50 protein-coding genes (1 of these 50 running past the window's edge) are annotated in these 57671 nt (G+C 50.4%); 31 read left to right on the top strand and 19 right to left on the bottom strand.

The annotated features are described in order from the left end of the window. Positions 1 to 135: 135 nt before the first annotated feature. The gene (locus tag CWE15_RS10530) at positions 136 to 1338 is read right to left on the bottom strand and encodes a BaiN/RdsA family NAD(P)/FAD-dependent oxidoreductase (protein WP_126758052.1); all 1203 of its coding nucleotides are present in this window, start codon (positions 1336 to 1338) and stop codon (positions 136 to 138) included. 122 nt (positions 1339 to 1460) lie between these two features. Next, complete coding sequence (locus tag CWE15_RS10535) at positions 1461 to 2900, bottom strand: YfcC family protein (RefSeq protein ID WP_126758053.1); 1440 nt, start codon at positions 2898 to 2900, stop codon at positions 1461 to 1463. 134 nt (positions 2901 to 3034) lie between these two features. Between CWE15_RS10535 and CWE15_RS10540 the strand changes: the two genes are divergently transcribed. The 3 genes from CWE15_RS10540 to CWE15_RS10550 are packed head-to-tail and all read left to right on the top strand — an operon-like array spanning position 3035 to position 5114. Beyond that, complete coding sequence (locus CWE15_RS10540) at positions 3035 to 3895, top strand: Dam family site-specific DNA-(adenine-N6)-methyltransferase (protein ID WP_126758054.1); 861 nt, start codon at positions 3035 to 3037, stop codon at positions 3893 to 3895. After that, entirely contained in the window at positions 3892 to 4344 is a 453-nt protein-coding gene (locus CWE15_RS10545; protein ID WP_126758055.1) for a GNAT family N-acetyltransferase, read from the top strand. Before CWE15_RS10540 ends, CWE15_RS10545 begins: the two co-directional genes overlap by 4 nt. Continuing rightward, positions 4341 to 5114: a class I SAM-dependent methyltransferase gene (locus CWE15_RS10550; protein WP_126758056.1), complete on the top strand. Its 774-nt coding sequence runs from the start codon at positions 4341 to 4343 to the stop codon at positions 5112 to 5114. The genes CWE15_RS10545 and CWE15_RS10550 overlap by 4 nt, the downstream gene beginning before the upstream one ends. Positions 5115 to 5118: 4 nt before the next feature. Here the strand turns inward: CWE15_RS10550 and CWE15_RS10555 are convergent, their stop codons facing one another. The 5 genes from CWE15_RS10555 to CWE15_RS10575 form a co-directional block, all read right to left on the bottom strand. Beyond that, the gene (locus CWE15_RS10555) at positions 5119 to 6606 is read right to left on the bottom strand and encodes an AAA family ATPase (protein ID WP_126758057.1); all 1488 of its coding nucleotides are present in this window, start codon (positions 6604 to 6606) and stop codon (positions 5119 to 5121) included. A gap of 53 nt (positions 6607 to 6659) precedes the next feature. Beyond that, positions 6660 to 7739, bottom strand: a complete 1080-nt coding sequence (aroB, locus tag CWE15_RS10560) for a 3-dehydroquinate synthase (RefSeq protein WP_126758058.1) — start codon at positions 7737 to 7739, stop codon at positions 6660 to 6662. A gap of 25 nt (positions 7740 to 7764) precedes the next feature. Beyond that, entirely contained in the window at positions 7765 to 8283 is a 519-nt protein-coding gene (gene aroK, locus CWE15_RS10565; RefSeq protein ID WP_126758059.1) for a shikimate kinase AroK, read from the bottom strand. Between the two features lie 150 nt (positions 8284 to 8433). Next, positions 8434 to 8883, bottom strand: a complete 450-nt coding sequence (locus CWE15_RS10570; protein WP_126758060.1) for a hypothetical protein — start codon at positions 8881 to 8883, stop codon at positions 8434 to 8436. A 2-nt stretch (positions 8884 to 8885) separates the two neighbouring features. Further along, positions 8886 to 9476: a hypothetical protein gene (locus CWE15_RS10575; RefSeq protein WP_126758061.1), complete on the bottom strand. Its 591-nt coding sequence runs from the start codon at positions 9474 to 9476 to the stop codon at positions 8886 to 8888. A gap of 150 nt (positions 9477 to 9626) precedes the next feature. Between CWE15_RS10575 and CWE15_RS10580 the strand changes: the two genes are divergently transcribed. Then, positions 9627 to 12167: a penicillin-binding protein 1A gene (locus CWE15_RS10580; protein WP_126758111.1), complete on the top strand. Its 2541-nt coding sequence runs from the start codon at positions 9627 to 9629 to the stop codon at positions 12165 to 12167. A 73-nt stretch (positions 12168 to 12240) separates the two neighbouring features. Further along, complete coding sequence (locus CWE15_RS10585) at positions 12241 to 13950, top strand: sulfate adenylyltransferase (RefSeq protein WP_126758062.1); 1710 nt, start codon at positions 12241 to 12243, stop codon at positions 13948 to 13950. A gap of 38 nt (positions 13951 to 13988) precedes the next feature. On the opposite strand, the gene metL is transcribed toward CWE15_RS10585, so the two are convergent. After that, on the bottom strand, positions 13989 to 16445 hold the full coding sequence (gene metL / locus CWE15_RS10590; RefSeq protein ID WP_126758063.1) for a bifunctional aspartate kinase/homoserine dehydrogenase II: 2457 nt from the start codon (positions 16443 to 16445) through the stop codon (positions 13989 to 13991). A 174-nt stretch (positions 16446 to 16619) separates the two neighbouring features. Here metL and metJ point away from each other — a divergent pair, with 174 nt between their 5' ends. Continuing rightward, positions 16620 to 16967: a met regulon transcriptional regulator MetJ gene (gene metJ, locus CWE15_RS10595; protein WP_126758064.1), complete on the top strand. Its 348-nt coding sequence runs from the start codon at positions 16620 to 16622 to the stop codon at positions 16965 to 16967. Here metJ and CWE15_RS10600 read toward each other — a convergent pair. Continuing rightward, complete coding sequence (locus tag CWE15_RS10600; RefSeq protein WP_126758065.1) at positions 16964 to 18220, bottom strand: malic enzyme-like NAD(P)-binding protein; 1257 nt, start codon at positions 18218 to 18220, stop codon at positions 16964 to 16966. The genes metJ and CWE15_RS10600 overlap by 4 nt on opposite strands. Positions 18221 to 18445: 225 nt before the next feature. On the opposite strand from CWE15_RS10600, the gene CWE15_RS10605 reads away from it, so the two are divergent. Further along, the gene (locus CWE15_RS10605) at positions 18446 to 19426 is read left to right on the top strand and encodes a class I SAM-dependent methyltransferase (protein WP_126758066.1); all 981 of its coding nucleotides are present in this window, start codon (positions 18446 to 18448) and stop codon (positions 19424 to 19426) included. Between the two features lie 114 nt (positions 19427 to 19540). Here the strand turns inward: CWE15_RS10605 and rpmE are convergent, their stop codons facing one another. Further along, positions 19541 to 19753 (bottom strand): 50S ribosomal protein L31, encoded by a 213-nt coding sequence (gene rpmE, locus CWE15_RS10610; protein WP_126758067.1) that lies wholly within the window; start codon positions 19751 to 19753, stop codon positions 19541 to 19543. Between the two features lie 213 nt (positions 19754 to 19966). On the opposite strand from rpmE, the gene priA reads away from it, so the two are divergent. The 5 genes from priA to hslU all read left to right on the top strand — a co-directional run bounded on the left by priA (position 19967) and on the right by hslU (position 26586). Next, a complete protein-coding gene (priA, locus tag CWE15_RS10615) occupies positions 19967 to 22162 on the top strand; it encodes a primosomal protein N' (protein WP_126758068.1) in 2196 nt (731 codons plus the stop codon). Between the two features lie 108 nt (positions 22163 to 22270). Beyond that, entirely contained in the window at positions 22271 to 24019 is a 1749-nt protein-coding gene (argS, locus tag CWE15_RS10620) for an arginine--tRNA ligase (RefSeq protein ID WP_126758069.1), read from the top strand. A gap of 2 nt (positions 24020 to 24021) precedes the next feature. Then, the gene (locus CWE15_RS10625; RefSeq protein ID WP_126758070.1) at positions 24022 to 24597 is read left to right on the top strand and encodes an SPOR domain-containing protein; all 576 of its coding nucleotides are present in this window, start codon (positions 24022 to 24024) and stop codon (positions 24595 to 24597) included. Positions 24598 to 24703: 106 nt separating this feature from the next. Further along, complete coding sequence (gene hslV / locus CWE15_RS10630) at positions 24704 to 25243, top strand: ATP-dependent protease subunit HslV (protein ID WP_126758071.1); 540 nt, start codon at positions 24704 to 24706, stop codon at positions 25241 to 25243. A 2-nt stretch (positions 25244 to 25245) separates the two neighbouring features. Next, a complete protein-coding gene (gene hslU / locus CWE15_RS10635; RefSeq protein ID WP_126758072.1) occupies positions 25246 to 26586 on the top strand; it encodes an ATP-dependent protease ATPase subunit HslU in 1341 nt (446 codons plus the stop codon). Between the two features lie 29 nt (positions 26587 to 26615). Here the strand turns inward: hslU and CWE15_RS10640 are convergent, their stop codons facing one another. After that, positions 26616 to 28679 carry a putative bifunctional diguanylate cyclase/phosphodiesterase gene (locus CWE15_RS10640; RefSeq protein ID WP_126758073.1) on the bottom strand — a complete coding sequence of 688 codons (2064 nt, stop codon included), beginning with the start codon at positions 28677 to 28679 and terminating at the stop codon, positions 26616 to 26618. Between the two features lie 201 nt (positions 28680 to 28880). On the opposite strand from CWE15_RS10640, the gene rraA reads away from it, so the two are divergent. Further along, positions 28881 to 29366: a ribonuclease E activity regulator RraA gene (gene rraA / locus CWE15_RS10645; RefSeq protein ID WP_126758074.1), complete on the top strand. Its 486-nt coding sequence runs from the start codon at positions 28881 to 28883 to the stop codon at positions 29364 to 29366. A 2-nt stretch (positions 29367 to 29368) separates the two neighbouring features. Continuing rightward, positions 29369 to 30424 carry a formimidoylglutamase gene (locus CWE15_RS10650; RefSeq protein ID WP_126758075.1) on the top strand — a complete coding sequence of 352 codons (1056 nt, stop codon included), beginning with the start codon at positions 29369 to 29371 and terminating at the stop codon, positions 30422 to 30424. Here CWE15_RS10650 and hutI read toward each other — a convergent pair. After that, on the bottom strand, positions 30421 to 31629 hold the full coding sequence (hutI, locus tag CWE15_RS10655; RefSeq protein ID WP_126758076.1) for an imidazolonepropionase: 1209 nt from the start codon (positions 31627 to 31629) through the stop codon (positions 30421 to 30423). The genes CWE15_RS10650 and hutI overlap by 4 nt on opposite strands. A gap of 120 nt (positions 31630 to 31749) precedes the next feature. Here hutI and hutC point away from each other — a divergent pair, with 120 nt between their 5' ends. Genes hutC through hutH form a run of 3 tightly spaced genes read left to right on the top strand, consistent with a single transcriptional unit; the run spans position 31750 to position 35683 of the window. Continuing rightward, positions 31750 to 32475, top strand: coding sequence for a histidine utilization repressor (hutC, locus tag CWE15_RS10660; protein ID WP_126758077.1), 726 nt, complete (start codon positions 31750 to 31752; stop codon positions 32473 to 32475). A gap of 2 nt (positions 32476 to 32477) precedes the next feature. Beyond that, entirely contained in the window at positions 32478 to 34160 is a 1683-nt protein-coding gene (gene hutU, locus CWE15_RS10665; RefSeq protein WP_126758078.1) for a urocanate hydratase, read from the top strand. Next, a complete protein-coding gene (hutH, locus tag CWE15_RS10670; RefSeq protein ID WP_126758079.1) occupies positions 34157 to 35683 on the top strand; it encodes a histidine ammonia-lyase in 1527 nt (508 codons plus the stop codon). Before hutU ends, hutH begins: the two co-directional genes overlap by 4 nt. Here hutH and CWE15_RS10675 read toward each other — a convergent pair. Further along, entirely contained in the window at positions 35680 to 36585 is a 906-nt protein-coding gene (locus CWE15_RS10675; protein ID WP_126758080.1) for a bifunctional GNAT family N-acetyltransferase/hotdog fold thioesterase, read from the bottom strand. The genes hutH and CWE15_RS10675 overlap by 4 nt on opposite strands. A 58-nt stretch (positions 36586 to 36643) precedes the next feature. On the opposite strand from CWE15_RS10675, the gene CWE15_RS10680 reads away from it, so the two are divergent. Genes CWE15_RS10680 through CWE15_RS10710 form a run of 7 tightly spaced genes read left to right on the top strand, consistent with a single transcriptional unit; the run spans position 36644 to position 40877 of the window. Beyond that, positions 36644 to 37339: a polyamine aminopropyltransferase gene (locus tag CWE15_RS10680; protein WP_126758081.1), complete on the top strand. Its 696-nt coding sequence runs from the start codon at positions 36644 to 36646 to the stop codon at positions 37337 to 37339. A gap of 12 nt (positions 37340 to 37351) precedes the next feature. Continuing rightward, complete coding sequence (locus CWE15_RS10685) at positions 37352 to 38272, top strand: virulence factor BrkB family protein (RefSeq protein WP_126758082.1); 921 nt, start codon at positions 37352 to 37354, stop codon at positions 38270 to 38272. Beyond that, positions 38269 to 38706, top strand: coding sequence for a D-aminoacyl-tRNA deacylase (dtd, locus tag CWE15_RS10690; RefSeq protein WP_126758083.1), 438 nt, complete (start codon positions 38269 to 38271; stop codon positions 38704 to 38706). The genes CWE15_RS10685 and dtd overlap by 4 nt, the downstream gene beginning before the upstream one ends. A 27-nt stretch (positions 38707 to 38733) precedes the next feature. Beyond that, a complete protein-coding gene (locus CWE15_RS10695; RefSeq protein WP_126758084.1) occupies positions 38734 to 39006 on the top strand; it encodes a DUF3081 family protein in 273 nt (90 codons plus the stop codon). A 29-nt stretch (positions 39007 to 39035) separates the two neighbouring features. Further along, positions 39036 to 39674 carry a PAQR family membrane homeostasis protein TrhA gene (gene trhA, locus CWE15_RS10700; protein WP_126758085.1) on the top strand — a complete coding sequence of 213 codons (639 nt, stop codon included), beginning with the start codon at positions 39036 to 39038 and terminating at the stop codon, positions 39672 to 39674. Between the two features lie 21 nt (positions 39675 to 39695). Next, a complete protein-coding gene (locus CWE15_RS10705) occupies positions 39696 to 40256 on the top strand; it encodes a cytochrome b (RefSeq protein ID WP_126758086.1) in 561 nt (186 codons plus the stop codon). A 45-nt stretch (positions 40257 to 40301) separates the two neighbouring features. After that, positions 40302 to 40877 (top strand): YceI family protein, encoded by a 576-nt coding sequence (locus tag CWE15_RS10710; protein ID WP_126758087.1) that lies wholly within the window; start codon positions 40302 to 40304, stop codon positions 40875 to 40877. Positions 40878 to 40982: 105 nt separating this feature from the next. Here the strand turns inward: CWE15_RS10710 and typA are convergent, their stop codons facing one another. Both typA and CWE15_RS10720 read right to left on the bottom strand, forming a co-directional pair. Then, complete coding sequence (gene typA / locus CWE15_RS10715) at positions 40983 to 42809, bottom strand: translational GTPase TypA (protein WP_126758088.1); 1827 nt, start codon at positions 42807 to 42809, stop codon at positions 40983 to 40985. Positions 42810 to 42948: 139 nt separating this feature from the next. Beyond that, positions 42949 to 45309 carry a TonB-dependent receptor domain-containing protein gene (locus CWE15_RS10720; protein WP_126758089.1) on the bottom strand — a complete coding sequence of 787 codons (2361 nt, stop codon included), beginning with the start codon at positions 45307 to 45309 and terminating at the stop codon, positions 42949 to 42951. A gap of 190 nt (positions 45310 to 45499) precedes the next feature. Here CWE15_RS10720 and CWE15_RS10725 point away from each other — a divergent pair, with 190 nt between their 5' ends. From CWE15_RS10725 to CWE15_RS10750, 6 genes are all read left to right on the top strand, one after another. Beyond that, positions 45500 to 46624 (top strand): PepSY-associated TM helix domain-containing protein, encoded by a 1125-nt coding sequence (locus CWE15_RS10725; protein ID WP_126758090.1) that lies wholly within the window; start codon positions 45500 to 45502, stop codon positions 46622 to 46624. A gap of 9 nt (positions 46625 to 46633) precedes the next feature. Continuing rightward, complete coding sequence (locus CWE15_RS10730) at positions 46634 to 47449, top strand: DUF4198 domain-containing protein (protein ID WP_126758091.1); 816 nt, start codon at positions 46634 to 46636, stop codon at positions 47447 to 47449. 115 nt (positions 47450 to 47564) lie between these two features. After that, positions 47565 to 48974: a glutamate--ammonia ligase gene (gene glnA, locus CWE15_RS10735; RefSeq protein WP_126758092.1), complete on the top strand. Its 1410-nt coding sequence runs from the start codon at positions 47565 to 47567 to the stop codon at positions 48972 to 48974. 93 nt (positions 48975 to 49067) lie between these two features. Next, complete coding sequence (locus CWE15_RS10740) at positions 49068 to 49769, top strand: response regulator transcription factor (protein WP_126758093.1); 702 nt, start codon at positions 49068 to 49070, stop codon at positions 49767 to 49769. Positions 49770 to 49788: 19 nt separating this feature from the next. After that, the gene (locus tag CWE15_RS10745) at positions 49789 to 51165 is read left to right on the top strand and encodes a sensor histidine kinase (protein ID WP_126758094.1); all 1377 of its coding nucleotides are present in this window, start codon (positions 49789 to 49791) and stop codon (positions 51163 to 51165) included. A 15-nt stretch (positions 51166 to 51180) separates the two neighbouring features. Further along, on the top strand, positions 51181 to 52224 hold the full coding sequence (locus CWE15_RS10750; protein ID WP_126758095.1) for an alpha/beta fold hydrolase: 1044 nt from the start codon (positions 51181 to 51183) through the stop codon (positions 52222 to 52224). Here the strand turns inward: CWE15_RS10750 and CWE15_RS10755 are convergent. After that, positions 52221 to 52688, bottom strand: coding sequence for a tRNA (cytidine(34)-2'-O)-methyltransferase (locus CWE15_RS10755; RefSeq protein WP_126758096.1), 468 nt, complete (start codon positions 52686 to 52688; stop codon positions 52221 to 52223). The genes CWE15_RS10750 and CWE15_RS10755 overlap by 4 nt on opposite strands. Before the next feature lie 147 nt (positions 52689 to 52835). Here CWE15_RS10755 and CWE15_RS10760 point away from each other — a divergent pair, with 147 nt between their 5' ends. Beyond that, positions 52836 to 54488, top strand: coding sequence for a type 1 glutamine amidotransferase family protein (locus tag CWE15_RS10760; protein ID WP_126758097.1), 1653 nt, complete (start codon positions 52836 to 52838; stop codon positions 54486 to 54488). Between the two features lie 104 nt (positions 54489 to 54592). Here CWE15_RS10760 and CWE15_RS10765 read toward each other — a convergent pair whose 3' ends face one another. From CWE15_RS10765 to CWE15_RS10775, 3 genes are all read right to left on the bottom strand, one after another. Beyond that, positions 54593 to 56443: an Lnb N-terminal periplasmic domain-containing protein gene (locus tag CWE15_RS10765; protein ID WP_157980755.1), complete on the bottom strand. Its 1851-nt coding sequence runs from the start codon at positions 56441 to 56443 to the stop codon at positions 54593 to 54595. An 80-nt stretch (positions 56444 to 56523) separates the two neighbouring features. After that, entirely contained in the window at positions 56524 to 57015 is a 492-nt protein-coding gene (locus tag CWE15_RS10770) for a DUF3015 family protein (RefSeq protein WP_241971893.1), read from the bottom strand. Positions 57016 to 57225: 210 nt separating this feature from the next. Beyond that, positions 57226 to 57671: the 3' portion of a DUF799 domain-containing protein gene (locus tag CWE15_RS10775; RefSeq protein ID WP_126758099.1), read on the bottom strand. The gene runs 247 nt beyond the window's last position; only the last 446 of its 693 coding nucleotides appear in the window; its start codon lies off the right edge, out of view — the gene reads right to left on this strand; the stop codon is at positions 57226 to 57228.

A 57671-nucleotide genomic window follows, 5' to 3' on the forward strand; every position in this document is an offset into this window, starting at 1 on the left:
CGTTTTGCTTCAAAATCGCCATGATTTGGCTGTCTGTAAATTTTGATGTTTTCATGCAGAATCTCCTGCGTTTTAGTTTACGAGAAAATTCTACTTTTGACCCCGTTTATTTTTCGGGGGGATTACATATGCGGATTAGACAGCCTTGCCTGCGACCCAGCCTGAGCTCCATGCCCATTGGAAGTTATAACCGCCAAGCCAGCCGGTCACGTCGAGCACTTCGCCAATGAAATAGAGCTCTGGTTGCAGTTTGCTTTCCATGGTTTTCGAACTCACTTCGTTTACATTAACGCCGCCTAAGGTGACTTCTGCTGTGCGGTAACCTTCGGTGCCATTTGGTTTTACTTGCCACGTTTCAATGGTGCGGGCTATTTGTTCAAACTCTGCATTGCTGTAGTCGGCCAGGTTTTTATTTGCCCATGCGTTTTGTTGACACAAGGTGAACGCAAGCCGCTTCGGAAACCACTGTTGCATTAAACCGTGCAGCCCTAATTTGGGCCGCTGCTTACGTGTGTTTTGCAGCTCTGTCAGTACATCTGTGCCAGGCCTTAAATTCACATTGAAGGTTTCGCCAGGGAACCAATAAGACGATATTTGTAGCATAGCAGGCCCACTTAAACCGCGGTGGGTAAATAACATGGCCTCTGGGAAGCTTATGCGCGTATTTTCTGCAACCACGTCGAGCGACAAGCCAGCCAGCTCTGCGAATTGTTCTTTGTCTTGATCATGTAGGGTAAAAGGCACTAAGCCTGCGCGCACGGGTTCAATAGTGTGACCAAACTGTTCGGCAATTCTATAACCAAACGGGGTTGCACCTAACCGGGGCATGGAAAGCCCGCCGGTGGCGATAACAAGCTTACTGGAGGTGTAGTCTCCTTGAGACGTTTCGAGTGCATATTGATCGTTGGTGTAAGTTACATTGAATATTTCAGTACGTAACTGCACCTTGGCACCAGCAAGCTCGCATTCTTTTAAGAGCATGCGCACCAAGTCTTTGGCGCTGTTATCGCAAAACAGTTGGCCAAGTGTTTTTTCATGCCAAGGAATTTTATGTTTGTCCACAAGGGCCATAAAGTCCCACTGGGTATACCGGTTTAAGGCCGACTTACAAAAATGGGGGTTTTGTGAAATGTAATTTTCAGGGGTGGTGTACATATTGGTGAAATTGGAACGGCCACCACCAGAAATGAGTATTTTCTTTCCTGCTTGTTTGGCATGGTCGAGCAATAACACCCGTTTACCCTGGTACCCTGCGGTGGCGGCACACATCAGCCCGGCTGCTCCAGCGCCAATAATAATAACGTCGTAGTGTAACTGTGCAGAAGCAGGATGCGGCATAATAAAACTCATGAAGACAAAGAGCGTTATGATACCAGAAGGGGATAAAGTGTTTGTATAAAAAAACGCCTAGCGGTATTTGGCCAGGCGCTTTGGAGTGTACTACGAATGCAAGAAGCCAATTAGCTTAAGCGAACATTGTCCATTATATGCACAGCGGCTTGCACGGGCTCTTGCAAGTCTGCGCCATAACCAAAGATAACCGCTAAAACAAGCACTACGGCGCAAGCCAGCATGATTTTAGCAAGAAGTGGCATACAGAACTTAAACCAGCGGTCGTATGGCACGCCGGCAATACCAATAATACCCATAAGAACCGCGTTGGTTGGTACAATCATATTCGAGAAACCGTCACCAAATTGGTAAGCTAATACAGCCACTTGGCGAGGGATGCCAACAATGTCACTCAGTGGCGCCATCAGCGGCATGGTCACGAATGCTTGACCAGAGCCAGAAGGCACAAACAGGTTCAAAATGGTTTGTATAAGCAGCATGCCCACCGCAGACAGAGCGGCTGGAATATGGCTCAATGGCATGGCAAGGCCATTCACAATGCTGTGCAGAATTTGGCCGTCTTCAAGAATTAATGCGATACCACGGGCAACACCAATGAGTACAGCGGTGCTGGTGAGGTCTTTCACCCCTTCAATAAAGCTGTCCGAGGCCTCGTCGAAGCTTAAGCGACCCAGTACAGTAATGAGTAAGCCCCAGCCAACAAAGCAGGCACCTAGCTCGTATAAGTACCAGCCGTGCTGTGAAATACCCCAAATAGCAAAGCCAACCGTACCTAAGAAGGTTGCTAGAATAAGGCGGTGACGACCGTTCAGTGTTGGGTATTCGGCTTGCTCTTGACCGTCAAGTGGGCAAGGAATGTCTGCAACCAAAGAGGTGGACGGGTCCGCTTTTACTTTCTTTGCGTAGCTCCAAACATGGTGGAAGGCAATGAGCGAGAAAGGAATGAAAATAACCAAGCGAAGCCACAGGCCCGAGTAAGGTGGAATTTCTGCAATACCCTGAGCAATAAGAACCGTGAACGGGTTAAACGCAGAAAGGCCGTAGCCCACACCGTAGCCAGCGACTGTCATGCCGACAGCGGTCATGCTGTCGAGCTTCATGGCTTTACACAAAGCCACCAAAATAAGTACAAACGGTATGTACTCACCGGCGGTGCCGATAGCGCTTGAAGCAAGTGCAAAGAAAAAGATAACCATGAAAATAAGCTTTTCAGGAGTGTCGCGGTGCTTGTTGAGCAAGTTGCCGATAAGGGCGTCAACGGTGCCGGTTTTGCGCGCTATAGCCAGTACACCGCCAACAATAAAGACAAAGAATATAATGTCTTGTGCGGCAGCAAAGGCGCGAGGAATGGCTGTTAATAAATCCCATGGCGTAAGAAACTGACGTTCACCGGTCAGTTCGAAGGTGTTTGGCACCACCACGTTACGGCCGGCGTCGTTAACAAAGGTTTCAAAGAAACCTTGTGGCACAATCCAGGTCGCAATGAGGGCGACAATCATCATGCCAAAGAGTAAAGTGAGCGTATGAGGAACTTTAAATGCTTTCATGTTCGAAAGGCCTTTGTAATATTTTAACAAACGAATAACGCACAATACTACCTGAAGCTTTCGGTGTAACCAAGAATATCGTTGTGTGGAAAAACACGATACAATCAACGCAAACGAGTAATTTAGATGGTGGCATGAAAAAACAACGCGCATTTCTGAAGTGGGCTGGGGGCAAATTTACCCTTGCCGATGCAATTCGTCGCGTTTTACCACCGGGCGAAAAGCTAATCGAGCCCTTTGTGGGTGCAGGCTCTGTGTTTTTGAACACGGACTACGACAAGTACCTGCTAAACGACATTAACCCAGATCTTATTAACTTATACCGTACCTTAAAGCGGCGACCTCGCAGTTACATTCGCGACGCACGCAGCTTATTTGTGCCTGAAACAAACACTCCGGATGCTTTTTACGCTTTGCGTGCACAATTTAACGCCAGTCGTGACATTTACGAGCGGTCGCTGTTGTTTTTGTACTTAAACCGCCATGGCTACAACGGCTTGTGCCGCTACAATGCCAGTGGGGGATTCAATGTGCCGTTTGGGCGCTATAAAAAGCCCTATTTTCCAGAGGCCGAGCTGGAATTCTTTGCTGAAAAGTCGCGTAAAGCCACGTTTACCTGTGAGTCTTTCGAGCATAGCTTCCGCCGTGCACGTAGAGGGAACGTGGTGTATTGTGACCCGCCCTATTTACCCTTAACGCCGACAGCTAACTTTACGAGCTACGCAGCACGCGGGTTTAGCTTCGACGAACAAATACTGCTGGCACAAAAAGCATTGCATTTATCACGCAATCGGCAAATTCCTGTGCTACTTTCTAACCATGACACAGTGGAAGCGCGTCACTTATACCAAGGTGCTGAGCTAACGAGCCTGCAAGTCAGTCGCTTTATTAGCCAAAATGGCTCGACCCGTCGCAAAGTGGCTGAATTATTAGCGTATTTTCCACCGGGCGGACTAGTGGCGCCGACGGCAGACACAGGCGAGGAAACTGAATGACCCTTTCGTGGTGTATAAAGCCTTTTTCTGAACTGACCCGCACCGAGCTTTATCAGGTGCTGCGTGTGCGGCAAGAGGTGTTTGTCGTGGAGCAAAACTGCCCGTATAGCGACATAGACGACACAGACGCCGAGTGGTTTCATGTACTGGGTCGTGCCGGTGAGCAAGTCGTTGCCTATGCGCGCCTACGGCTTGACGCTTCAGAACATCTAGGTGTTGCTCGTATTGGCCGTGTTTTGGTCACCGAGAATGCTCGCGGGAAAGGCGTGGCGCGAGAACTGATGCAACGCAGTATGGACTATATTCATCAGCATGCGCCCGGGCGCACTATCGCCATTAGCGCCCAGTGCTATTTGCTCGACTTTTATCGTTCACTGGGTTTTCAAAACGTAGGCGAGCCTTACGATGAAGACGGGATTCCCCATCAAGATATGGAGTGGCGACCATGAGTGTACCTTTAGTCACTGACTGCCCAGAGCTAACAGCTGCTGCCTGTACCTTAGCCCAGGCCTATGGTTTACCGAACGAACTGAAGGAAGAACCCTTTTACTTGGAGTTATTTTTGGATGGGTTGGCTTTGGTCTGGCGCACTCGAACCGACTTACAACCCCTGCGCTTGAGTTTTACCGATGGTCCGCAAGCTTGGCGACAACAGCAAGGCGGCGGCCGCCAAGAAGCCGTGGTGCGCGCGCTAGGCATTGCCAAGGGGTTCCGGCCTTCCGTGCTTGATGCCACCGCAGGACTGGGCCGAGATGGCATGATGCTGGCACACGCAGGCTGCCAAGTGTATTTGTTAGAGCGACATCCAGCAGTGCATGCATTGCTAGATCAAGCCGTCGTCCACGCGAAACAAGACGAACGCATTGGCGGCTGGGTGCAAGAACGGGTTCAGGTGTTGCCGCGTGGTAGCTTAATAGAAAGCGAGACCATAACCGGCCAGCTGCAAGCTATTCACCCTCAAGCTGTCTACCTTGACCCTATGTTTCCCGAGCGGGGCAAAACGGCGGCAGTAAAAAAAGACATGCAAATGCTGCAAGCATTGGTGGGGGGCGATGAAGACGCAGATGCTTTATTGCCTGCGGCACTTGCTTTGGCCAGCCACCGTGTGGTGGTTAAGCGACCATCCTCTGCGCCATTTCTTGCGGGGCAAACGCCTTCGAGCCAAATCAAAACGAAAAAGCATCGTTTCGATGTGTACGTGAAAAAAGCCTACAGTTAAAGGCTTATTGCTCCATAACAACGGCTAACTCGCGGTGAATCCAGGCAATGGGCTTAGCCCACGGCTCTAGGGCTTGCAGGTCGCTAGCAAGGTTGGGTATGGCCCGACGCGCCTCCGCTAGGGAAGCATACTCGCCAGTGGTTACCACATACCAACTACGCTCATTTTTTAAGGTATGATACACCTTTAGCCCTTGCGTGCTGCCGAGGTTTCCTAAAAAGCGGTTGAGTGCTGCTTGGCTAGCGACTGCGCCTAATTGTAGAACCACAGTGTCGGCAGGGGCTGCTATAAAGTAGGCATTGTCGTGGGAGGTCAGCCAAGGGTTTGGCGGGCTTTCTACAACGGGCTGTTCCTTCACTTCGACGTTTTCTTCGGTAGGCGTGGCTTCAGCAATGAGCTTCAGCTCCACCTGTCTGTCCGACGTATATTCTCTTGCTGCTTCGGTTAAGCGCGGTAAGGCTTCTGTGTAGCTCATCACCACAGGCGAGTCGTCAGCCATTGTCGACTCGCTTTCGGGTTCACTTGGCGTTGTCGCTGCTTCTTCTTGCGTTTCTTCGGGTGCTGGTTCGTCCGCAGGCTGTATGGCTGTGAGTAAGGTGTCTTTATGCAACCAAGCGGTTACACCCGCAGCGATAAGCATTGCAGCTAGGCTCATCACGAGAATGGTTTTCAAGCCCGACGCTGGCTTCCCAGCCGGTGGCACTTTTGGCTCATTGGCCTTTTCGATTTTTTGCTCTTCTTCCTGCTCGTCGGACACATGATACCGTGCCGCAGGAACGGGACTGACCAAGGCTTGCAGCTGACCTTGAATCAGCCCAGGGAAAAGCAAATTGGTGCCAATGGTGGAGAGAATGCGGGTGTGGTCGAGGGCCAGTGCCCGGCCTTTTTCATGACCTTGTAACAGTGCCTTGGCAAAGACAAGGGCTTCATGGTCGGTCAGCTCTGGCACCAACACTATTTCGGCTTTGTCGGTTGTGGAGGTGGTCAGTTCAGCGCGCTGGCGTGCAGCCCACTCGGGCGTGCCGGAAACCACCACACTAATGCGATGTTTACCACCGGTGAAGCGACTATGTAGCACAAGGTCTTGCAGCTCTTGAACAATATCTGCAGTGAGTAGGTCTGCGTCGTCTACGACCACCATTAAATGTTGTGGTTCGTCGGGCAGTGCTCTGCGTATGGTTTTGCTGAGCGAAGCGTTTGGCTGAATGCGTGAAAGGGTACCAATTTGCTGAAATAAGCGCTGCCGAACCTGTTCAATTGTAAGCTGAGGCGTGGCACATAAATAAGCCAGGTTCGCATAGTCCGAAGCCTGCTCTAAAAACACTTCAAGTAGGGTGGTTTTTCCCGCCCCTTCAGGTCCAGCCAGAATAACCAAGCTGTTATGGAAAGTGGTTAAGTAATGCAGCTGCTCTAATAGCTTTTGCTGGCTCGGCATGACCTGCACGGGCACAGCTAAGGGTGTATGTGTGACATCGGGGTCAAGGTTATTCATGGCCTATCCTCGTGGATGCTCAACATCGCTTCAGTTCTCAGTGCTACATGGCATTAGAGGCCCGTGGTGACCAAGGTAATGCTTGCTTGTAATAGCTCAGCGGGAACAGGCTCTGTGGTAATACGTGCTTGGCCGATAGCTGTTGGCAAAATAAAGCGCACTTGCCCGCCTTGTACCTTCTTGTCACGGTGCAAGTTCTCTTCCCAGGCAGCCCAAGGTATAGCGGGCGCTTGTGTGGGTAAACCAGCTGCTGCAATGAGTTGCTGAATACGACGGAACTCTGACGCTGTGCACCACTGCATAGCGTATGCTAAGTGGGAAGCAATGATCATGCCAGTGGCCACGGCCTCCCCGTGCAGCCAATTGCCATAGCCTTCGTGGGTTTCAATAACATGACCAAAGGTATGGCCAAAGTTTAATAAGGCGCGCTGACCTTGCTCGCGTTCGTCTGCAGCCACAATACGCGCTTTAATGGCGCAGCTGCTGGCAATGGCGTGCTGTAACGCTGCTTCGTCTCGGGCTAACAGTGCAGGCATTGAATGTTCTAGCCAGGTGAAAAAGTCGGCGTCGTCAATGACACCGTATTTAATAACTTCAGCTAGACCTGCCCGATATTCGCGGTCCGGCAAGGTGAGCAAGGTACGGGTGTCAATCAGCACGCCTTCAGGCTGGTGAAAGGCGCCAATCATGTTTTTACCCCGCGGGTGGTTTACTGCGGTTTTGCCACCCACCGACGAGTCCACTTGCGCCAATAAAGTTGTAGGTACCTGAATAAAAGACACGCCACGCTGATAACTGGCTGCTACAAAGCCTGCGAGGTCGCCCACCACGCCACCACCAAGTGCCAGGATGATGCCGTCACGATGCAAACCGCTGGCCATGACAGCGTCGAGGGCTTGAGCATAGGTGTCGAGGGTTTTGTATTGTTCGCCGTCGGGCATTAAAAAGTGCCCTTGGCAACGTTCGCCTAAGCTGGTTAAAACCTGGTCTAAATACAGAGGAGCAAGCGTGGGATTGGAAATAACAAACACATGCCGCTGAAGTTGCAAAAGCGGCACGAGTTGTTCAAGGAGGCCCGGGCCAATAAAAATAGGATAGCTGCGCGGCCCAAGTTCAACAGAAAGTTGTTTCATCGAGCACTCCTTGCGCTATAAGAATTTAAAAACCGAGTTTTTCTACTATTTTGCTTGCCACTACTTTAGCACTTTGCTCGTCAGTCTCAATGATCAAGTCGGCAATTTCCTCATACAGAGGGTCACGCTCTTTGGCTAATGCAGCGAGCACTTCACGAGGGTTTTCAGCGTTGGCAATAAGCGGACGCTTTTTGTCGCGCTCGGTACGTGCTACTTGCTTGTCGAGGGTGGTTTTTAAATACACGACAATACCGCGAGCCGACAAGCGATTGCGGTTTTCGCTGCTAATAATCGAGCCGCCACCGGTTGCCAAGACAATGCCGGTCATATCGGTAATGTCACCGATAACTTTCTCTTCACGTGCGCGAAAGCCTTCTTCACCTTCTAGTTCAAACACCCAACTAATATCGGCACCGGTGCGGCGCTCAATTTCGTTGTCAGAGTCGAAAAAGTCTAAGTGGAGAGTTTTGGCAATTTGCCGTCCGATGGTGCTTTTGCCCGCACCCATAGGGCCAACCAGGAATATATTACGCTTCTCAGCCATAACTAGATTACGTCACTTCTTTTGAATCGCGATTACACACAAATGATGAGTGTCTACTATCCACCCCTGTGCCTGTTAAAAAAAGACATCGGATTATCGCAATTTAAGGGGGCAGGCGCAACCAGTTACCCGTTTTCCCCAGAAAACACCTTATTTGTGGGTCATCAGGGCGTGCTGCAATAGGCAGCCCGAAGAGCCGTGTCGCCATATTAGCGCGTGTTTCTGAATGGCCTGTAAAGTCCACTCTGTGTTTGCCAAAGACTCCCCTGCCGTCAGCTCAACCATGTGCCCCGACGCATTGCTAAGGCGAACCTGAGCAGGGTCTTTATGCCATAGGGCAGCACGCACTTGAACGTGCAAAGGCGGTGCAAGGTCACAGGGGCTGCTGCGCTCTTGCTCAGGCGCTGCTTTTTGTGGCTGTTGCAAGTTAAAAGAAGGGTCAATCTGCACAGGGGCAATGACCATGGGGTGAGGCTTCGTGGTTGGTTGCGCGAAAAGCACACGCACACCAAGCAAAAAAGCCAACAGGCAGAAGCCAGTAAGTAGCAGACGACGCTTTTGTTGTTGCACGTGGGGCTGAGGACGCACTAAGTTCAGCATGGTCAGTGACCTGTGAAGTATTGTACAGCCAGATGGACAGCTTGCTGCGTTGCGGCAATATCAGGCCAGGCTCCAGAATGGGAGAAGTTGAACTGCAAGGTGTCAGGCCGTGGTGTCCAGCCTATCACGTCAGGAGGGCAGCGATGCTCTTGCAGTGCGTGGTAAATTTCATGGTAGTCAGTCAGCTTCATCAGTAAGAACTGACAGTGGCCTTGGTTTACCTGCACATCCCAGCGCCATTCTTTCGGGTTAAAGCCAGCGTCGGCGAGCAAGGCTGCCAACCCATTGCCGGTTAATGTAAGCTTGGGTGGCCGTTGTAAAGTCAGTTCGCGATAGTAACGTTCAGGCCATTGCACAAGCACCACTGGCCGAGAAGAAAAAAAGTATTTCGACTTTTTTGCTGTTTTTTTTACAAGGTGGGAACTAATGAGTTGGGCGACACTCATACTACTGTGTGTGTGAATTGGACGCTGGCAGAGCATATTTACCTGAGTGCTCTGCCGCGCGGCCATAACAACTTCAGCGATCGTTAACCAGGCTTCCCCCACTACAAAGGCAATGGCTACCGCACCGCGTTTTCGTTTCAGCAGCATTTTAGAACCTCCCCGTGTTAAAAACTGGATAACAGTTAAAGTTAGCTCAAAAAACACCTATAATGCTGTTGATTTCATTAAGCTATTGCGGAAGAACTTGTGCTAAGACTGTTAAAATGGCTCGCCATTAGTTTGTTTACTCTCGGGGTAATGGGCCTTGGAACCATTGTCGGCTTGTATTTCTACGTAAAGCCGGACCTGCCGAGCGTAGAAACATTACGAGATGTACGCCTGCAAACCCCTATGCAGGTTTATACTAAAGACGGCAAGCTGATCTCGCAGTTTGGTGAGCAGCGACGCATACCTGTTACCTATGAAGAGCTTCCGCAATATCTTATTGATGCAGTTCTTTCCACGGAGGATGCGCGTTTTTACGACCACTTTGGCGTTGACCCTATTGGCGTACTTCGGGCTTTAAGTGTGGTGCTTTCCACCGGTGAAATGCGCGAAGGGGCCAGTACGATTACCATGCAGGTGGCCCGGAACTTCTTCTTAACGCGCGACAAAGTACTGATTCGTAAAATAAAGGAAGCCTTTATTGCACTGCATATAGAACAGCTTCTGAGCAAAGAAGAAATTTTAACCCTGTACATGAACAAGCCTGGGCTAGGGCACCGGTCCTTTGGTGTGGCTGCCGCTGCCGAGGTGTATTATGGGCGCACGCTCGACGAATTAACCTTGGCGGAACTTGCGACCATTGCCGGCTTGTTCCAAGCACCTTCCGCATTAAACCCCATTAGCAATCCGGAGCGGGCAAAGCAGCGCCGCCGAATTGTGCTGCGTCGCATGCTCGACACGGGCGCAATTACTCAAGAAGAATATGAAACCGCCTACAACGCACCTGTAACGGCCTCGTACCATGTGGCTGAAATAGAAGTCAGTGCGCCCTACTTGGCAGAAATGGTGCGCCAAGAAATGGTCAACCGCTATGGCGAAGAGGTGGCGTACAACAGCGGGTTTAAAGTGTACACCACGGTCACTGCAGAGCAGCAGGAAGCGGCGGAGCGGGCACTACGCGAAAACTTACACGACTACGACGAGCGCCATGGCTACCGGGGTGCTGTAATGAAGCTGTGGGGCTACAGCCCAGCAGAAGTGCAAAGCCTAAAGGTCGGCGGTGCTATCGATCAAGCGACTTTAGCAACCATTCAAGCGCACCAAGGGCAGCCCTGGGACACGCAAAGCATTCGCGACCACTTACAACGCCAGCCGCGCTTTGGTCGACTCATAGCAGCTGTCGTGCTTGCAGTGCACGAACAGTCAGCCGACGTGATGTTGCGCAGCGGCGAAAAGGTAACTTTACCGTGGGAAGCTCTCGACTGGGCGCGTCCTTTCTTAGACCACGACCGCCAAGGCAGACCACCCCAGCGGGCAAATGAAGTGCTAGCAGCGGGCGAACAAATATGGGTACGCGACGTTGAAGGCGAACTTCGGCTTGCCCAGTTGCCAGGACCCAGCTCTGCGGTAGTGGGCTTAAATCCAACCGACGGCGCCGTTCAAACCATTGTGGGCGGGTACAGTTTTAATGTCAGTCAGTACAACCGTGCCATGCAAGCCAAGCGTCAGGTGGGTTCAACCATTAAGCCATTTATTTATGCGTCGGCACTCGACAATGGCTTTACGCTTTCCACACTTGTCAACGACGCGCCTATTACCCAATGGAACCCGGGTGCTTATTCGGCCTGGCGACCACGCAACTCACCGGAAGTGTATGACGGACCTTTGCGTTTACGCGAAGCCATAGCGCGCTCGAAAAACGTGGTGTCGGTACGTCTTATTCGTAGCTTAGGCGTGGACACAGTGGCCGACTACCTTCTGCGCTTTGGCTTTTCTGAAAACGACATAACCCGCAGTGAAGCTTTGTCTCTCGGTTCGGCTAGCTTTACCCCTATGGAAATGGCTCGGGCTTTTTCCGTGTTTGCTAATGGTGGCTTTTTAGTTGACCCTTATTTTATTGAGTACATTGAAGACAACGAAGGCAATGAAGTGTATCGGGCTGAACCTGTTTATGCCTGCCTAGAATGTGAAGCGATACAAAAGCGCGTTGCGGAAGGCCAAGTAACCGAGGAAGAGCTAACGGAAGAGCAGCAGCAAGCCTATGCAACGCCTTTAGCGCCACGGGTTATTTCGCAGCAGATTGCGTTTTTAATTAGTGACGCGTTGCGTTCTTCAATATGGGGCGGTGGTTCGTGGGCGCATGACACGGGTTGGAACGGTACGGCGTGGCGGGCGCAAGCATTACGCAAGCGCTATATGTCGGGTAAAACAGGAACCACCAACGACGTGAAAGACGCTTGGTTTGCCGGCATGATGCGCGGCAGTACCACGGTTTTTTGGGTCGGTTACGACAACCTGGAAAACCGCTTAGGCCGCGTTACCTTGAATAGTAACCTTGGCCGAGAACGTCAGGCCATTGTCGGCTCCGATGCCGGTGGTACCACGGCGCTACCAGCTTGGGTGCGTTATATGCGCGACGTGTTACCAAACTTCGACACCAGCCCGTACCCCTTGCCAGAAGGCATCACCTCGGCTCGAATAGACCAAGAAACAGGTCAACTTTCACAGCGTACCGACTACAGCAGCATGTTTGAGTACTTCATTCAGGGGACCGAACCCACGGAGTTTACCGAAGACGAGCAGCAAGCACCGCTTATTTTCGAAGACGTGAATGACCCACTATTTAAGCAGTAAAGGCACTGCACTTTTATTTTAAAAAGGGTATGTTAGATTTCAGTTAATACAGTAAACCGAACTGGAGTTGTAGATGTATACTGAAAGCAAACTACCCTTTGAAACATATCCACAGCAGCCCCATGGCGGCGTACTGGTAAACCAAGTGGTGCCAGACCACCTGCGCCAAGCCGAAATTGAACGCGCTGCAACCCTGCCCAGCATTCGAGTTGACTTAGAAGCTGTCATTACCATTGAAATGATAGCCACGGGCGTACTTTCCCCAAACACCGGCTTTATGAATGAAGCGGACTACCTGTCGGTTTTAAAAGACGGCCGCTTAGCCAATGGGGTGGTGTGGCCTGTGCCCCTGAGTTTTGCGCCCACGGGTGAACAGAACGAAGCCGTTATAAAAACTTTAAAAGAAGGCGACGACGTGGCTTTGTTGGGCGTCGACAATGAGCCGGTGGCTATTTTGTCCGTTGAAGACATTTTCCCCTATGACAAAGAACACCGCGCGCAAAGTTTGTTTGGTACCACCGACAGAAAACACCCAGGCGTCGACTCGATTCACCGTCGCATGGGCAACACAGCGTTAGGCGGCACCTTGCACTTACTGAACCGAGTGGACTGGGGGCCGTTTGAAAAGCTCCGACAAGAGCCAAAAGACACTTGGCGCACTTTCTATGAAGAGAAAAAATTTGGCTCAGTGGCCGGGTTTATTACCGGCGCAAACCCACTGCACCGAGGGCACGAATACATTCACCGCAACGCCTTAGAAGAAGTGGATGGCCTGTTTTTACAGCCTTTAGTGGAAATGGCCAAGCGCGAGTATGTGCGTCATGAATACCGTATGCTGGCTTATCGCAATGTGCTCGACACCTATTATGCAAAAGACAGGTCGATTCTTTCACCGCTTCGGGTTACGTATATTTTTGCGGGTCCCCGCGAAACGGTTTTGCACGCGCTGATTATGAAAAACTACGGTTGTACCCATGCGCTGATAGGACGAGACCACGCGGGTATTGGCAGCTTTTACGACAAATACGCCAGCCATTCTATTTTTGACCAGTTCACGCCAGAAGAATTAGGGATAAACATTCGTTTATTCCACGAGGTGTTTTACTGTACCCGCTGCGCAGCCCATGCAACGGAACAAACCTGCCCCCACGACGAGAGTGTGCGGGTCAATATTTCTGGCACGGCGATACGCGAAATGCTGCGCCATGGCATTATGCCGCCGAAAGAAGTGGTGCGCCCCGAGTCGGCCTTAGCCGCTGTGCAAGGGGTTCAACCTAAAGGGGTCGACGAAGAAGGAACGGCGACCTTGCCTGTGGGTAAAGTGGTTAAAAGCATGTACCCCTTCTATTTAACCCACACGGGTTTAGGTGGTCATAAGCGAGCAGAGCCCTTAGCACCAGAGTCGCTGGATGTACGCGACTTGGAGTTAGCCACGCGCGAGGTGCGTGAGCATGCCACGGACATATACAGCGATGTATTTGCGGAATATAGCGCCCTGCTTGACCACAACCGTGCACTGCAACCTAAGTGGGTAGAAGACACCAGAAATACGTTACGGAGCCAGCAGCAGCGTATTATTGCAGACTTAGAAGAAAAGCTGGCACAAGCACCTGAAGCAGCGTCCGATGAGTTTATGTACCAAGACAAAGCGGAAGTAGAGCGGGAATTAACCCTAGCCAAGAAGCTGCTAGAGGATATGCCTAAAGCACTGACTGCTGACGACTTTGCTGAGCGTACGTGGAACGTACTGCCCTACAAAAGGTACCGGGGCGACGACTCCTAACAGCCGATGAAAAAGGCCTGCTCTATGCAGGCCTTTTACTAGATGGTTTGAGTGGGCTGCCCAAGACGAGACAGTAGCTGGTGCAGGTCTGACTGAACACCTCCTGCTGTCACTTGTTTGCCAGCACCTGGGCCACTAATAACCAGTGGCATGTCGTTATACCAGTCACTGAATATAACGAAAATATTTTCGCCTGGAATCAGGTTGGTCAGCATATCGGAGCTATCCATCAAGTCGACACCAACACGGGCGTCGCTTTGCCCTTCTTGTACCGAAAAGCTGGCCATTAAACGAGGTAATTTGCCTTGGGCTCGGGCTTCAGCCCAGAGTTGCTCCATCGGCGCATTAAGCTCGTCGAGTCGTTCCATAAACTCGTTCAGAGGAATGTCCGCCAAGTGCTCAGGCACCAGGCTTTGCACGTGAATGTCGCCCCAGTCCAGGTTCGCCCCTATTTCGCGGGCCACAATAAGCAGCTTGCGTACAATGTCGCGGCAGGACAAGTCTTCTCGTGGATCTGGCTCCGTATAGCCTTCTGCTTTCGCCCGGCGAACGAGGTCGGCAAAGCTTTCAAGGCCTTCGTCGTAATGTTCAAACAGCCAGCTTAAGGTACCTGAGAAAATGCCTGAAATGCTGCGAATGCGGTCGCCCGATCGCATTAAGTCGGTTATGGCATAATTCAGTGGTAAGCCGGCACCCACTGTGGTGTTATACAGCCACTCTCGCTCCCATTCTTGCTGAATGGTGCGAATTTCACGGTACATGGCTTCAGGTGCTGCACCGGCACGTTTATTGGCGCTAATAATATGCAGACCATTGGCAAAAAAGGTGGAGTAATGGCGGGCAATATCGACAGAGTCGGTTAAGTCCATCACCACCAGTTCGTCGAAGGGCGCATTGGGCAGCTCGCCAAGCAATTCATTCAATACATAGGGCCGAGCTAAGCGTTGGAAGTCTTCACGCCAATGCCCTAATTCAACGCCATTGTAGTCCAGCCACAATTGAGTGGAGTTAGCAATTCCCATAACTTTTACGTCAATGGTCTCGTTTAAGTGGTCCCGTTGCTGGCTGAATAAACGCAGCCATTCCGAACCAATGTTGCCACACCCAATAACCAGCACACCCACGCTTTTGCGGAAATTAAATAGCAGGCTATGTAAGCGATTTAAAAAGCGGTGGTCGAGTTTCTGCGCCAGTATGGCAATGGCACTGTTGTTGTTTTCTGCTACCGCAAAGTGATGCAAATGTTGCTCGTCCACTTCGCGCTTAAGCACCGCAAACTGGCCCGCTTCTTTAATGCGGGCACCCACCAGCGCCACCATGCTATACCCGCTGACCTCACTAAATTGGTCAGCGGCATTTTGGTCGGCAAACCATTGATGTACATACGCCAATAGGTTTTGGTGAAAGGCAAAGTGCTGCTGGCCATGTGCGGTCCAGGCAATAAGAGGTTCTAAGCCTGTTTGCTCGAAAGCTCGCAGTAACTTGCTATGCTCCAGGCCAATACTAAATAGGGTCACATCTTGCAGCGAGGTGAGTACCTTGCCTCGGGCTTCTGTGTAGTCGTATTGGCCAATGCGGGTTTGCTGGTTCTCTACTTTTAAGCTCGAGCGCACGCTAATAATCATGCGTTCGCGGTCGATAGGCTGAAAGGTGCGTGGGTGCAGCACAGGGCTACCCAAGCGAGCGAGCTCTTCAGCTTCCGCCCAGTCTAAGCTGGGTAGGCTGACAACCCGTTCTACTTTCCGCGGGTCGGCACTGTACACGCCTGAAACGTCTTTCCAAATGGTGGTTTGACGGCAGTTCACCAAGCTTCCTATTAAGGTTGCAGAGTAGTCGCTGCCATTACGACCAAGCAGCAAGGTGCGACCTGTAACCGCTTCGGCGCAAATAAAGCCGGTAACAATAAAACGCGTGCCAGGGTGTGGGGCAATACGTTCGAGTAACGCCCGCTGCGAAGGCTCGGTGTGAATAACAGGCTCGGCGGCGTCGTCTGCGGTTAAAAAGCTGCGGGCGTCAAGATAGTCAGCACGGGTGCCTTGGCGCTGAAGTAAAGCCGCTAATAAGCGGGCAGACCAAAGCTCGCCATAGGCGCATAACTCAGCTGTTTCTATGTTTTCTTGACCAATAAGCCAACGTTGCCAGCGAGCAAAGTCTTGGTCAATAGCCTCTAAGCAGGCGCTTTGTTGGCGACCCGCTAATAGCTCGTCAATGAGGTTGTATTGAAAACGCTGCAACGAAGCAAACAAATTGGCAGCGTACTCAGCGTCGTCGCGGCGCGCTTCAATAATGGCAAGAATACGGTTGGTGGTGTCGCCTGCAGCCGACACGATAATAAGGTCGCTACTACCCGCATGCTCGGTCACAATACGTGCAACACGACGATAACAATAAGGATCGGCTAAGCTGCTGCCGCCAAATTTATGAATGTGGACATCATCCGCAATGGTTTGAATGCGTTCAGGGGTGACTGAACTAGAAAGAACGGCTGTGCTCATAAGGTCACTCAACTACTTATTGTTCTGGATTGCAAGCATGATAGTTTAACCGCCTACGCAATGGAAGTTTAGATGGCTAAATGGTCATCTGTCAGGCATACTTATAGACATAAGATATAACGAATTGGCGTTAAATGCCGCTAGAATATAAAAAATTTACAGGGGGTTTGGTTCATGAAGTGGAATGGCGAATATATTTACCCGTATGCAGAGCATGGCAAGAAGGCAGAGCAGGTAAAAAAAATAACCGTGTCTATTCCTTTGCGTGTGCTAAAGGTACTTACCGATGAACGGACGCGCCGGCAGGTGAACAACTTACGCCATGCCACCAATAGCGAACTACTTTGTGAAGCTTTCTTGCATGCCTTTACAGGTCAACCTTTGCCGACCGACGACGACCTAAGAAAAGACAACCCGTACCGAGTACCGGAAAAAGTGCGAGAAATTCTTCAAGCCCAAGGTATTGAAATTGGGCCTGAAGAACTGTTCGAGGAATTTGCGGTAGAGCCTAAAGACGACTAGTCGGCCATGTAGTTGGCTGGCAAGTCGATACGCGCCACGCCAGACTCTACGGCAGCTTCAGCAACGGCCCGAGCAATGCGTTGGCATAAGCGAGGGTCCAGAGGCTTTGGAATAATGTAGTCTGGACCAAACTCAAGTTTGTCGACCCCAGCAGACACCAGCACACTTTCAGGCACAGGCTCTTTTGCTAATTGACGAATGGCTTCAACTGCTGCAATTTTCATTTCGTCGTTGATGGCACTCGCGCGAACGTCAAGCGCACCACGGAAAATAAACGGGAAGCAAAGCACGTTGTTCACTTGGTTCGGGTAGTCTGAGCGGCCCGTGGCCATAATCACGTCGCTGCGTGCGGCTTTTGCAACTTCAGGGCGAATTTCAGGGTCTGGGTTGGAGCAAGCCAGCACGACCGGGTTTTCAGCCATCAGCTGCAGGTCATCAGCAGTCAGTAAGTCTGGGCCAGACACACCAACAAAGACATCAGCACCGCTAATTACTTCTTGCAATGTGCGCTTGTCGGTGTTGTTAGCAAACAGCTGCTTGTACTCATTGAGGTCGCTTCGGCGGGTGTGAATAACCCCTTTCGAGTCCAGCATGTAAATGTTTTCACGCTGGGCGCCGCACTTAATAATAAGCTCCATACAGGCAATGGCCGCTGCGCCTGCGCCCATACAAACAATTTTCACATCGGCAATGTCTTTATTGCGAATATCTAGCGCGTTGAGCATGCCGGCCGCGGTCACAATGGCCGTACCGTGTTGGTCGTCGTGGAACACTGGGATGTCGCAGCGTTCAATAAGCGCTTGTTCAATTTCAAAGCACTCAGGGGCTTTAATGTCTTCTAGGTTAATGCCACCAAAGGTTTCAGCAATATTGGCCACCGTGTTTATGAAGTCTTGGGTAGTACGGTGCGTTACTTCGATGTCAATGGCGTCAATGCCTGCAAACCGTTTAAACAGCAGGGCTTTACCTTCCATTACAGGCTTTGAAGCTAAGGGGCCTAAGTTACCTAAACCTAAAATGGCGGTTCCGTTACTAATCACACCCACTAAGTTGCCTTTTGCTGTGTAGCGGTAGGCGTCGTCTGGGTTTTCAGCAATGGCGCGGACAGGCTCTGCTACGCCTGGGCTATAAGCTAGAGCAAGGTCTTTCGCATTTTCAGCAGCCGTTGTGAGTTCAACACTGATTTTGCCAGGACTGGGAAATTCGTGGTAATCGAGAGCCTGTTGCTTAAATGAGGCTTTAGGGTCTGTCATAAGAGGTGGACGTCCTTCAACATTAAGAATGTGTATTGTATATGGTTATAGTGTAGGTAGTTTTTAGGAAAAAACATATCATACCAATGAAGCCGTCCAGCATCTGTTAAATTGCTGTGAGCAAAGTAAACAGAAACACTTGCGAGAAGCGCCCCAGCTCGGTATTGTAACATCTTTGTTAACGGCTCTAGGCCGGTGAATGTGCAAATTAGGTGGTAGTAAATAATGAAACATTGGAGCCAATTTTGGCGCTCAACCAACTCGCTAAGCAGCTTTTCTGAGGGTATTGCGGTTGAGGGCTATAGCGCTGAAATTAAAGAGTTTTGGGAAACGTCTGTAGCAGAGCTAGGTAAGAATGCAGTGCTTGTCGACATAGGTACAGGTAACGGCGCTTTAGCGGTGTTAATGAACGACTACAGCAAAGCGCAGAAGCTAAGCTGGCAAATTCATGGTGTCGATGCGGCTGAAATTAAGCCGAAGGCGCTGGAAGAAAGTAACGACATTTTTAAAGGGCGCTTCGACGGTATTGAGTTTCATCCAGAAACCGATATGGCCAAGATGCCATTTGAAGACGCGTCTGTGGACTGTGTGGTAAGCCAGTTTGCATTTGAATACGGCGACGAAAGCGCCGTGCTTGCAGAAATTATGCGTGTACTAAAGCCGGGTGGGCGCTTTGTCATGATGGGCCACCATAAGAAGTCGGCTGTGCATAAATCGACAGATGTGGGGGTAAAAGTACTCCACCATATTATGCATGAAACGCCATTATTTGCGCAGGCTGAGCTTTATTTAGCTATCGCAACGCAAGCACTGACCAATATGGACGCTCGTGCATACCAAGGGACAAACGAAGGCCAGGCAATAGGGCGAACGGTTGAGTGGTTGTTGCAGTACGTACAAGACAAGTACAAAAAAGAAGAAGAAAAGCTTTGGGTTACGGACGTATGTCGACGCGTTATAAACCTGCTAGCTGAGGCAACCACGGTTGAAAAAGCCAAAGAAAATATGCGCCAATTAAATATTCAGTATCAATTGTTAACAGGCCATATTGATCGTTTAAAGGATATGAGCGCGGCTTCACGCACTGAAACTCAAATAAAAAAGCTAGTCACTTCAGCGAAAAAGCTAGGCGCAGAAGGGGACTATGCAGAAATGAAGCAGCACGACGATGTGTTTGCTTGGACGGCACAGTTTGTGAAGCAATAAAATAGCGAACAAACAGTGACGCAAAGAAAAACGCCGCAACCTTGAAAGATTGCGGCGTTTTTTGTTTCTTGGCTTGGCGCAACAGCACCAGCACTTAAACTAAGAAAGGCAGGCTTACTTAGACTTAAGAGAGCCGAAACGCTTCTTGAACTTGTCAACACGTCCACCAGTGTCTAGGTTCTTCTGCTTACCAGTGTAGAACGGGTGACACTCTGAACATACGTCGATGTGGAAGTCTTCACAACGCGTTGAACGAGTTTCGAATGAGTGGCCACACGAGCAAGTAACTGTGATAGCTTCGTATTTAGGGTGTAAACCTTCTTTCATTGGGAATACCTCGATTATTTTCGGGCCGCATCGCCATCCGCGCTTTCCGCGAATACCATACGTGTTGAAGTAGCATCGCTACCTTGTCATAAAACGAGCGCGAATATTATACCAGCTAAGCGCCAGGATCAAGTTGCATCTTGTTCGTTTGTGCGTTTATTTAACGGCATGAAGGCGGTAGCATAGAGGTATTCAGCTCAGGAGCACATATACGTGAAACCTCGTTATATACGCGTTGCGCTACCAGTTCCAATGCGCCAACTATTTGATTACTCGATAAAAGAAGAGCAGCCCATGCCTGTGGTTGGGGCGCGCGTAAAAGTGCCTTTTGGGAATCGGCAGTTGGTGGGGTTTGTGGTGGCCTGCGATGTGACCCCAGAGGTAGCGGCGGCGAAGCTAAAAAGCGTTCGCGAGGTGCTGGACACAAACCCGTTATGGCCGGCGAGTTTATGGGAGCTCTTGCTATGGGCGGGGCGTTACTATCATCACCCTTTGGGTGAGGTTTTAAGTCATGCAGCCCCTGCTTTATTGCGTAAAGGCCAGCCACCCCGCTACGAAACCACCACCCGCTACCAGCTAACAGCCTTAGGTCGCGAGCAAGTATTGAGCGAACTGAAGCGCGCACCGCAGCAACAGCGTTTTATGGCTGCGTTGCAGCGTGGGCCAATGCACCAGGCAGGCGTAAAAGAAGCAGATATACCCGCAGCAACAGTAAAGACCTTAATAGAAAAAGGCTGGGTAGAAACAGAACAGCTGCGGTTGCATGAAGCCAGCTGGCAGTGCGACCAAGCCAACGACGCGCTGCGCCTCAATGAAGAACAAGCTACTGCAGTGGCGGCCATGCGTGGCCCTTTAGAGCGCGGCGAGCCCAAGGTGTGGTTGCTCGACGGGGTGACCGGCAGTGGTAAAACCGAAGTATACTTACAGGCCATGGAAACGGTCCTGTTTCGCGGCCAGCAAGTGATGGTGCTGGTACCAGAAATTGGGTTAACACCGCAAACCGTTGCCCGGTTTCAACGCCGCTTCGATGTGCCCATTGTGTCGCTGCACTCAGGGTTAACAGACAGTGAACGGCTGCAGTCGTGGCTGCAAGCGCGCGACGGCGGAGCCGCTATTATTATAGGGACCCGGTCGGCCATTTTTACCCCATGCAAACAGCTGGGTTTAATGATTTTAGACGAAGAGCATGACAGCTCCTTTAAGCAGCAAGACGGCTTTCGCTATAACGCGCGCGACTTAGCGGTGAAGCGAGCACACCAGGAAGGCTTTGGTGTTATTTTGGGCTCCGCCACGCCCTCTCTTGAGTCTTTGGCGAATGCACGTGCAGGGCGTTACCAACGGCTGGAGCTGAACCAACGGGCAGGCGAAGCGCAGCTAGCAAAACATGCGGTAATTGACTTAAAGCAGCAACGCATACATCAAGGCTTGTCCGATCAATTGCTTGCCACTATGGCCAAGCATTTAGAAGCGGGTAACCAAGTACTGCTGTTCCTGAACCGGCGAGGTTATGCCAGTGCTTTGCTATGTCATGAGTGTGGTTGGGTGTCAGAGTGTCACCGCTGCCAAGCAAACATGACGCTACACCAGCAGGCGCATCTGTTACAATGTCACCATTGTGGGGGGCAGCGGCGTATTCCGCATCAATGTGGTGCTTGTGGTAGCACGCAAATTATTTCCCAGGGGCTGGGTACTGAGCAATTAGAAGAAGCTTTAGCCAAACATTTCCCTGAGTATAAGTCGCTGCGCATAGACCGCGACAGTACACGTAAAAAAGGCCAGCTCGAGAAAGCGTTACAAGCGGCAGCAAATGGCGAGTATTCCTTGCTGATTGGCACGCAAATGCTGGCCAAAGGACACCACTTCCCCCATGTGACTCTGGTGTCGTTATTGGATGTAGACGGGGCCTTGTACAGTTCAGACTTTCGCGCCCCCGAACGGCTTGCCCAGCTCTATTTGCAGGTGGCAGGCCGAGCCGGTCGGGAACATAAAGCGGGTACTGTGGTGTTGCAAACCCACCACCCAGAACACCCGCTTATTCAAGAGTTAGTGAATAATGGTTACCGCGACTTTGCCGTGGCTGCTTTAGAAGAACGCCAGCAAGCGTTACTGCCGCCTTTTGCGGCCATGGCACTATTGCGAGCCGAGGCTGTGTCACAGCAGGCCGCCGAAGCAGTATTGCAAGCCATGGCAAACTACTTAAACCATCACCCGGATGTGACGGTCATAGGGCCTATGCCGGCGCCCTTAGCAAAGCGGGCCGGCCGTTATAGGCTTCAGCTGCTATTACATGCGGAACAGCGAGCGCCGCTGCATGCATGGCTGCAACAATTACTGCCAACCTTAGAAAAACTGCCGGAAACGCGGCACGCACGTTGGTCACTTGACATTGACCCACAAGATTTTGCTTAATCGACGGTGTTTTTTAAGAGCGGTAACGATTAAACTAGACACTGCTTTTTTTACCAGCATTTTTGAATTTTTATTTACGCATTAATTAAACGAGGAATGGCCCGCGCCATGAGAGAACAAATAGAAGCCTTACTTTCGACTGCAATTGACACTTTAATTGCAAATGGTACCTTGCCGGCGGAGGTTGCACCGCGTATTGCGCTCGACCGACCACGGGACAAAAGCCATGGCGACTTTGCAACCAACCTCGCATTAATGCTGGCAAAACCTGCTAAGCAGCCACCGCGGGCGCTGGCAGAAGCTATTATTGCAGCGTTGCCGGAAAACAACCTGATCAGCAAAACCGACATTGCCGGCCCGGGCTTTATTAATTTTACCTTAAACCAAGACCACTTAATTGATCAGTTAGAAGCGGCGTGGAACGACAAGCATTTAGGCGTGCCACAAGCGGAACAAGCCGACACTGTGGTCATTGACTACTCGTCGCCAAACCTTGCCAAAGAAATGCATGTGGGTCATTTGCGCTCTACTATTATTGGTGACGCAGTGGCCCGTACCTTGAGCTTACAAGGCCATAAGGTCATTCCGCAAAACCATGTGGGCGACTGGGGAACGCAATTTGGCATGCTATTGGCGCACATGGAAGACGAGCTAAAAGAGCAAGCGACAGAAACGTTAGAGTTGGCCGACTTAGAAACCTTCTACAAGGCGGCGAAGGCGCGTTTTGACAATGAAGAAGGTTTTGCTGACCGAGCCCGTCAATTGGTGGTGAAACTACAAGGCGGTGACGACTATTGCTTAAAGCTATGGAAAATATTCATTGAAACCTCAATGGACCACTGCCAGGAAGTATATGACCGTTTAGGTGTGCAGCTAACCCGTGCAGATGTGATGGCAGAAAGTGCCTACAACCCTGATCTGCCAGGGGTTATTAACGACTTAAAAGAAAAGGGCTTGCTGGTTGAAGACGCAGGCGCCCAGTGTGTGTTTCTGGACGAGTTCAAAGGCAAGGAAGGTGAGCCTTTGCCTGTCATCGTGCAAAAGAAAGACGGTGGCTACTTGTATGCAACCACAGACCTTGCAGCTGTTCGTTACCGGAACGACGTTTTGAACGCGACCCGTATGATTTATGTCACCGATGCGCGCCAAGCATTGCACTTTTCTCAAATTTTCGCCGTGAGCCGTAAGGCAAACTATGTGAGTGACGAAATACGCTTAGAGCACTTAGGTTTTGGTATGGTGCTTGGTAAAGACGGACGCCCCTATAAAAGCCGCGATGGTGGCGTAACGAAGCTGGCAGACCTATTGGACGAAGCAGAGCGCCGAGCCCTTGACCTCATTGTCAGTAAAGGCTCGGAATTAAGCCCTGACGAGCAGAAAGAAGTGGCGCGTGTTGTGGGTATTGCGTCGGTGAAGTATGCAGACCTCTCGAAAAACCGGACCAGCGACTACATGTTTGATTGGGACACCATGCTGAGCTTTGACGGCAACACAGCGCCGTACTTGTTGTATGCAAATACCCGCGTGAAAAGTGTCTTCCAGCGTGCTGGCGTAACGCCCGAGTCGGTTACCGGGGCTATTCTATTAGCAACGGAGCAAGACCAAGCCCTGGCGAAAAAGCTAGCGCTTTTCCCAGAGGTGGTGGCGAGCGTGGGTAATAAAGGAATGCCACACTACTTATGTGGCTACTTGTTCGAGCTAGCTGGCACTTTCTCTTCTTTTTACGAAGCTTGCCCCATTTTAAGTGCAGACGACGAAAACCTGAAAGCAAGCCGATTAAAATTAGCGGCCCTTACCCAGCGCACACTTGAAAAAGGCTTGTCATTGCTTGGCATTGAAACCTTAGAGCGAATGTAAACGTGGCTGTAGATTACGCAAAAAAGAAGCCGCCAAAGCGCAAGGCGGCTCCCAAAAGTCGCAAGCGGGCGGCGGCAAGGCCGAAGAAAGGGGCGGTACGCAACCAGCCCAACCGCTCGGTGTCTTTGCCACGGGTTATTTTAACCTTGTTGGTGGTTGTCGGGTTTGCCGGCGGCTTGACCATGCTGAAGAAAAAAAGCAACGCAGGAGAAACGCCCTTAGCCATTCAACAGCAGCAAGCACAAGACGCTTTGCCTGAGCTGCCAAAGGAAGAGTGGAGCTATATTGAAGAGCTCGAAAACAAAAAGGTGGAAGTGGTAGTCCCCGAGCGTGCTGAGTCACATCCGCGGCTTATTCAATGCGCCTCCTTTCGGAACCAAGAAGACGCCGACTCCATGCGCGCCCGCATAGCCTTTATGGGCTTAGAAGCCGACGTGCGAGCGACACAAGGGCAGACCGGTATGTGGTACCGGGTTATTTTAGGACCCATCGAAAACCAACGGGCAGCACAACGCATTGTGCATCAGCTTTCTCGTGGCGGCATTCACAGGTGCCAAATTTGGAACTGGACCGAATGAGAAATTAAGGGGGAAGCATTGAAATATGCATCCCCCGCCCTTATCTCTACTCCTATGATTCACTGAAAGCTTTAGCTGCGTAAGGCTAAGGTAGGAGTACTTCCCTATGACTACGATAGTTTCTGTTCGCCGCGGCGATCAAGTTGCCATTGGCGGCGACGGACAAGTTTCCCTCGGCAATACAGTTATGAAAGGCAATGCCCGCAAGGTACGCCGCCTGTATAAAGACAAAGTGCTCGCCGGTTTTGCCGGTGGTACAGCCGACGCCTTCACCCTTTTCGAACGTTTCGAAGCCAAGCTGGAGCAGCACCAGGGGCACCTTACCAAAGCGGCTGTAGAGCTTGCCAAAGACTGGCGTACCGACCGTATGCTGCGCAGACTTGAAGCATTACTGGCGGTTGCCGATGAAACCACTTCCTTAATTATTACCGGTAACGGTGACGTGGTGCAGCCGGAAGACGACTTAATTGCCATTGGTTCAGGTGGCGCTTTTGCTCAGTCGGCCGCCCGCGCGTTACTAGAAAACACCGACTTGAGTGCCGAGAGCATTGTCGAGAAAAGCTTAACCATTGCTGGCGACATTTGTGTGTATACCAATGGTTACCAAACCATTGAAACATTAGACGCCAAGCCAGCCCAGGAGTAACTATGTCGAATATGACACCCCGTGAAATTGTAGATGAATTAAACCGCCATATTATTGGTCAAGACGACGCCAAGCGTGCTGTTGCTGTGGCGCTTCGGAACCGCTGGCGCCGAATGCAGCTAAGCGACGAGTTACGTCCTGAAGTGACCCCAAAGAATATTCTGATGATAGGCCCCACTGGGGTAGGTAAAACGGAAATTGCCCGCCGCTTAGCGAAGTTGGCAAAAGCACCTTTTATTAAGGTGGAAGCAACGAAATTCACGGAAGTGGGCTATGTGGGCAAAGAAGTCGAGTCGATTATTCGCGACTTAACTGACACGGCGGTCAAATTAACCCGACAAACAGAAATTGCCCGTGTCCGCCATTTAGCCGAAGACGCAGCCGAAGACCGTATTCTGGACACCTTGCTGCCACCGGCCAAGAAAACCTGGGGCAGTGAAGCTGAAAGCGAAGGTGAAGAACAAAGCGCCACGCGCCAAACCTTCCGTAAAAAGCTGCGGGAAGGCAAGCTGGACGACAAAGAAATTGAAATTGATATTGCCATGCCGAGTTTAGGGGTGGAAATAATGGCTCCGCCGGGCATGGAAGAAATGACGTCGCAATTGCAAAGCATGTTCCAAAACGTGTCGGGCGACAAAACCAAAAAACGTAAGCTAAAAATTAAAGACGCTTATAAGCAACTGGTAGAGGAAGAAGCTGGCAAGCTTTTGAACCCAGATGAGATTAAAGAAAAAGCAGTCGAGTCGGTCGAGCAAAACGGCATTGTGTTTCTCGACGAAGTGGACAAAATTTGTCGCCGTGCCGACACAACGGGTGGCGGCGATGTGTCGCGGGAAGGGGTGCAGCGCGACTTGCTACCGCTTGTTGAAGGCACCACGGTCAGTACCAAGCATGGCATGGTACGCACCGACCATATTCTCTTTATTGCTTCGGGTGCTTTCCAAATGTCGAAGCCGTCGGACTTAATACCCGAGCTGCAAGGGCGTTTGCCTATTCGTGTGTCGCTGAAGGCACTTACTTCCGACGATTTTGTGCGTATTTTAACCGAGCCAAACGCTTCGTTAACCACGCAATATAAAGCGCTAATGGCAACTGAAGGCGTCAATGTGGAGTTTACCGACGACGGTATTCGCCGTATCGCTGAAATTGCGTGGCAAGTGAACGAGTCGACGGAAAACATTGGTGCACGTCGTTTACATACGGTGCTTGAAAAGCTTATGGAAGAAGTGTCCTTTGAAGCTTCTGACCGCGACGGCAGCACCTTGACGGTGGATGAAGCCTATGTGAACGAGCATTTGAATGAGCTTGCAGAAGACGAAGACCTAAGCCGCTTTATTTTGTAATAACCAGCGGTTTGCATGTCGCAGCAGGCCTAGCGGCCTGTTGCAACATGCATTTGGGCGTTCATTTCAGCCTGCTCTAACCAATGTTGCTGCAAAATACTCCGCGCCATAGCTACATTGACTGGGGGTGACATTAAGTACCCCTGGGTAGCGTCACAATTCATTTCCTGCAAAGCAGCTAGCTGCTCTTTGGTTTCTACCCCTTCGGCAATGACCTGTTTTTTCAATCCGTGACTTAGCTGAATTAAGGTGCGCACTATGGTGAGGTTGGTTTCGTTGCCAAGCATTTCATTAATAAAGCTGCGGTCTATTTTAATGCGTGAAATAGGCAAACGGCGCAAATAAGACAGGGACGAGTACCCAGTACCAAAGTCGTCGATGGACACATGAAAGCCCATACTTTCCAGTGCACTCAACACATTCAGCCCGGTGTTAATGTCGGACACGGCTACGTTCTCTGTAATTTCTAATTCTATGTCTGCTGCGTTTAAGTTGTACTTTTGCAATAGGTTCCGCATGTTAATGCACAAAGCGCGGTTGGTGAATTGACGCGCACATAAATTGACTGCAATAGGGACTATCTTTTCTCCGGCGGTTTTCCATTCGGCAAGAATCAGGGCCACATGGTTGAGCACCCAGGTGTCTACCTCGGTGGCCATGCCGAGCTGTTCGGCGTAGGGTAAAAATTCGTCGGGGCTGAGTATGCCACGCACGGGGTGCTGCCAACGAATTAAGGCTTCAAAAGCACAAAGAGACAGTTCTTTTCCGCTATAAATAGGCTGTAACTGAATAAAGAATTCGTTTTCTTGAATGGCTTTGCGAAGCTCTGGTTCGATATCCGCCAGGCGAATATAGTGTTCGTCCATGCCTCGCTGGTACACCATAATGCTGGAGTTGTTGGGAAGCTTGGCGTTGGCGAGGGCTATATTGGCCTTACTTAATAAGCCTTCAGCACGATTACTATGCTGAGGGTAGCGAGCTAAGCCAAAACTACAGGACAGATGCACTTCGTGACCGTCCACTATCATGGGCTTTTGCAAGTCTGCTTGAATACTGTGGGCAAGGTCTTGAATGTAACTTAAGCGCTTTAAGTGGTCGAAGGCGAGTACAAACACATCGCCACTGACGCGGCCCATTAGAATAGGTTGTGTGTGCAACTTCCGTAACCGCTCGCCAAGCTCAATGAGCACCCGGTCGCCGCCGCGCATGCCTAGCGTGTCGTTCACGGCTTTAAAGCGGTCGATCCCCACCATCATGAGCACTAAATGGCGGCCATTTGCACGGCAAGAGTCGAGTAACACAGGCACCTTGCTCATGAGTTCACCACGGTTAGGAAGCTTGGTGAGAGCGTCGTGGCGGTTTAAAAACTCTGCCTGTTGCATGGCGTTCAGGGCTTGGTGCCGTTCCGACTCTAACAGCCAAATTGTCACTCCAAGCGCAGTAACTGCCAACAACACAATGTTCATGAACCCTTGGTAGGCCCAAATAGTTTCTTGCGCTTGGCTTTCTGAGAATCGACTAAACAGCACGACCAAGAATAAATTTTTTGACCCATGCAAGAAAATGGCGGCGGCAATAAGACGCGGTCCCAGCATGGCGTATGTAAAACGCCAAATAAACACACTAATGGTTGTTAGCACAATGCCACTGAGCAGCAACATGGTGCTTTCTTGTACGAATAAGGGAACGGTTTCAGGGCCGGCAGTATTCGGTGTGAAGGCTAATCCTTTGACACTGATGAGTACGGCGGCGGCATAAGTAACCCAACGCCAAGGCCTTGGAGGCGGGTTTTGTCGAGCGACATCGAACACCCCAAAGCACAATAAGACAAGAGCAACATACAAGCAGGCCAAGTGAGCTTGGCTTAACAGTAAGCCACTACTGGCTAGCGTAGGAAACAAGGAAATACTGGCTATTTGACCTAATTGGAAGGCAGAGCCGAGGCCATAGTAAAAGGCTGCGTAGGACCAAAAACGTAAATAGGGGCGTCGGTATAACCGAAAATAGTGCAGCAATAGAAGTGCGAAACCAAGCATTAATATGGCTTGGCCAACATAGCTAGCACTGGCAATGGCTATATTAGTTGGGTGCATACAAAGGCAATGCCCTTTTTTGAGTTGTTTTTGTTGTTACGTATTCTATCTAATAGGTTTCTGCTGAAGAAAGCAACACTCATTGATACAAGCAACTTATTTAGTTGTACCGCCTAAAAATAAATCTGGCAATCATTTTTAACCTTACAGGTTCAGGGGTATACTGTTTATAAATACCCCATGAAACCTTGGAGCTTCACCATGGAATGCAATACTTCAGAATTATGTGATCTATACCTCGACTCGGTTGATGTTGTTGAGCCAATGTTTGTGAACTATGGGGGCCGTAGCTCGTTCTGCGGGCAAGTCGTGACAGTGAAATGTCATGAGGACAAAGGCGTGATTGAACAAGAGCTCACCGCAGACGGCACGGGCAAAGTGCTGGTTATCGACGGGGGTGGTTCGCTACGACGAGCGCTCATTGACATTAATATTGCAGAACTAGCCTTTGAAAATAACTGGGAAGGAATTATTTGCTATGGCTGTGTGCGCGATGTAGACGCCCTTGAGGAGCTAGACATTGGCATACAAGGCATTGCTTCCATTCCCGTCGGTGCAGACACAGAGGGCGTAGGCGAAGCAGATATCGCTATTAACTTTGGTGGCGTCACCTTTATTCCAGAAGACTTTGTGTATGCCGACAATACAGGTGTTATTTTGTCGCCAGAACCTTTGGATTTTGAGTAACCATGTCGAATACCCCAGAATTTATTCTTTTTGCCGAACCTCAGCGCTTTGTACGCACCCGTGAAGGAGAAGTAAAAATAGGGCAGGCCATTGCCTGCCTTGCGCCCACAGAAAACTATGTAGCAAGCCTGGAAGAGCATTTTAATGGCGGCTGTAAAGTGGCCATTGTAGGTGTGCCGGAAAGTATTGGGCCTCGCGCTAATTTAGGGCGGGGTGGTGCAGAAGGCGGCTGGGACGCTTTTCAAAGCCAATTTTACAACCTGCAAGACACCTTTGAACTACCTGTACAAGACGTACTTATGGTGGGCGCTGTGGACTGTCGCGACTTAATGACAGAAGCCGCCACATTAGACGTGAATGAGCCACACCAATTGGCCCGTTTACGTGAACTGTGTGCCATTCTCGACCGTCGGGTGGAGTTTGTGCTGAAGCCTTTGTTTAGCGCAGGGTACGACGTCATTTTGGTGGGCGGCGGGCATAACAATGCGTACCCGTTAATTACCGCGCTGCACCAGGTGACAGGTCGCTCGTGTGGTGCTGTGAACCTGGACCCACATGCGGACTTCCGACCCCGTGAAGGCCGTCACAGCGGCAATGGCTTTAGTTATGCTTATACGGAAGGCGCGCTGGAACACTACCATGTGATGTCCTTGCATGAGGGGAAAAACTCCGCAGCTAGCTTGCGCGACTTAAACGACGCAAACTTTGCTTACCACAGTATTCATCAACTCTATGCCACCGACTTTTCCAGCAAAATGGCAGAAGTGGCAAGCCAAGCAAAAGACTGGGCGGCACCTTTAGGGGTGGAGGTGGACATAGACGCCATTCAGTTTGCCCCAGCCAGCGCCTACAACACCACGGGTGTTTCGCCAGAGCAAGCATTTCGCTTTGTTATAGAACTGGCCCGTTTACCTGAAGCTCGCTATTTACACCTGGCAGAAGCAGCACCTAGCTGCCACCCTGCCGGAGAAGCCGCCGGCGTGCAACATGCCGGGCAGCTACTCAGCGAACTGGTTATCGCTTGGTTACGCGGACGTGAGCAGCGGCCTAACCCTTAGGCCCCTGCAAACCACCGCTGCACAAGGCGGTTAATGCCCAGTTCATAGCAAAGATCTTCCGGCGCATGTATTTGCCACAAGGCCAAGTCGGCTCGCATGCCTTCTTCCAGCACACCTGTGTCGGTTAAACCGAGCGCTTGTGCGGCGTGCTTGGTAACACCTAGCCAAGCTTCTTCTGGCGTAAAACGAAAGAGGGTGCAGGCCATGTGCATCATTAATGGCAAGTGCATAATGGGAGACGTGCCAGGGTTGGCGTCTGTGGCTATGGCCATATTCACACCGGCCGCGCGCAACTGTTCAATAGGTGGCAACTTGGTTTCCCGCAAAAAGTAGTACGCACCCGGCAGTAACACAGCGACAGTGCCCGAGCCGGCCATAGCGGCAATGCCTTGTTCTGACAAGTATTCTAAATGGTCCGCCGAAAGGCCGTTGTATTCAGCAACCAAGCGCGCACCGTCTTGATCGCTTAGCTGTTCAGCATGCAGCTTGACCGGTAAACCCAGCGCCGTGGCTGCTGCAAACACCCGCTCGGTTTGTTGGCGGGAAAAACCAATGTTCTCACAAAAGACATCCACCGCGTCGGCTAAACCTTCGGCTGCAGCCGCAGGGAGTATGGTGTCGCAAATATGGTCAATATAGCCGTCGGCGTTGTCTTTGTACTCTGGCGGCAAAGCGTGGGCTGCCAGTAAAGTAGTTACAACACGCACGGGTAAAGCTTCCCCTAAGCGGCGGGCTACACGTAATTGCTTTAATTCATCGTCTAGGCTAAGACCATAACCAGATTTTATTTCAATACAGCTCACACCTTGGCTAATCAAGGCTTCTGCGCGCTCTTTGGCACTTTCAAATAAGGCCTGTTCGCTGGCTTCTCGGGTGGCCCGAACGGTTGCCAGAATACCGCCGCCGGCCGCTGCTATGGCTTGATAGTCCACACCATGTAAGCGCTGTTTGAACTCGTTGGCTCGGCTTCCCCCCCACACCAAGTGCGTGTGGCAGTCTATTAGTGCTGGGGTTAAAAAGCCGCCCTGGCCGTCTACACAAGCCGCTGGTGTAGCACGAAGGTGTTGCCATTGAGTAGGTAGCTCGCTTTCTTTTCCTAACCACAGAATACGCCCATTCTCGGCCACGAGTGCGCCCTCAGTAATGATGCCGAGGTCGTCGCTGCGCATGGTGGCTAAGGTGAGGTTATGAAATAAGGTGGGCATAAAAAACTCCAACAAAAGTAGGTGTGCAAATTAAATTACTCTGCTAATGTATATACAACAAAATGCACAGCGACGCAAAAGTAACATGCGTTTTACCCGATGTGAGTATGGCTAAATAACATGGCTAAATATGCGCAAATAAAAGAATACATTTATCAAAAAATAGAAAGTGGAGAATGGCCTGAAGACCACCCTGTAAGCTCGGAAAATGCATTGGCAACGCAGTTTGCGGTCAGCCGTATGACAGCTCGCCGTGCCTTACAAGAGCTGTGTGACGAAGGCTTAGTGACCCGCACGCGGGGCTCGGGTACCTTTGTGGCTCCGCTGAAGTCGCAGTCGGCACTGCTGACCATTCGCAATATCGCCGACGAAATACGCATGCGCCAACATCAACACTCAGCGCAGGTGCTTATGCTGGAACAAGTGCCAGCTGAACCCACCTTAGCAACCTTTTTGCATGTGCCAAACGGCAGCAATGTCTGGCGTTCTATTATTATTCACTACGAAAACGACACGCCTATGCAGGTGGAAGACCGCTATGTTAATCCGCGGTTGGTGCCAGCCTACGGAGAGCAAGACTTTACCCAAGCAACGCCGCATGAATACCTTTGCGACGTGACCCCGCTGACCGAGGCGAGCCACCAAATTGAGGCTATTACTCCCGATCAACAAATGATGACCTGGTTGCAACTAGAACAACCAGAGCCTTGTTTACAAGTACACCGGCGAACCTGGTGCCGTGATGGCGTAGTCAGCCAAGCCACACTGACACACCCAGGCTCGCGCTTCAGATTAGGTGGGCATATGACATTCCGCCCGTCACGAAAAATAAAAGGAGAAGGTTAACCATGACAAACCGAGTAGATAACACACGGGTAATACGTGCCGCTCAGGGTGCTGAAAAAACAGCGAAGAGTTGGCAAACAGAAGCCGCCAAGCGCATGTTAATGAATAACTTAGACCCAGTAGTAGCGGAGCACCCGGAAGGCTTAGTGGTGTACGGTGGTATTGGCCGTGCGGCGCGGAACTGGGAATGCTTCGACCGTATAGTTGAAGTGCTCGACCGATTAACCGACGAAGAAACACTGCTTGTGCAAAGCGGTAAACCAGTAGGTGTGTTCCCAACACATAAAAACGCGCCACGGGTGTTAATTGCGAACTCAAACCTAGTGCCTGAGTGGGCCAACTGGGAGCATTTCAACGAGCTCGACCGTAAAGGGTTAATGATGTACGGCCAAATGACAGCGGGTAGCTGGATATACATTGGCTCGCAAGGCATTGTGCAGGGCACCTATGAAACCTTTGGCGCTGTTGCACAAAAGCACTTCAATGCCGACGCTTCAGGTAAGTGGGTACTTACTGGTGGTTTGGGTGGTATGGGCGGTGCGCAGCCTCTGGCAGCGACCATGGCCGGCTTTTCAATGCTCGCGGTGGACGTAGACGAGTCGCGTATCGACTTCCGTATTCGCACCCGCTATGTCGACGAAAAAGCGGCGGACTTAGACAGCGCCTTGGCCCGTATTGAACAGGCCAATAAAGAAGGTAAACCAGTGTCCGTTGGTTTATTAGGAAATGCTGCCGACGTGTTTGCCGAGCTGGTGAAGCGCGGCATTACGCCAGACGTGGTGACCGACCAAACCTCGGCCCACGACCCCTTGAATGGTTACTTGCCGCAAGGTTGGACCCTCGAACAAGCAGCCGCAGAGCGCGCCAAAGACGAAGCCAAGGTCGTGAAAGCCGCTAAACAAAGTATGGCAGTCCAAGTACAAGCCATGTTAACCATGCAAGAGCGTGGCGCAGCAACCCTCGACTATGGCAACAACATTCGTCAAATGGCCCACGACGAAGGTGTTGAAAATGCCTTTGACTTCCCGGGGTTTGTGCCAGCTTACATTCGTCCTTTGTTCTGTGAAGGTATTGGCCCGTTCCGTTGGGTTGCCTTGTCGGGAGACCCAGAAGACATTTACAAAACCGACGCCAAGGTAAAAGAACTGCTACCCGACAATAAGCACTTGCACAATTGGCTTGATATGGCCCGCGAGCGCATTGCATTCCAAGGCTTGCCGGCACGTATTTGCTGGGTTGGTTTAAAAGACAGAGCCCGCTTAGGCTTGGCCTTTAACGAAATGGTGCGCAATGGTGAACTAAAAGCGCCTGTTGTGATTGGTCGTGACCACTTAGATTCAGGCTCCGTTGCTAGCCCTAACCGCGAAACAGAAGGCATGATGGACGGTTCCGACGCCGTGTCCGACTGGCCATTACTGAACGCCCTATTGAACACCGCAGGCGGTGCCACTTGGGTGAGCTTACACCATGGCGGTGGTGTGGGTATGGGTTACTCCCAGCATTCGGGCGTGGTTATTGTGGCCGACGGCACCGACGAAGCCGAACAGCGTTTAAAGCGTGTGCTGTGGAACGACCCAGGCACAGGGGTGATGCGCCATGCAGACGCCGGGTACGATATTGCGAAACAATCAGCCGTTGAGTGCGGCCTAGACTTACCAATGATAAAGGAGACACAGCGCTCATGAGTTACGCATTTACTTTAGAGCCGGGCAAGTTAAGCCTAGCACAGCTTCGCCAAGTGCACGGCTCAGCCGTCGAGTTAACCTTAACAGAGGAAGCTTGGCCTAATATTGAGCGAGCGGCCAAAACTGTGGCCGACGTGCTAGCCGAAGGGCGTGTTGTGTATGGCATTAACACAGGGTTTGGCTTGCTGGCCAACACCCGCATTGCAGCGGACCAACTAAGCGACCTTCAGCGCCGCATTGTGCTTTCCCATGCGGCCGGTGTGGGCGACTATATGTCGGACCAAGTTGTGCGCCTGATGCTGGTTTTAAAAATCAACTCGCTGGCGCGTGGCTTCTCGGGTATTCGCCCAGAAGTTATGAAGTTTTTACTAACCTTGCTGAACAACCAGGCATACCCCTGTGTGCCGGCGAAGGGCTCGGTGGGAGCCTGTGGCGACTTGGCACCGTTAGCGCATTTGGTGTTGCCGCTGTTGGGTGAAGGCCATATTCGCTACCAAGGCCAGGTACGCCCTTCTTTAGAGGTGTTGCCAGAACTTGGTTTAGCCCCTATGACCTTGGCTCCAAAAGAAGGCTTGGCACTGCTTAATGGTACTCAGTCGTCTACTGCACTCGCCATCCACGGCTTGTTTGCCATTGAAGATGTATTCCGTGCGGCTCTGCTGGCAGGCGGTATGGCGGTGGAAGCGGCGTTAGGCTCTCGTACCCCATTTGATGCGCGCATACATGAAGTACGTGGCCAGTTAGGACAAATCGACGTGGCCGCTGAGTTACGGAATATTTTGGCAGACGAGAGTGAAATTGGCGCTTCCCATGAAAATTGCGAAAAAGTCCAAGACCCCTATTCACTGCGCTGTCAGCCTCAGGTGATGGGTGCTGCCTGGGACCAAATGCGTCATGCGGCAACAATTTTAGAGCGCGAAGCCAATGGCGTAACCGACAACCCACTGGTGTTTTCAGAGGACAATGACATTCTTTCGGGGGGCAACTTCCATGCTGAGCCTGTGGCCATGGTGGCGGATCAGTTGGCGGTGGCATGCAGTGAAATTGGCTCGCTTTCCGAGCGCCGTATTGCGCTGTTAGTGGACCGCACTCTCAGTAATTTGCCGGCCTTCCTGGTTGAAAACGGTGGAGTAAACTCGGGCTTTATGATGGCACAAGTAACCGCTGCGGCCTTGGCTTCTGAGAATAAAACCTTAGCGCACCCAGCGTCGGTGGACAGTATTCCCACGTCGGCAAACCAAGAAGACCACGTGTCCATGGCGACTTTTGCAGCCCGTCGGTTAGAAGATATCGCTGAAAACACGGCCAATATTGTGGCTGTTGAACTACTTGCAACAGCGCAGGGTATCGACTTCCGCCGTCCGTTAAAAAGTTCGCCCGTGGTGGAAGAAACCTTTGCGAAAGTGCGTGAAAAGGTGTCTTACTACGCGGAAGACCGTTACTTCTCACCCGATATAGTGGCTATTGCGCACATGGTGCGTGAGGGTGAGCTGTCGCACTTAACCCGTATTAAACTGTACTAACGGGGTGCTTTAACAACGTAACGCCCGGTGAACATGGCGGCGAAGTCGTCGCCATCGTACAGTGCCACCGACATGGTAAGCCGGGCATTTTCGCCTTCTCTTAACGCTCCAAAGTCCCCTTCAGCGTCTATTAAATTACACACGGCCCGCGGGCTTTCAGCAATGGGTAGTTTGTACTCAATAGACCCCTCTGCCAACACAATAGGGCCAGACAGCCCTAGTTCTTGAAGGTGCAGTTGCACCATGCCCCAGCCCGCTAAAGTGGCTAAGGTATAAATGCTGCCGGCAAACATGGTGTGGTGCACATTGATATTACGGGCAAGGGGCGCACGCAGCTCGAGGGTTCGGCCTGTGTATTGGTAAATTTCAATGCCCATGGCTTTGCTAATAGGAATGCCTTGGTGCCAGGTTTTCTGCAGCGCTTCGCACCAACTTGGGCGGTACACAATATAACTAGAGCTGCTAAGTTGCTTCACTAACTGGTGCTCGGCTTTTGGGTTTTTGTCCGTGTTGGCTTCTTCTTTTAATTCGTAACCACAGCGCTGGTAAAAGCCCAGGGTATTGTCGCGGCAGTTAATAATGACCCGCTTCGCACCCATTTCAAGGGCCGTCGACTCGAGGGCGTAAATGAGTGTGACCCCATGGCCATAGCCTTGGTAGTCTGGGTCAATGGCCATAAATCGAATTTGTGCTTCTTCCGGGCTATTAAAGTGAATACGGCCCACACCAATTGCGTCGCCCGCTTCATTGACCAACATGCGGTGTTCGCCCACTTGATCATACTCGTCGTATTCAGAACCACGTGGGCGGCGAAAAGGCTTACGAAGCACCCGCCAGCGCAATTCATAGTAGCGTTCAAAACTTTGATCTGTATGAGGTATTACTATTGAAACCTTTGGCATTGGTGTTCCTATGACAATGGCTTACACTGGACCAATAGATACAACATGGAGAGCCCGCGTGACAAAGCCTTTAACTGGTGAAGCGCTTGAAGCTATTTTACAAGAATCGAACATTATAGCACTGACAGGACATATCGGGGTACGATTAGTGGTATTGGAAAATGCCGACTACCGCCTTTTGGTATTAAATGGGTCGGTGCAGTCGGTGCAGGACAAGCACGACCCAGCACGCATTGTATTGGCGCACCAAGTGCCTTTGTTGCAAGCGCTGGCGGCTGTACCTAAGCAGGGCCGCGTGCTTGAACTCGGGCTAGGCGGAGGCAGCGCCATGAACCATGCCCAGGTGCATTTTCCCCATTTACAGTGGTTATGCTTGGAACAATATGCTGCGGTTGTGTCCTTGTATTTCGACCATTTTTGCCCCAACTTTTTACCCGTAGAACAAAAAATACGCACCACCAGTGCCTTAAGTTGGTTACGCGAAAACCCTCAAGAGCAGTTCGATCTCGTGTTATGTGACTTATACGACAAAATTGACATGCCCTTGCTTGAAGCCTGTGCGCAGGCCGTATTACCGGGTGGCCAGCTGAATATAAACTGGTTGCCTCACATGCAAAACGACGCTCTGGGCGACGAAGCCTTAGACAGCTGCCCTGCGTTATCAGGCTGGGCGCGGGCCACTCACCCCATTGCAGGGTTTCGAAACCGGGTGTACCAGCTCACACGACCAACAGAAACGGCAACAGCCAGCTAGAAAGGATAGGTTATGACCAAGCAAACAGAGACATGGGAGCAAGCAAAGCAGCGTCTAACAAGGTTTTGGTTTCATGCGCGGCATTTAACGGTGCACTTCGTGAAGCGCTGTGTAGATGACAAAATTAATGTAACGGCCGGGCACCTAACCTATGTGTCATTGCTTTCATTAGTGCCATTATTAGCGGTTGTGTTTGCTATGTTCACGGCTTTCCCGGTGTTTTCAGAGCTGCGAGAGCAGGTGCAGGGCTTGCTGCTGTCGAACCTTATTCCCACCAGTAGCGACGCTATTAGCAACTACCTCGAAGGCTTTGTGAACAATGCGAATCAAATGACCATCGTGGGGGCTGGATTTTTGTTTGTGGTCGCTCTCCTGCTTATTTCATCCATTGACCAAACCATGAACCGAATTTGGCGGGTCCAAAAACGTCGCCGCATTATTATTTCCTTGGCCGTGTATTGGATGATTTTAACCTTAGGGCCAGTACTCGTGGGTATAAGCATTGCAGCTAGTTCGTATGTGCTCAGCACGGTACGCTTCGGTAATGGTTATTTAAGCGGTATGCAGTCGGTGCTGATTTGGCTCTTGCCACTGTTATCGACATTTGTGGCATTTATCCTGTTATACGTGATGGTGCCAAACCGTGTGGTGAAAGCGCGGCATGCGGTGTGGGGCGCGCTGCTCGCGGCAATTTTATTTGAGCTTGCGAAAACAGGCTTTCAGGTTTATTTGCAATACTTCCCCACGTATCAATTGATTTACGGTGCGTTAGCCACCATCCCTATTATGATTGTGTGGATTTACTTGTCGTGGAACATTATTTTGATTGGCGCAGAACTAACGGCCAGCTTGGAAGAATACTTACACGAGCCAAGTGAAAGAGCGCCCAAAGAAGAGCTAGCGACAGAAAACGAACAGGATACCAGTGAATGATTGGATTAATTCAGCGGGTTAGTCAAGCGCAAGTGACGGTAGCGGGTGAAGACATTGCTACCATAGGCCAAGGCTTACTGGTGTTGTTAGGTGTTGAGCAAGGTGACACAGACGAAAAAGCCAAACGCTTAGCGGCCCGTATTGCAGGCTACCGTGTGTTTGCCGACGCCGACGATAAAATGAATTTAGACGTACGAGACATTGCCGGTGAAGTGCTGGTGGTTTCTCAGTTTACCTTAGCGGCGGACACTAAAAAGGGGCGTCGCCCAAGCTTTTCTTCCGCCGCCAGCCCAAGCGAGGCGGAGCGGCTTTATCAGGTGTTTTGCCAAGCCATGGCGCAAGAAGGTTTGCAGGTACGTACGGGCCAGTTTGCGGCAGACATGCAAGTCGCTTTGGTGAACGACGGCCCCGTTACTTTTCAATTGAGTGTGTAAGAATGTGTAAATACCGAAGGAGTTTTTATGCAAGACCAAATTGACACGCGTTTAATGTTGCAAGCCTATGAAAAAATAACCACCCACGGTGAAGAAGTGCCGGGCGACATCGACAAAATGCACCGACTTGAAGGGGTAACCGCCTTTTCCGACTTCGACGGCTATACCCTGTATTTGCAAGACGCAGAAGTGAAGCTGCAAACGGGCTTTCATAACACCTACAAGTTAGACTACGACACCAACCGAGCCTTGGATAACTTTATCCGCAAACTGAAACACATAGTGTCGAGCTACGATTAGTCGAGCCCGCACCTGGAGCGCTATTTTACATGACAGTGAAGAACTACACCTTAGGCGAGGAAATTGCCAACGCCATTACCCACGGAGTCGGAGCCCTACTAGGGGTTGCCGCCCTCATTATCTTAGTATGGTACGCCTTAACCGCTGGCACCGTGTGGCATTTGGTGAGTGGCATTATTTATGGTAGCTCGCTCATTTTGTTGTATATGGCTTCTACCCTATACCACGCTATTACGAATATGCGGGCGAAGCGGATATTGCAGTTGATGGATCATGCGGCCATATTTATTTTAATTGCCGGTACCTATACGCCCTTTTTATTGGTGAACCTACGTGGTCCTTGGGGCTGGAGTTTATTTGCGGTCATTTGGACCATTGCTATAGCGGGCGTGTTCTTAGAGACCATGAAAAAAGAACGCATAAAGTGGCTGTCGCTCACCCTGTACTTAGGTTTGGGTTGGATGGCCGTTATTGCGGTGAAGCCCATGCTTGAGCTGGTGAACAGCACAGCACTATGGTTGCTGCTGGCCGGTGGTTTAAGTTATACCTTGGGTGTTGTGTTTTATGTGTGGAAGAGTATGCGCTACCACCATGCTATATGGCACATGTTCGTGCTCGGTGGCAGTGTGCTGCACTTCTTCTCAGTACTTGAAGGGGTTATGCGTTAGACCGTATAAGGTGAAATTAAAATGCGAATAAAAAACACGGAAAGTCGTTATGGCTTCGTTAGCGTACTGCTGCACTGGACTATTGGCCTAGCGGTGATTGGCATGTTTGCCATGGGCGTATGGATGGTCGACTTAAACTACTACAGCCCTTGGTACCACAAGGCACCCGCACTGCACAAAAGTATTGGCGTGGTGTTGTTTATAGCTTTGCTACTTCGGCTTGTGTGGCGCCGCCTGAACCCGCAGGTACAGCCTTTGGCTAGCCATAGTGCCTGGGAGCAAAAAGGAGCAAAGCTGGGCCATTGGCTGATGTACGCGCTCATGTTTGCGCTGCTCATTTCAGGCTATTTAATTTCAACGGCCGACGGGGTCGGTGTGTTGGTGTTCGGACTGATTGAACTACCGGCTAGTGTGTATGGTCTACCCAACCAGGCCGATATAGCCGGTGAGGTGCACAAATACTTAGGCTGGGTGCTTATGGGCGTGGTGGCTATTCATGCCTTAGCCGCCATAAAGCACCATTTTATTGATGGCGATGCCACCTTAGTGCGAATGTTTGGTAAAGGCACTCGCAAGCGCTAATGCACAGGCTAAAATAAGCAAATACATAAACATGAGGATGATGTGATGTTAAAGAAATTAGTAACAGGTGCCTTACTAGGCAGTATGTTAATGGCCGGAGCCGCAACAGCCGCTGACTACAAAGTGGATATTGAAGGTCAGCATGCCTTTGTGCAATTTAAAGTAAACCACTTAGGTTTTAGCTGGATGTACGGCAGTTTTAAAGACTTCGACGGCAGTTTTAGCTACGACCCAGCGAAGCCAGAAGAAAGTGAAGTAAACATTGTCATTCAAACCAACAGTGTTGACACGAACCACACAGAGCGCGACAAGCATTTGCGCAGCGGCGACTTCTTAAATGTTCGCAAGCACCCGGAAGCACGCTTTACCTCGACTTCGGTTGCAGTAACGGGTGAAGACACCATGGACGTGTCTGGCAACCTCACTTTAAATGGCGTTACCAAGCCGATTGTTATTGCGGTGAAGAAAACCGGCGAAGGCGATGACCCATGGGGTGGTTACCGAGTCGGCTTTGAAGGTACGACCAGTATTATGCTGAAAGACTTCAACATAAAACAAAATTTAGGCCCGGCGACACAAAGCGTCGAGTTTATGTTGTCTCTTGAAGGTGTGCGCTTGTAGGCTCGGCACTGCCTCAGGTCACTTTGTAGTGCTTTGCGGTATTATCAAAGGCTAAAAAAAAGCGCCATGCAATGCATGGCGCTTTTTTATATCTACGAGAAACGATTAAGAGGAAGCACGTGAAGCGCGCTTACGCTCGGTTTCGGTTAGAAGCATTTTCCGCACACGAATAGACTGTGGCGTTACTTCTACGAGTTCGTCGTTGTCGATAAACTCAAGGGCTTGCTCGAGAGTTAAACGAATGGCTGGCGTGAGTACCTGAGCGTCGTCCGTACCCGAGGCACGTACGTTGGTCAGCTGCTTCCCTTTCAAACAGTTTACGGTTAAGTCGTTTGAACGGTTATGAATACCCACAATCTGGCCTTCATAAACTTCATCACCATGACCAACAAACAAGCGACCACGCTCTTGTAAGTTAAACAGTGCGTAGGTCAAAGCCTTACCTTTCGCGTTTGAAATAAGCGTCCCGTTCACACGCTGGCCAATACGTCCGCCTTTGTGTGGGCCGTAGTGATCAAATGAGTGGTAAATCAAACCCGTACCTGAAGTTAAGCTCATGTACTCGGTTTGGAAACCAATTAAGCCACGGCTTGGAATAGTGAAGTCGATACGAATACGACCTTTTCCATCTGGAATCATGTCGGTCATTTCTGCTTTACGGGTACCTAGCGCTTCCATGACAGAGCCTTGATGCTCTTCTTCAATGTCGACGGTTAGGGTTTCCATAGGCTCATGTACGACACCGTCTATTTCACGCAGAATGACTTCTGGGCGGGAAACAGCCAGTTCAAAGCCTTCACGGCGCATGTTTTCAATTAAAATACTAAGGTGTAGCTCACCACGGCCAGACACACGGAAACGGTCTGGGCTGTCGGTTTCTTCAACACGCAATGCAACGTTGTGCACCAGTTCTTTTTGTAGGCGCTCAAGAATTTGGCGCGAGGTAACATATTTACCTTCTTTACCCGCAAACGGCGACGTGTTGACTTGGAACGTCATGGTTACCGTTGGTTCGTCAACGGTCAGCGGTGGTAAGGCTTCAGGGTTGTTTGCAGCACATACAGTGTCTGAAATTTTCAGCTCGCCTAGACCAGTGATAGCACAAATGTCGCCAACCGTAGCCGACTCCACTTCCATGCGGTCAAGGCCAAGGTAGCCATAAATTAAACCAACGCGGCCTGTTTGCTTGCTGCCGTCGTTGCTAATAACCGTGACTTGCTGGTTTTGCTTAATGCTACCGCGGGTAATACGGCCAATACCAATCACGCCCACGTAGCTCGAGTAATCTAACTGCGAGATCTGTAACTGCAAGTCGCCTTCTGGGTCGCCAGACGGGGCAGGTACTTTGTCAACGATGGTTTGGAATAGGGCGTCCATGTTGTCAGGACGCTCGTCAGCGTCTTCACTGGCGTAACCATTAAGAGCCGACGCATAAATAATAGGGAAGTCGAGTTGTTCGTCGGTGGCACCTAAGTTGTCGAATAAGTCGAACACTTGGTCGATGACCCAGTCTGGACGAGCGCCCGGACGGTCAATTTTGTTCACAACAACAATAGGGTTTAAGCCATGGTCAAAGGCTTTTTGTGTCACAAAGCGAGTTTGGGGCATTGGGCCGTCGACGGCGTCGACAACCAAAATAACGGAATCTGCCATGGAAAGGACGCGCTCAACTTCTCCACCGAAGTCGGCGTGTCCTGGGGTATCAAGAATGTTAATACGATAACCGCTCCAGTTGATGGCTGTATTCTTAGCTAGAATAGTAATACCGCGTTCTTTCTCGATGTCGCCTGAGTCCATCACACGTTCTTCTGCAGGGCCTCGGCTTTCGAGCGTTCCCGACAGCTGAAGGAGTTTGTCAACAAGGGTGGTTTTACCGTGGTCGACGTGGGCGATAATCGCGATATTGCGTAGCTTTTGAATATCTTTAGACATACAGGGGGTTCTACCTCAAAGTGAAAGTGCCACAGCCCAATAAAATAAAGGCCTGAAACACGAAGGGCGCATATTATACGGGTTTTGTGCTCAAAATTAAAGCAAAAACCACGTTAATATGCGCCCCGACTATGAGAAATTAGAATGAGTAGTTCACAGATAACCAGAAGTTACGTGCGCGTTCTGTGGTGTTGTAGTCGGAGGTGCAAATATATTCAACTTCCGTATCTGCAAGTAAACACGTACGAGAACTAAGGTCATTGTCGAGCAGGTTGTTAACGCGCGCCCGAACCGTGAAGTTATCCGTCACCGAGTAGCTAGCGCCGAGGTGTACAAGTTCGTAACTTTTGAAGTATTGCTCAACGGTTTCTGGGCCTTGTGGGCCAGTAACATTTGCAGTGCCACGGAACCGCTTGCTACGAATTTCGCCTTGTAGAAAGAAGCTTAACTTGTCATTAAGTTTGTAGTGAGCCGATAAATTGGCCATATGCTTTGGTGTATTAACCAAAGGCAAACCGGCGTCTTCCCCGCTTTTCACTTCACTTTCTGTGTAGGTATAGTTCGCTTTTAACCCCAAGGCATCAGTTACATCGTATGCTGCATACACTTCCGCGCCACGAGTTTCTGCAGAATCAACGTTTTGGTACTGAGAAAAACTGGTAAAGCCTAAGTCAGCCCAGCCTTCACCGATATCAACACAAGATTCGCCGGCCGCTGCAACCTCGCAGTTTGGTGCTGTATCTTGGCGAATTATTTTGTCATCAAATTTATTGTAGAACACCGTAAAGTTACTGGTGAAGTTGTGACCATTATCGTAATAAATAGCCGCTTCATAGTTTACGCTTGTTTCTGGTTGTAAGTCGGGCGTACCAACCAGTGGCAATGTCCCCTGACGACCAAAGCCGGTGATACCTGGAAATAAGTCGTTTGGCTTCGGCGCTTTATACCCCGTGCTGATACCACCCTTCACGGTCCAATCGCTATTTAAGGTGTAGTTTAAGTATGCACGCGGGCTTAACTGGCCTCCAAACACGTTATGGTCGTCGTAACGAATGCCGGTTGTTAATGTAAGATCTGTAGTGATATCCCAGCCGTCTTCAACAAAAACAGCCACCTGGCGGTGATCTTGCGTCGTTCCCTCGCGGTATTCATCGCCATAAACACCAAACACGCCGTCTTCCATGGCTACATCTAAAAACTGTAAACCGGTGACAATATTATGGGTGTTGTACGACATGGAAAAGTAGCTATCAAATATCCAGTTCTTCAGGCTGAGCGCTCGCTTCGGACGAGGTAAAAACTGGGCGTTAATTTGGTCTTCTATTTCGGCTGTTAACTCTGGCTTGGCGGTGCCTTGGTTCGCTGCTGCAGTGTCCCAAATATCCTGAATGGCGCGGCGTTCTTGTAGGGTAAAAGGAAGTGAACGGCCAAGGTTTTCACTGGTGCTATAGGTTAAATGGTTAGTCCATGTGCCAAGCTCAAAGTCACCTACGTAGCTTAAAACCAACTGCTCCCGCTGGAATCGTTGATAAGGCGCATAACCAACACGTGGCTGAATAATGCCGTTATTGTCTACTCGCCACATGTTTTTGGCTGCATCTAATGTACCTACTTGTCCCAATGCATTGTTGTACTTTTGTTTAGCAACATCATAGGCCACACTAAAGCGCTGCGTTTCTTGAGGTGAGTAGTTTAAGGTTGCGCCCCAATTCCACGTTTTTCCACCTACTATTTTTTTATCGCCAAAGCTCCCAGAATCTGTCCAAGTTGAGCCGTCAGGCAGAGGCAACTCCACTTGGTAGCCTGGTTGGCTAGGCTCGCGCATGTAGGTAGACCCACGCAGCGCAAGTGTGAGGTTTTCAGCCAGTGCGCCCGTTAAGTACATATCGACTTTCTGGTCATTTCCGTACTGGCTGTCTTCTTGGAGAGTACCCGAAACAGTCACGTCACCGTGCCATTCAGACAAGTTGCGGCGTGTAATAATATTAATCACCCCGCCCATAGCGTCGCTGCCATAAAGGGTGGACATGGGCCCGCGCACGACTTCGATACGATCAATAGCTGCTAATGGGGGCATGTACATAAATTGACTATTGCCGAAGTTATTTGGGCCTATATTTCCCGTGTCGTTTTGACGGCGACCATCTATAAGTACCAGGGTGTACTCTGCAGGCAGGCCACGCATAGTAATGTTTATATTACCGTTTTTATCTTGTCCTGAGCCAACATCTATTCCCTCAATATCACGCAGTGCATCGGCTATGCCTGCGTAAGCACGCATCGCCAGTTCTTCACGGGTAACCACAGTGACGCTGGCTGGTGCGTCTATAAGTTTGCTTTCAATCGCGCTGGCAGTCACAACGATATGTTCAATGCGCTCCTTCGCTGGTGGGCTGGACAGCTCTGGGTTAGGTAATTCAGGTTGGGTTATCTCGGCGGCGTTAGCGGCTGCTAAAGCAGAAGTAACAGCAAGGGCGCAAAGAGAAAGTGAAAGTCGCATTTTGTTTCCTGTCGTTTTATTTATGTGTATGAGTTAAGGTTGTTGCAAATGGTAATCGATCTCATTTATGCTTGTAAACAGCTAATGCGAACTATTCTTATTTGTATTTAAAGCGATTAAAATATTCAGAGGTAAAAACAACTTCATGGAACTTGCAAAAGATAGAGTTAACAGAAGTACATCGAGGCCAATGCGCAAAGCCAGGAAGCCTCGTAAGCGTTCACCCGTGGGGAGCATTAAGTCGTGGCATTGGATAGCGTCAGCTGTGTGTTTAATCGCCACATTAGGCTTTGCGCTGACGGGCATAACGCTCAACCATGCTTCGCGTGTTGAAGCAACGCCAACTAAAACAACGTTTGAGATGGAATTACCACCAGCTGCTCACCAAGCATTGGTTAAGCGACAACAAGAATTATTGCAAACAACCCATTCTGCAGAAGCCAGTTTACCGAGTATTTTTAGGCAGTGGTATCAACAGCAAGCCTTTGGCATGCGGTTAACAGGAGTAGAAGCCGAGTGGGACATGTATGAGGTTTATGTAGGACTGCCGCAAGCGGGGGGTGATCGTTGGTTTCGCGTGGACTTGGAAAGTGGTGAGTTCTATCAAGAAAATATCGACCGTGGTTGGATTGCATATTTTAATGACTTACACAAAGGGCGTAATACGTCAGGTGCATGGGTGAGCATGTTAGATATTTTGGCCATTATTATGCTGGTTTACGCAATAACAGGACTGATTCTTTTGAAACGATATGCAAAAGGTAGGAAAAGTACTTGGCCATTGGTTATCGCAGGCTTAATTATTCCATGGCTATTTTTGATGGTGCCGACACATGCAAGCGAGAAGGATGAAGTGCAGTTGACGCTCACCATTCCAGCGCTAAATGTGGCGGAATACCATCGGCCTTATGTGGCTATTTGGCTTGCTGATGGGAAGCATCAGCGGGTGCAAGACTTGGCCGTGTTGTACGACGGTAAAATGGCAAACCGAGAAGGCGAGAAGTGGCTAAAAGACATACGGCAATGGTGGCGTCGAAGCGGGCGCAGCCTGGAAATGCCAATGGACGGTGTCAGTGGCGCAACCAAACGTCCGGGCACCCATACATTTAATTTTTCCGAGGTAGGCGCTTTGTTTAAGCAGTTGCCTGCAGGAGATTACTTTTTAAACATTGAGGCTGCACGAGAAGTGGGAGGGCGTGAGCATGTCGTTGTGCCTATTTCATTACCCATTGAGCCCCATGAACCCATATTAATGAAGGCACAAGGTGAGCACGAACTTGGCCTAGTGGAATTATACATACTGTTAAACGATTGAGGAATTATCATGAACAAGTCGATTGTACTCGTAGCCCTATCAAGTTTATTAATCAGTGCGCCATCTTGGGCACATCGGGCTTGGATAAAACCAGACACCACTGTGGTGTCTAAAGAAAATAGCTGGGTAGCTTTTGACGCCGCCATTTCAAATGACATTTTTGGCTTTGATCATCATGCTATGAGCCTTGGTTTGCTAGTAGCAACTGCACCCAACGGAGAACACATACCCCTGCAAAACAAATATACGGGCAAGTACCGTTCTGTTTTTGATTTACAGTTAAACCAAAAAGGTACTTATAAAGTTGCTTCTGAGGCGGATACCTTGCGAGCAAGTTGGACCGATAGCGATGGAAAAAAACATTACTGGCCGGGCCGAGGTCAAACAGTAACCCCCGCCGACTTTGAGCAGCAAGTACCGAAAAGTGCAGACAACTTGGTAGTTAGTAATGTATATCGCCGTATTGAAACTTTTGTGACTGCTGGAGCACCAAGCCGTGAGGTACTCCAACCTTCTGGACATGGCATTGAATTAATCCCCCATACACATCCGAACGACTTGTACGCAGGCGAAACTGCCGAGTTTTCTGTACATTTGAATGGTCAAGCGGTTGCGGGTGCAAACATCGAGGTGATCCCTGCAGGAATGCGATATCGCGAGCAGCAAAACGAAATAAAAACCACCACATCAGAAGATGGACTTTTTTCAATAAATTGGCCGCACGCAGGTCAATACTTTATGGAAATAAATTACTCAGACAATCAAGGAGAAGCTCCGGCGAGCCAACGTCGAGCTAGTTATTCGGCTGTATTTGAAGTGTTATAAGAGCAGGAAATGGTCCCACAAGGAAGTGGGGCCATTTTTTTTATCAAGCTAATGCGTAAAGGAATGAAATACGTCATACTGTAGTGCGCTATTTTCATACTAACCGGAGGCCGTCATGTCGATTCAGGCAGTGATGAATTTAATTGAAGAACACAATGTACGATTTGTCGATTTGCGTTTTACAGATACGAAAGGAAAAGAACAGCATTTAACCATTCCAATTTCTCAAGTAGATGACGATTTTTTTGAAGACGGCCGTATGTTTGATGGCTCATCTATAGTTGGCTGGAAGGGCATTAGCGAGTCCGACATGGTTCTCCTCCCCGACCCAACCACTGCTGTATTAGACCCCTTCTCCGAACTCACCACACTAATTATCCGCTGCTCCATATTAGAACCCGACACACGCCAAGGCTACGACCGTGACCCACGTTCCATTGCCCAGCGCGCGGAAGAGTACCTTATTTCAACAGGCATTGCGGACACGGCCTTGTTTGGCCCTGAGCCCGAGTTTTTCCTATTCGACGATGTGCGTTTTAAAACCGACATTAGCGGTTCATTTTATTCCATCGACGACCGTGAAGCTCAGTGGAACTCAGACCGTGTGTACGACGATGGTAACCAAGGCCACCGCCCAGGTGTGAAAGGCGGCTATTTCCCAGTACCACCGGTAGACTCGTCGCACGATATTCGTAGCCTCATGGCAGAAACCATGGAAGAAATGGGCCTCGTGGTGGAAGCGCATCATCATGAAGTAGCCACGGCAGGGCAAAACGAAGTAGCGACCCGTTTTAATACCCTGACCAATAAAGCCGACGAAATTCAAATTTTTAAATATGTCGTTCACAACGTTGCTCATGCTTACGGAAAAACAGCAACCTTCATGCCAAAGCCCTTAGTGGGCGACAATGGCTCGGGTATGCATGTGCACATGTCCCTTGCCAAAGACGGCAAAAATTTATTTGCGGGTGACAAATACGGTGGCTTGTCAGAGCTAGCGTTGTACTACATTGGGGGCGTTATCAAACACGCGCGTGCCTTGAATGCGTTTACCAACCCAGCGACTAACTCGTATAAGCGTCTTATTCCTGGTTTTGAAGCGCCTGTTATGCTGGCTTACTCGGCCCGTAACCGCTCGGCGTCTATTCGTATTCCTTTGGTGTCAAACCCGAAAGGGCGCCGTATTGAAGCGCGCTTCCCTGACGCGGTAGCGAACCCGTACTTAGCCTTTACTGCGCTGATGATGGCAGGCCTGGACGGTATACAGAATAAGATTCACCCAGGTGACGCCATGGACAAAGACTTGTACGACTTGCCTGCGGAAGAAGCGAAGCAAATTCCTACGGTGTCAACCTCGTTGGAAATGGCGCTAGCAAGCTTGGACCAAGACCGCGAGTTCTTAACCCGCGGTGGGGTTATGACAGACGACATGATTGACGCTTACATTCGAACCAAGCAGAAAGAAGTGGAAGTGATCAATCAAACCACGCACCCACTGGAGTTTGACCTTTACTACAGTTGCTAGTGCTTATGGAATGTAAAGATAAAGGAAAGCTTGTCTATTCTTAGGCAAGCCGTCTTTACACTAGGGCAACTACATTTGTTTTAAGGAGCGAAAGTGACCCATATTCTATTAGTCGATGACGACGTTGAATTAGGCGGCATGTTGCAAGAAGTAATGAGCCGTGAAGGCTGGAAGGTTTCTGTGCGGCACGACGGTAAAGCTGGTTTGTCGGCAGCTACAGAAGAAACGTGGGACCTCATACTGCTCGACATTATGCTGCCTGAGCTTGACGGCCTACAGGTGCTGAAGCAACTGCGCCAAAGTGGTATTGAAACACCTATTCTTATGCTAACCGCCCGCGGTGACGACGTGGACCGGGTGGTTGGTTTAGAACTCGGTGCCGATGACTACTTAGCCAAGCCGTTTTACCCCCGCGAGCTGGTGGCTCGGGTGCGGGCCCTAATGCGGCGTACAGCGCGCTCACAAACAGAAAAAGTAAGCGTGCAAACCATACGTTTTGCAGGTTTCGAACTGGACATGCTAGAAAGTGTAGCCACTTGCGACGGTGAAACCTTGAGCTTAACGCCTACTGAATTTGACGTGCTGAAGCAATTAGCAACGCACCATGGTCAGTTGGTGACAAAAGAAAGCCTGTCTATGCAGGTGCTGGGGCGCCAACTAGGGCCTTTTGACCGCTCTTTAGACGTGCACATCAGCAATATACGTAAAAAACTGCCAAGCCATCCAGAACGGATAGAAACCGTACGAGGCCGTGGCTACCGTATGGTAGAAGTGGCACAGGCGAGCCATTCCTAAAGAATGCGTAAGGGTCGCTATGCAAACACCGCATAAAACCCGATGGTACCAGTCTCTGACGTTACGAGTGCTGGCACTGTTTTGGTTTTTATTACTTGGGGCCGCAGCTGCGGCCTTTTATACCGCCTACCATTACACCCAGCCAACCCAGCCTGAGCCGCTTGCAGAAGACTTCGAGCGTACCTTGCAGCCGGTGTTTGAGTCGGCCTTAGGCGCTGGTTTGTTACAACCTGGCCGTTTGTTAGTGGGCGAGTACCGAGTGTTAGCCCGCTATGAACATACGGCCCTTGAGCCAACGTTCGCTCCTGCGCTGCACCCGGACTACCGGGGTTATATTTCCGACTTATTAGACCAACCAGAAGCACTGCAAGTGCCTGTGGGCGACAAAATGCTGGCAGGCCCTTTTACGGTGGACAATGCCTTGTTGGTTGTGGCTCGCCCATTAACCGAACAGGAAATTAGCGAGCTCATCGCCCAACACGAGCGAGACTGGTTTCCGCGCGTTGTGTGGTTAAGTGTTGCCTTTTCCGGCGTGGGAGCATTGATATTAGGCGTTTGGTTTGTGCGGCCCTTACGGCGTTTGCGCAATGCCACGCGAGAAATAGCCGAAGGTAAGGCATATCCCAATTTAGCGCGCTTGCCTAATCGTCGTGACGAACTCGGTGAGCTGGCGCGTACGCTGGCCGCCACCGCTGTTGAATTAGCTACCTCGCGGGACGCCCAGCGCCGACTACTCAGTGACGTTTCCCACGAATTGCGCTCGCCCTTGGCCCGCTCGCAAATTGCCCTCGACTTATTAGGTGACGAAACCGAAACCCTGCGTTCAAGCCCTCACTACCGGCAAATTGAAAAAGACATTTTTCGCTTGGGTACTATTATTGACAGTATTTTGTGGTTGTCGCGCTTAGAAAATGGCTTAGACGAGCCTATTCGTGAAGAGGTGAAGCCCATGGAGCTGTTCGAAGAAATGAAAGGAGACATTGGCTATGCGCAAGCAGACTGGCAAGAGCGTTTGCGTTTAGAAGGAAGCGACTTACCGACATTGCAAACAGACCCTGTGCTGCTGCGCTTGGTGTTGGAAAACCTTATTCGCAATGGCTTCCAGTATGGGCCCGAGCAGGGCATAGTGACCCTGACCGCCAAACAGGTACAGAGTGCAGGCAAAGCGTGCCTGAAAATGGACATTCGAGACCAAGGGCCAGGCGTGGAGCCGTCGAAGCTTGAGCAATTGTTCGAACCCTTCTTTCGGGCCGATCCTTCCCGCCACCATGGTGCCGGTGTTGGTTTAGGTTTAGCCTTGTGTCAGCGGGCGACCCGCGTACTTGGCGGTGAATTAGAAGCTCAAAACCACCCAGAAGGTGGGCTCATAGCAAGTTTAACGGTGCCACTGGCATAAAGGGAGTGTAGGCTCATGGACGCTGGAGAGTTAAAGCAACAAATCACACACTGGTTGCAAGCACGGCCAAGCGATACAGACACAAAAGCCTGGTTGCAGTGGTCGCAGCGGGAACTAGCGGAATTTTGGCAGCTCGCCGAACACTTAGAATTTAAAGCAGAGGACACCACCCGTGTTTGCTATTGCGTATGGGCACAGCCAGAGCCTTCTCCTTGGCTGGTGGTAAGCCCGGGCCGGGTGGAAAACTATGAAAAGTATAAAGAAGTAGCCTTAGAGTGGGCCGCACAAGGCTACTCCATTGCCATTATTGACCACCGTGGCCAAGGCTTTTCCGACCGCCTAACACCCCGCTACGACCAAGGCCACATAGCGAACTTTACCGACTATGTGGACGACTTTGCGCAGTTTATGCACGGGTTAGCGCCCCGTATTGGTCAGCAAGACGCTTACCTTCTAGGCCACTCCATGGGCAGTGCCATTGCCGCCTTGTATTTAGCCGAACATGGTCAGCGCGAACCCGCCTTTGCGTTTAAAGCTGCGGCCTTGTGCGCACCCATGTTAGGCATTCATACAGACCCTTGGCCTGAGCCTGTGGGCAAGGCTGTGGTGCGTATGGGGGCTTGGCTGAACCGTAAACTTGCGCCGAATAAACCGAGCTATTTTATAGGCATGAAAGACTATGCCCCAGTGCGTTTTGCAGAAAACGAACTCACCCATAGCGAAGCGCGGTACCAGTTTATTGTAGACCTTTATGAGAACGAGCCTCGTTTACGGGTAGGTGGCCCCACCTGGCAGTGGTTGACTGAGGCGTTACGGGCCATGGCATTACTGCCAAGTTTAGCGCCCCATATTCCAACGCCGCTGTTGGTACTACAAGCAGGGGCCGACAAAATTGTGAGCCCCGCGCCGCAACATGCGTTTTGCAAACGGTTGAGTCACAAGGGCAGCCGCTTGGAGGTTATTCCAGGCTCGCAGCATGAAGTGCTCATGGAAAGCGACAGCATACGGCAGCCTGCAGTGCAGTTAATACAAGACTACTTTCAGCAGCCTTGGGCTTAGTTTTCAGCGCCGGCAAAGTCGGTTTGAAGCCAAGCATGATAGCTCACCACGGCCACGGCGTTGGACAAGTTTAACGAACGGTTGTTAGGCATCATAGGAATAAGTAAGCGTTGTTCGGGCGGTATTTGTGCCATGACTTCGGCTGGCAGGCCACTGGTTTCTGAACCAAATAACAACACATCCCCCGGCTGAAACTGCACGCGATGATAATGCTGGGTGCCCTTGGTGGTAATGGCAAAAATACGGCTCCCTTTAAATTCTTCAGCAAAGGCAGCAAAGTTAGGGTACCGTTTCACTCGGCTTAAGTCGTGATAGTCCAAACCAGCACGGCGTAGTTTTTTCTCTTCAAAGTCGAAGCCTAAGGGTTCAATTAAATGAAGAAAACAACCATTGTTGGCCGCTAATCGTATAATATTGCCCGTGTTAGCAGGCATCACTGGGGTATGAAGTACAATATGAAACATAAGGCTGCCTAGGGTGTACAAAAACCCGCACAGTATACCCCATGCTGCTTGGCTATGTTGATTGAAATTTTTCACTGGTTTTGCTGTCGTATACATATAGCAAACCAAAGGATGTAAGTGCTTAGAGCTTACAACAGGAGAAGTAAAATGAAGTTTCTCATGCCTTTATTGGTCAGTGTGAGCTTAGGTGTTTTCGGTGTCACACACAGTACATCCGTACGCGCTGAAAACATGTATAACCTCATGATGATAGGCAGTCAGTTGGATATTTGCTCGAGTATGCAAAGTGACAAATGCGACACCACCAGCTGGATTCAAGCCAACGATATGCGCACCGCTCGCTTGTTTCATTTAAACGACGTGCGACGCAAAGAGGCCACCCGTCAGGGTATTTGGCCGAAAGAGCGTGACGACATTCGCCAACAGCTCGCCACAGCACTGGAAGAAATGGCCACTTATTTTGGTCGTGGTGTGGTGCCTGAGTACCGTTTTGTTGAACGGTTACGCTCACGTGCTTACCAAACCCTACTCATGGAACTGTCGGAAGCAGAGTATCAGCGGTTATTAGACAACCTGGAGCTGCGCCACGCAGATGGCTTACACGAAATAGCCAGCCTTGAGCATAGCTCTGCTACCACCCGTGAGATGGTAGAAGAGTTTGTGGCTATGCTGAAACCCTTAACGCGTAATGGAAAACCTCGCATTGCCTTAGTGACAGCAGCTGCACGGAATAGCTTTGAGCCCATTGAACGTTATACAGGTATTTTTGAACAAGCCGGTGCTGAAGTAACCTGGCTGCCTGTGGACGCGACGGTGAGCCGGGCACAAGTAGAAGACCGCTGCACCGAGCTAGAAGAGCTACGCCGCAACATGCATGGTACGTACGATCGTGACCGCGTGAACCCGCAGCGCCACGCCGAGCAGCAAGCCTTTTGTGCTGATGATACGGCCTGGGAAGGCATTTTAGGGCGTGCCCATGGCGTATTTTTTGTGGATGGACGAGCAGACACCTTACGCGACGCATTTATTGTTGAGCAAGAGCCCACGCGACTTCTACGCGTATTGTTAGGCCGTTATTTAGAAGGCAGTTTAATTATTGGGGCAGAAGGAGAAGCCAGTGCTGCCTTAGTGGCCGCTAATATGATCACCAACGGTACTAGCCGTTCCGCCCTGCTTGAAGGCGCCTTTGCGCGCAAAGCACCCCCTGAAATGTGTGACCTGGACAATAGTTGTCCACGAGACTTAGGCCCGAATAGCCTCACCTATGAACCCTTAGGCGGCTTAGGTGTATTTAACTTTGGGCTAGTAGACACCCGGATGTCGCAAGCCGGTCGCCAAGTGCGAATGTTACGGACTGCGCAAGCAACAGGCGCTGCTTTAGCCGTTGGTATTGACGAAAATACCGCTCTGCAAGTAAATACAGCCCGCGGTTATTTCCAGGTCATGGGTGACAATGGCGTATTTGTAGGGGAAAACGTGCAAGGCAGCGACACCCTGTTAGGCGCTAGCTTTCATTACTTACGCCACGGCAGCACCGGCGACATAACCCGCCAAGGCTTAAGCAATATAACACTTGCTAGCTTGCCGAGCGTGCGCCAAGAGTCGTTGACCATTCGCTTCCTTGACGACACGGGCATTTACGACAACCTAGGCACTTTATGTAACCGAGGCGCTTCGCGCTTATTGCAAGAGCACGCCGAGCTGATTATGCAAACCACCGACGACAGCGACGTGTCGGCTGTAATGGGCCGCTGCCAAGTAGTGAATGGCGTGCTTGGTGTTGCATTGAATAACGAGTGAGTAACATGTGTAGGGCTTACTCGCTACGATTCAAGATGATCCAAAGATTTACTCGGTGCTAGCATCACACTAGTATTGACCAGCGAAATACAACAAGGAATGGTTCACCAGTACCAACTCATGCTAACCCCCGCCTCTGTACCGTACCGGTCGGAGGCGAGGTGAAAGCGCACATCTTGTTCACGGCGTAATTGCAGCCTGTGCTGCAGCCGCAGCTCGGTGTTGTGGCTGAAGCTACCCTGAAAGCCGTTTTCGTGATGTAACGTCAGGTAGCTGCTTTGTTTGTCATTCCAGCTACGAAAAAATCCTGTGTTCAAGGTCAGTGCTGCAACCCCTTCCTGGTGCACTGTGGTGCGTAGCTGCGCCCCCACCAAAGCAAAAGGCACCCACCCATTCATATAATCAGACCACCCTATGTTGAGTTCAGCACGGGTATCAAGGCAGTCGTCACAGGCTAGGTGCCGGTTACGTACGGTTAGCTTCATTTGCCAAGCCATTTGCCCCATTTCCGGTAAAGACGTACGGCGCGGGTTAAAGTTCGTCACATTTAGCAAGTCCAGTGCATGTATACGCATGCCGTCTTGGGTTATATCGGCTTCCAGCTTAAACAGTTCTAACCCGGCGTAGGGCATTCGGGTATTGTTGCTTTGTAAAATGTCGTAATGCATGGGACGCACACTCAGACGTAATGCCGTAGGACGTTGCGACGCTGCCACTAGCCCTGCTCGCGCCATCAGAGAGGGCGTAGCTTGTTCTATGGGCTGTGGAGCCGGTGGTTGTTCAAAGGGGTTGCTGGTAGGTAAACGCAAACGTGCCATAAGCGCTTGCTGGCGCAAGGTGTTTATCGGCAGAGTAGACTCCGCTTCTTCCAAGGTAATGAGATGGCTTAAAATAACATCCAAAATTGCAGCCCGTTGGAGCGGGGCAAGTTCAGCAAAGTCAGGTAACTCGAAGTGAAGGGTTTCAGGTGAAGCCCACACCGCGTTTAAAGCCAGCTGCTGCACCTCAGAAAGTTGGTGGAAATAATGCTCGGTTTGGTAACGACGCGAGGGTTTGTGCATGCGGCTTTGTACCAAAGGCTGGCCTTGGTACTGGGCATTGCTCAGCTGAATCATTACATGCTCGGGAGCCACCCAAGGCATGGGCGAGGCCGCTAAGTCCGCGTCCACCACCAGCTCAAGGCTACGGGCAATACGCGAAGCACAGTTTTCACTCAAGAATAAGTAGTCGAAATCTTGGCCCATAATTTCCCATAAATGGGCAATGAAAAAAGCACTATCGGCCGGTGTTAAATTAAGTTGGTAGTGCCACATATCACGCATTTCCGACTCACTATAAATGTCGGCATTACGGAAAAACGGCACATTAGAGTAACGGGCTTGGTAGCCACCAAATAATCCTTTTAAAATATAAGGGACAATGCCGTCGCCCTGGGTGTCGGCACCGAAGTTCAAGCTGGTGTCTAGCAGTTGAATGGAGCTTTGTGCCGGTGAGGGCTGACCCAAATGCAGCATCATGTGGCCAAAAAACGAAGCCGGGTTGCCCATGTAGCCCGAAGCAAATACCACACCGACGTGGTGGTCTTGACGTTCACGCAGCCAGGCGTCTCGCTTTTCACACTGGGCGGAGACAGGTTGCACGACGCCTTGTTGAGCAAGCCACATGGCGCGAGCTGGAAAGCGACAACTGGCATGGCTGCCGTCGCCAGGGTCCGTTTGCTCTAGGGCCACTATGGTTGCAGTTAACTCCGCACTCGGGTTGTGCTTGCCTTCAGGACTTAAAAAGAAACGATCGTCGACCACCGCACTATGGGGCTGCTCGAAGAAAGGGGTTTGATCAAAGTGTAATAGTTTAAGCCAGGTTCTGTGCTCAGCCAGCGGAACAGAGGAAGAAGCTTGGGCAACAGCGGGTAAAGTAGCAAAAAAAAGAAAGCAGAGACTAACAAAACGGCACATGCACATACTCAGGTAGCAAAAAAGATATAAAAAACGGCGGAAGTTCCGCCGTTCATACTGAAACTAAAACAAGAATAGCATTAAGCGCCGCAGTTCGCCGACACTTTTTCTAGGCTTGAATAAAAGCTATAAGCTTTGTCTTCGTGAGTCATGTCCGCATAACCGGCTGAGCTAACAACGGCGTTTAAGTCGTTGCGAAGTGCGCCAACGGTTTCAGCTGTGGCCGAACAACCTGCTAGGTTTAATGCCGCGTTTAGGTGCTCACCAGAGCCCTGAGCCGTTTGCATCACTAATTGGTCGTACGAGCTGTCAATAAGGAGTGCTGTGGTGACTAGGTTGCTGTTACACGTTTCAGGAGTAACAGTCGCAGAGGTAACCGCTGTGGTACCTAAGTCCCAAATTACGTTAGAAATGGCAGCAGCAACCCCATTGTCTGGGAATACATACGAGCCAATACCACAATGCTGCCATGGGTTCACGCCGTCAGCCATTTTTGCAGAAGCAGGAGCAGATACCAGCGCGCTTGCGCCAAGAACAGCCCCGGCAATTAATGTCATTGTTAGTTTTTTCATCAGAGTACCTTTTTATTGTTAATATAAGGATAAATATTAGAGCGAAATGTAGGTTACTTGTAAAGATATTTTCATGTCGTTTTATTACATTCGTGGAGTGTGAGTACCAAAGTTTCAATTGTAAAAAAGTTCTCACTCAAAATTCCTCGGCCATGAGCTATGTGTAGTCTGGCCGAGGCCACCAAGTGCCTTTAAGCACCATAAGGTGTTTTATTTTTCTGCTACGGGTTCCTTAGGCGCAAGGCTTTCGTAGTAAGGACCGTAAGTGGGGTTATGCGGACCGGGCGGCAAACCACGACGAGCGTTGTAAAAAACTTGTCCGTTAGCAGTTCGTGTTAACGGTAAGTAGTTTGGCGAGGCTCTTTCTATAGCAGCTGAAATGGCACTGGCAACTAAGTCTACAAACGGGTTTCCAGAGTTAGTCGCTTCTGGTGTGTAGCTTAACTTTTTCCTAGCAGCCCACAGTGTATCGCCGTTACTATTTTTTAGCGTGTACTCAAAATCAACCACCGTAGTGGTCGATAGTAGAATATACTGTGCGTCCCATTCATGAATAGTGACATAAAGTACTGTGTCAGCCCCGAATAAACTAGCTAAGCTATGCGTGGGTGCATTGTGAATTTCTGCAGGCTCGTAGTAACCTTCATTTTCAAGTA

Source organism: Aliidiomarina taiwanensis (genome assembly GCF_003987015.1).
In the GTDB taxonomy this organism is placed as follows: Bacteria; Pseudomonadota; Gammaproteobacteria; order Enterobacterales; family Alteromonadaceae; genus Aliidiomarina; species Aliidiomarina taiwanensis.

What these genes read in the sequence shown, in the direction of transcription:
- CWE15_RS10530 (WP_126758052.1), bottom strand. Translation starts at nt 1,338, where the DNA reads ATGCCGCATCCTGCTTCTGCACAGTTACACTACGACGTTATTATTATT.
- CWE15_RS10535 (WP_126758053.1), bottom strand. Translation starts at nt 2,900, where the DNA reads ATGAAAGCATTTAAAGTTCCTCATACGCTCACTTTACTCTTTGGCATG.
- CWE15_RS10540 (WP_126758054.1), top strand. Translation starts at nt 3,035, where the DNA reads ATGAAAAAACAACGCGCATTTCTGAAGTGGGCTGGGGGCAAATTTACC.
- CWE15_RS10545 (WP_126758055.1), top strand. Translation starts at nt 3,892, where the DNA reads ATGACCCTTTCGTGGTGTATAAAGCCTTTTTCTGAACTGACCCGCACC.
- CWE15_RS10550 (WP_126758056.1), top strand. Translation starts at nt 4,341, where the DNA reads ATGAGTGTACCTTTAGTCACTGACTGCCCAGAGCTAACAGCTGCTGCC.
- CWE15_RS10555 (WP_126758057.1), bottom strand. Translation starts at nt 6,606, where the DNA reads ATGAATAACCTTGACCCCGATGTCACACATACACCCTTAGCTGTGCCC.
- aroB (WP_126758058.1), bottom strand. Translation starts at nt 7,739, where the DNA reads ATGAAACAACTTTCTGTTGAACTTGGGCCGCGCAGCTATCCTATTTTT.
- aroK (WP_126758059.1), bottom strand. Translation starts at nt 8,283, where the DNA reads ATGGCTGAGAAGCGTAATATATTCCTGGTTGGCCCTATGGGTGCGGGC.
- CWE15_RS10570 (WP_126758060.1), bottom strand. Translation starts at nt 8,883, where the DNA reads ATGCTGAACTTAGTGCGTCCTCAGCCCCACGTGCAACAACAAAAGCGT.
- CWE15_RS10575 (WP_126758061.1), bottom strand. Translation starts at nt 9,476, where the DNA reads ATGCTGCTGAAACGAAAACGCGGTGCGGTAGCCATTGCCTTTGTAGTG.
- CWE15_RS10580 (WP_126758111.1), top strand. Translation starts at nt 9,627, where the DNA reads ATGGGCCTTGGAACCATTGTCGGCTTGTATTTCTACGTAAAGCCGGAC.
- CWE15_RS10585 (WP_126758062.1), top strand. Translation starts at nt 12,241, where the DNA reads ATGTATACTGAAAGCAAACTACCCTTTGAAACATATCCACAGCAGCCC.
- metL (WP_126758063.1), bottom strand. Translation starts at nt 16,445, where the DNA reads ATGAGCACAGCCGTTCTTTCTAGTTCAGTCACCCCTGAACGCATTCAA.
- metJ (WP_126758064.1), top strand. Translation starts at nt 16,620, where the DNA reads ATGAAGTGGAATGGCGAATATATTTACCCGTATGCAGAGCATGGCAAG.
- CWE15_RS10600 (WP_126758065.1), bottom strand. Translation starts at nt 18,220, where the DNA reads ATGACAGACCCTAAAGCCTCATTTAAGCAACAGGCTCTCGATTACCAC.
- CWE15_RS10605 (WP_126758066.1), top strand. Translation starts at nt 18,446, where the DNA reads ATGAAACATTGGAGCCAATTTTGGCGCTCAACCAACTCGCTAAGCAGC.
- rpmE (WP_126758067.1), bottom strand. Translation starts at nt 19,753, where the DNA reads ATGAAAGAAGGTTTACACCCTAAATACGAAGCTATCACAGTTACTTGC.
- argS (WP_126758069.1), top strand. Translation starts at nt 22,271, where the DNA reads ATGAGAGAACAAATAGAAGCCTTACTTTCGACTGCAATTGACACTTTA.
- hslV (WP_126758071.1), top strand. Translation starts at nt 24,704, where the DNA reads ATGACTACGATAGTTTCTGTTCGCCGCGGCGATCAAGTTGCCATTGGC.
- hslU (WP_126758072.1), top strand. Translation starts at nt 25,246, where the DNA reads ATGTCGAATATGACACCCCGTGAAATTGTAGATGAATTAAACCGCCAT.
- CWE15_RS10640 (WP_126758073.1), bottom strand. Translation starts at nt 28,679, where the DNA reads ATGCACCCAACTAATATAGCCATTGCCAGTGCTAGCTATGTTGGCCAA.
- rraA (WP_126758074.1), top strand. Translation starts at nt 28,881, where the DNA reads ATGGAATGCAATACTTCAGAATTATGTGATCTATACCTCGACTCGGTT.
- CWE15_RS10650 (WP_126758075.1), top strand. Translation starts at nt 29,369, where the DNA reads ATGTCGAATACCCCAGAATTTATTCTTTTTGCCGAACCTCAGCGCTTT.
- hutI (WP_126758076.1), bottom strand. Translation starts at nt 31,629, where the DNA reads ATGCCCACCTTATTTCATAACCTCACCTTAGCCACCATGCGCAGCGAC.
- hutC (WP_126758077.1), top strand. Translation starts at nt 31,750, where the DNA reads ATGGCTAAATATGCGCAAATAAAAGAATACATTTATCAAAAAATAGAA.
- hutU (WP_126758078.1), top strand. Translation starts at nt 32,478, where the DNA reads ATGACAAACCGAGTAGATAACACACGGGTAATACGTGCCGCTCAGGGT.
- hutH (WP_126758079.1), top strand. Translation starts at nt 34,157, where the DNA reads ATGAGTTACGCATTTACTTTAGAGCCGGGCAAGTTAAGCCTAGCACAG.
- CWE15_RS10675 (WP_126758080.1), bottom strand. Translation starts at nt 36,585, where the DNA reads ATGCCAAAGGTTTCAATAGTAATACCTCATACAGATCAAAGTTTTGAA.
- CWE15_RS10685 (WP_126758082.1), top strand. Translation starts at nt 37,352, where the DNA reads ATGACCAAGCAAACAGAGACATGGGAGCAAGCAAAGCAGCGTCTAACA.
- dtd (WP_126758083.1), top strand. Translation starts at nt 38,269, where the DNA reads ATGATTGGATTAATTCAGCGGGTTAGTCAAGCGCAAGTGACGGTAGCG.
- CWE15_RS10695 (WP_126758084.1), top strand. Translation starts at nt 38,734, where the DNA reads ATGCAAGACCAAATTGACACGCGTTTAATGTTGCAAGCCTATGAAAAA.
- trhA (WP_126758085.1), top strand. Translation starts at nt 39,036, where the DNA reads ATGACAGTGAAGAACTACACCTTAGGCGAGGAAATTGCCAACGCCATT.
- CWE15_RS10705 (WP_126758086.1), top strand. Translation starts at nt 39,696, where the DNA reads ATGCGAATAAAAAACACGGAAAGTCGTTATGGCTTCGTTAGCGTACTG.
- CWE15_RS10710 (WP_126758087.1), top strand. Translation starts at nt 40,302, where the DNA reads ATGTTAAAGAAATTAGTAACAGGTGCCTTACTAGGCAGTATGTTAATG.
- typA (WP_126758088.1), bottom strand. Translation starts at nt 42,809, where the DNA reads ATGTCTAAAGATATTCAAAAGCTACGCAATATCGCGATTATCGCCCAC.
- CWE15_RS10720 (WP_126758089.1), bottom strand. Translation starts at nt 45,309, where the DNA reads ATGCGACTTTCACTTTCTCTTTGCGCCCTTGCTGTTACTTCTGCTTTA.
- CWE15_RS10725 (WP_126758090.1), top strand. Translation starts at nt 45,500, where the DNA reads ATGCGCAAAGCCAGGAAGCCTCGTAAGCGTTCACCCGTGGGGAGCATT.
- CWE15_RS10730 (WP_126758091.1), top strand. Translation starts at nt 46,634, where the DNA reads ATGAACAAGTCGATTGTACTCGTAGCCCTATCAAGTTTATTAATCAGT.
- glnA (WP_126758092.1), top strand. Translation starts at nt 47,565, where the DNA reads ATGTCGATTCAGGCAGTGATGAATTTAATTGAAGAACACAATGTACGA.
- CWE15_RS10745 (WP_126758094.1), top strand. Translation starts at nt 49,789, where the DNA reads ATGCAAACACCGCATAAAACCCGATGGTACCAGTCTCTGACGTTACGA.
- CWE15_RS10750 (WP_126758095.1), top strand. Translation starts at nt 51,181, where the DNA reads ATGGACGCTGGAGAGTTAAAGCAACAAATCACACACTGGTTGCAAGCA.
- CWE15_RS10755 (WP_126758096.1), bottom strand. Translation starts at nt 52,688, where the DNA reads ATGTTTCATATTGTACTTCATACCCCAGTGATGCCTGCTAACACGGGC.
- CWE15_RS10760 (WP_126758097.1), top strand. Translation starts at nt 52,836, where the DNA reads ATGAAGTTTCTCATGCCTTTATTGGTCAGTGTGAGCTTAGGTGTTTTC.
- CWE15_RS10765 (WP_157980755.1), bottom strand. Translation starts at nt 56,443, where the DNA reads ATGTGCCGTTTTGTTAGTCTCTGCTTTCTTTTTTTTGCTACTTTACCC.
- CWE15_RS10770 (WP_241971893.1), bottom strand. Translation starts at nt 57,015, where the DNA reads ATGAAAAAACTAACAATGACATTAATTGCCGGGGCTGTTCTTGGCGCA.